The organism is Aequorivita sp. Q41 (assembly GCF_039831855.1).
Taxonomy (GTDB): Bacteria; Bacteroidota; Bacteroidia; order Flavobacteriales; family Flavobacteriaceae; genus Aequorivita.
Window position 1 is genome coordinate 656,480 of record NZ_JBDPMS010000001.1, and the last position, 57,671, is coordinate 714,150.

General features: G+C 35.6%; 57 protein-coding genes, 1 tRNA gene and 1 pseudogene (1 of these 59 cut by a window edge). 38 read left to right on the forward strand and 21 right to left on the reverse strand.

What is annotated here, in order from left to right:
• Nucleotides 1–103: 103 nt before the first annotated feature.
• Entirely contained in the window at nt 104–388 is a 285-nt protein-coding gene (locus ABJ955_RS03060) for a GIY-YIG nuclease family protein (RefSeq protein ID WP_347373133.1), read from the reverse strand.
• 43 nt (nt 389–431) lie between these two features.
• A tRNA-Phe gene (locus ABJ955_RS03065) sits at nt 432–504 on the reverse strand.
• Between the two features lie 145 nt (nt 505–649).
• Between ABJ955_RS03065 and ABJ955_RS03070 the strand changes: the two genes are divergently transcribed.
• The 19 genes from ABJ955_RS03070 (at nt 650) to ABJ955_RS03160 (ending at nt 17,726) form a co-directional block, all read left to right on the forward strand.
• Complete coding sequence (locus tag ABJ955_RS03070) at nt 650–1,378, forward strand: type III pantothenate kinase (protein ID WP_347373134.1); 729 nt, start codon at nt 650–652, stop codon at nt 1,376–1,378.
• Nucleotides 1,378–2,616: a hypothetical protein gene (locus ABJ955_RS03075; protein ID WP_347373135.1), complete on the forward strand. Its 1,239-nt coding sequence runs from the start codon at nt 1,378–1,380 to the stop codon at nt 2,614–2,616. Before ABJ955_RS03070 ends, ABJ955_RS03075 begins: the two co-directional genes overlap by 1 nt.
• Before the next feature lie 19 nt (nt 2,617–2,635).
• Nucleotides 2,636–4,000, forward strand: a complete 1,365-nt coding sequence (locus ABJ955_RS03080) for a hypothetical protein (RefSeq protein WP_347373136.1) — start codon at nt 2,636–2,638, stop codon at nt 3,998–4,000.
• 2 nt (nt 4,001–4,002) lie between these two features.
• On the forward strand, nt 4,003–4,581 hold the full coding sequence (lptC, locus tag ABJ955_RS03085) for an LPS export ABC transporter periplasmic protein LptC (RefSeq protein ID WP_347373137.1): 579 nt from the start codon (nt 4,003–4,005) through the stop codon (nt 4,579–4,581).
• Nucleotides 4,571–4,768 (forward strand): hypothetical protein, encoded by a 198-nt coding sequence (locus tag ABJ955_RS03090; RefSeq protein ID WP_347373138.1) that lies wholly within the window; start codon nt 4,571–4,573, stop codon nt 4,766–4,768. The genes lptC and ABJ955_RS03090 overlap by 11 nt, the downstream gene beginning before the upstream one ends.
• A 65-nt stretch (nt 4,769–4,833) precedes the next feature.
• Entirely contained in the window at nt 4,834–6,087 is a 1,254-nt protein-coding gene (locus ABJ955_RS03095; protein WP_347373139.1) for a hemolysin family protein, read from the forward strand.
• 192 nt (nt 6,088–6,279) lie between these two features.
• The gene (locus tag ABJ955_RS03100) at nt 6,280–8,394 is read left to right on the forward strand and encodes a peptidylprolyl isomerase (protein ID WP_347373140.1); all 2,115 of its coding nucleotides are present in this window, start codon (nt 6,280–6,282) and stop codon (nt 8,392–8,394) included.
• A gap of 137 nt (nt 8,395–8,531) precedes the next feature.
• Nucleotides 8,532–9,437 carry a tryptophan 2,3-dioxygenase family protein gene (locus ABJ955_RS03105; protein WP_347373141.1) on the forward strand — a complete coding sequence of 302 codons (906 nt, stop codon included), beginning with the start codon at nt 8,532–8,534 and terminating at the stop codon, nt 9,435–9,437.
• A gap of 10 nt (nt 9,438–9,447) precedes the next feature.
• Nucleotides 9,448–9,792 (forward strand): DUF488 domain-containing protein, encoded by a 345-nt coding sequence (locus ABJ955_RS03110; protein WP_347373142.1) that lies wholly within the window; start codon nt 9,448–9,450, stop codon nt 9,790–9,792.
• Nucleotides 9,793–9,830: 38 nt separating this feature from the next.
• Nucleotides 9,831–10,583, forward strand: coding sequence for a DUF481 domain-containing protein (locus tag ABJ955_RS03115; protein ID WP_347373143.1), 753 nt, complete (start codon nt 9,831–9,833; stop codon nt 10,581–10,583).
• Nucleotides 10,584–10,693: 110 nt separating this feature from the next.
• Nucleotides 10,694–11,032 (forward strand): arsenosugar biosynthesis-associated peroxidase-like protein, encoded by a 339-nt coding sequence (locus ABJ955_RS03120; protein WP_347373144.1) that lies wholly within the window; start codon nt 10,694–10,696, stop codon nt 11,030–11,032.
• Between the two features lie 64 nt (nt 11,033–11,096).
• Nucleotides 11,097–12,173, forward strand: a complete 1,077-nt coding sequence (gene arsS / locus ABJ955_RS03125) for an arsenosugar biosynthesis radical SAM (seleno)protein ArsS (protein ID WP_347373145.1) — start codon at nt 11,097–11,099, stop codon at nt 12,171–12,173.
• Nucleotides 12,174–12,292: 119 nt separating this feature from the next.
• Nucleotides 12,293–12,727: a rhodanese-like domain-containing protein gene (locus tag ABJ955_RS03130; RefSeq protein WP_347373146.1), complete on the forward strand. Its 435-nt coding sequence runs from the start codon at nt 12,293–12,295 to the stop codon at nt 12,725–12,727.
• Between the two features lie 49 nt (nt 12,728–12,776).
• Nucleotides 12,777–13,415 (forward strand): TIGR04282 family arsenosugar biosynthesis glycosyltransferase, encoded by a 639-nt coding sequence (locus ABJ955_RS03135; RefSeq protein WP_347373147.1) that lies wholly within the window; start codon nt 12,777–12,779, stop codon nt 13,413–13,415.
• Nucleotides 13,416–13,418: 3 nt separating this feature from the next.
• Nucleotides 13,419–14,237, forward strand: coding sequence for a purine-nucleoside phosphorylase (locus ABJ955_RS03140; RefSeq protein ID WP_347373148.1), 819 nt, complete (start codon nt 13,419–13,421; stop codon nt 14,235–14,237).
• Nucleotides 14,238–14,246: 9 nt separating this feature from the next.
• Nucleotides 14,247–15,215 carry an arsenosugar biosynthesis arsenite methyltransferase ArsM gene (gene arsM / locus ABJ955_RS03145; RefSeq protein WP_347373149.1) on the forward strand — a complete coding sequence of 323 codons (969 nt, stop codon included), beginning with the start codon at nt 14,247–14,249 and terminating at the stop codon, nt 15,213–15,215.
• Between the two features lie 53 nt (nt 15,216–15,268).
• Nucleotides 15,269–16,153, forward strand: coding sequence for a sterol desaturase family protein (locus tag ABJ955_RS03150; RefSeq protein ID WP_347373150.1), 885 nt, complete (start codon nt 15,269–15,271; stop codon nt 16,151–16,153).
• A 36-nt stretch (nt 16,154–16,189) separates the two neighbouring features.
• Entirely contained in the window at nt 16,190–16,993 is an 804-nt protein-coding gene (locus tag ABJ955_RS03155) for a DUF547 domain-containing protein (RefSeq protein WP_347373151.1), read from the forward strand.
• Between the two features lie 28 nt (nt 16,994–17,021).
• Nucleotides 17,022–17,726 (forward strand): TIGR04283 family arsenosugar biosynthesis glycosyltransferase, encoded by a 705-nt coding sequence (locus ABJ955_RS03160; protein ID WP_347373152.1) that lies wholly within the window; start codon nt 17,022–17,024, stop codon nt 17,724–17,726.
• A 23-nt stretch (nt 17,727–17,749) separates the two neighbouring features.
• Here the strand turns inward: ABJ955_RS03160 and ABJ955_RS03165 are convergent, their stop codons facing one another.
• Entirely contained in the window at nt 17,750–18,823 is a 1,074-nt protein-coding gene (locus tag ABJ955_RS03165) for a glycoside hydrolase (protein ID WP_347373153.1), read from the reverse strand.
• Nucleotides 18,824–18,947: 124 nt separating this feature from the next.
• On the opposite strand from ABJ955_RS03165, the gene ABJ955_RS03170 reads away from it, so the two are divergent.
• From ABJ955_RS03170 to ABJ955_RS03185, 4 genes are all read left to right on the forward strand, one after another.
• Nucleotides 18,948–20,249, forward strand: coding sequence for an FAD/NAD(P)-binding oxidoreductase (locus ABJ955_RS03170; protein ID WP_347373154.1), 1,302 nt, complete (start codon nt 18,948–18,950; stop codon nt 20,247–20,249).
• A 3-nt stretch (nt 20,250–20,252) separates the two neighbouring features.
• On the forward strand, nt 20,253–21,842 hold the full coding sequence (locus ABJ955_RS03175) for a 4Fe-4S dicluster domain-containing protein (protein WP_347373155.1): 1,590 nt from the start codon (nt 20,253–20,255) through the stop codon (nt 21,840–21,842).
• Between the two features lie 77 nt (nt 21,843–21,919).
• The gene (locus ABJ955_RS03180) at nt 21,920–22,621 is read left to right on the forward strand and encodes a glycosyltransferase family 2 protein (RefSeq protein WP_347373156.1); all 702 of its coding nucleotides are present in this window, start codon (nt 21,920–21,922) and stop codon (nt 22,619–22,621) included.
• A complete protein-coding gene (locus ABJ955_RS03185; RefSeq protein ID WP_347373157.1) occupies nt 22,618–24,108 on the forward strand; it encodes a cellulose synthase family protein in 1,491 nt (496 codons plus the stop codon). The genes ABJ955_RS03180 and ABJ955_RS03185 overlap by 4 nt, the downstream gene beginning before the upstream one ends.
• Before the next feature lie 5 nt (nt 24,109–24,113).
• Here the strand turns inward: ABJ955_RS03185 and ABJ955_RS03190 are convergent, their stop codons facing one another.
• Nucleotides 24,114–25,034, reverse strand: a complete 921-nt coding sequence (locus ABJ955_RS03190) for an AraC family transcriptional regulator (RefSeq protein WP_347373158.1) — start codon at nt 25,032–25,034, stop codon at nt 24,114–24,116.
• 150 nt (nt 25,035–25,184) lie between these two features.
• Between ABJ955_RS03190 and ABJ955_RS03195 the strand changes: the two genes are divergently transcribed.
• The 3 genes from ABJ955_RS03195 to ABJ955_RS03205 all read left to right on the forward strand — a co-directional run bounded on the left by ABJ955_RS03195 (nt 25,185) and on the right by ABJ955_RS03205 (nt 27,801).
• The gene (locus ABJ955_RS03195) at nt 25,185–26,708 is read left to right on the forward strand and encodes an aldehyde dehydrogenase family protein (RefSeq protein ID WP_347373159.1); all 1,524 of its coding nucleotides are present in this window, start codon (nt 25,185–25,187) and stop codon (nt 26,706–26,708) included.
• A 76-nt stretch (nt 26,709–26,784) separates the two neighbouring features.
• A complete protein-coding gene (locus ABJ955_RS03200) occupies nt 26,785–27,177 on the forward strand; it encodes a DUF779 domain-containing protein (protein ID WP_347373160.1) in 393 nt (130 codons plus the stop codon).
• A gap of 18 nt (nt 27,178–27,195) precedes the next feature.
• Nucleotides 27,196–27,801 carry an FMN-binding negative transcriptional regulator gene (locus ABJ955_RS03205; protein WP_347373161.1) on the forward strand — a complete coding sequence of 202 codons (606 nt, stop codon included), beginning with the start codon at nt 27,196–27,198 and terminating at the stop codon, nt 27,799–27,801.
• Between the two features lie 29 nt (nt 27,802–27,830).
• Here the strand turns inward: ABJ955_RS03205 and ABJ955_RS03210 are convergent, their stop codons facing one another.
• From ABJ955_RS03210 to ABJ955_RS03240, 7 genes and pseudogenes are all read right to left on the reverse strand, one after another.
• Nucleotides 27,831–29,186: a Mur ligase family protein gene (locus ABJ955_RS03210; RefSeq protein WP_347373162.1), complete on the reverse strand. Its 1,356-nt coding sequence runs from the start codon at nt 29,184–29,186 to the stop codon at nt 27,831–27,833.
• A gap of 46 nt (nt 29,187–29,232) precedes the next feature.
• Nucleotides 29,233–30,207 carry a tetratricopeptide repeat protein gene (locus tag ABJ955_RS03215; RefSeq protein ID WP_347373163.1) on the reverse strand — a complete coding sequence of 325 codons (975 nt, stop codon included), beginning with the start codon at nt 30,205–30,207 and terminating at the stop codon, nt 29,233–29,235.
• A gap of 75 nt (nt 30,208–30,282) precedes the next feature.
• The gene (locus tag ABJ955_RS03220; RefSeq protein WP_347373164.1) at nt 30,283–30,804 is read right to left on the reverse strand and encodes a DUF4136 domain-containing protein; all 522 of its coding nucleotides are present in this window, start codon (nt 30,802–30,804) and stop codon (nt 30,283–30,285) included.
• Nucleotides 30,805–30,906: 102 nt separating this feature from the next.
• Nucleotides 30,907–31,905 (reverse strand): GTPase ObgE, encoded by a 999-nt coding sequence (obgE, locus tag ABJ955_RS03225; protein ID WP_347373165.1) that lies wholly within the window; start codon nt 31,903–31,905, stop codon nt 30,907–30,909.
• A 40-nt stretch (nt 31,906–31,945) separates the two neighbouring features.
• Nucleotides 31,946–32,521: pseudogene (locus ABJ955_RS03230) on the reverse strand (adenylate kinase); the annotation flags it as partial.
• Nucleotides 32,522–32,652: 131 nt separating this feature from the next.
• Nucleotides 32,653–33,195, reverse strand: coding sequence for a GNAT family N-acetyltransferase (locus tag ABJ955_RS03235; protein WP_347373166.1), 543 nt, complete (start codon nt 33,193–33,195; stop codon nt 32,653–32,655).
• Between the two features lie 68 nt (nt 33,196–33,263).
• Entirely contained in the window at nt 33,264–33,758 is a 495-nt protein-coding gene (locus ABJ955_RS03240; RefSeq protein WP_347373167.1) for a MepB family protein, read from the reverse strand.
• A gap of 265 nt (nt 33,759–34,023) precedes the next feature.
• On the opposite strand from ABJ955_RS03240, the gene ABJ955_RS03245 reads away from it, so the two are divergent.
• The 3 genes from ABJ955_RS03245 (at nt 34,024) to ABJ955_RS03255 (ending at nt 37,795) form a co-directional block, all read left to right on the forward strand.
• Nucleotides 34,024–35,178, forward strand: coding sequence for a 5-(carboxyamino)imidazole ribonucleotide synthase (locus tag ABJ955_RS03245; RefSeq protein WP_347373168.1), 1,155 nt, complete (start codon nt 34,024–34,026; stop codon nt 35,176–35,178).
• A gap of 10 nt (nt 35,179–35,188) precedes the next feature.
• Entirely contained in the window at nt 35,189–35,680 is a 492-nt protein-coding gene (gene purE, locus ABJ955_RS03250; protein ID WP_347373169.1) for a 5-(carboxyamino)imidazole ribonucleotide mutase, read from the forward strand.
• Nucleotides 35,681–35,758: 78 nt separating this feature from the next.
• Entirely contained in the window at nt 35,759–37,795 is a 2,037-nt protein-coding gene (locus ABJ955_RS03255; RefSeq protein ID WP_347373170.1) for a M3 family metallopeptidase, read from the forward strand.
• Nucleotides 37,796–37,877: 82 nt separating this feature from the next.
• Here the strand turns inward: ABJ955_RS03255 and ABJ955_RS03260 are convergent, their stop codons facing one another.
• The gene (locus ABJ955_RS03260) at nt 37,878–39,320 is read right to left on the reverse strand and encodes a M20/M25/M40 family metallo-hydrolase (protein ID WP_347373171.1); all 1,443 of its coding nucleotides are present in this window, start codon (nt 39,318–39,320) and stop codon (nt 37,878–37,880) included.
• Between the two features lie 174 nt (nt 39,321–39,494).
• Here ABJ955_RS03260 and ABJ955_RS03265 point away from each other — a divergent pair, with 174 nt between their 5' ends.
• Together ABJ955_RS03265 and ABJ955_RS03270 are read left to right on the forward strand one after the other, a co-directional pair.
• Nucleotides 39,495–40,043, forward strand: coding sequence for a sigma-70 family RNA polymerase sigma factor (locus ABJ955_RS03265; protein ID WP_347373172.1), 549 nt, complete (start codon nt 39,495–39,497; stop codon nt 40,041–40,043).
• Nucleotides 40,044–40,049: 6 nt separating this feature from the next.
• The gene (locus tag ABJ955_RS03270) at nt 40,050–40,298 is read left to right on the forward strand and encodes a hypothetical protein (RefSeq protein ID WP_347373173.1); all 249 of its coding nucleotides are present in this window, start codon (nt 40,050–40,052) and stop codon (nt 40,296–40,298) included.
• A gap of 2 nt (nt 40,299–40,300) precedes the next feature.
• On the opposite strand, the gene ABJ955_RS03275 is transcribed toward ABJ955_RS03270, so the two are convergent.
• Complete coding sequence (locus ABJ955_RS03275) at nt 40,301–41,119, reverse strand: hypothetical protein (RefSeq protein WP_347373174.1); 819 nt, start codon at nt 41,117–41,119, stop codon at nt 40,301–40,303.
• Nucleotides 41,120–41,251: 132 nt separating this feature from the next.
• Between ABJ955_RS03275 and gcvP the strand changes: the two genes are divergently transcribed.
• The 7 genes from gcvP to ABJ955_RS03310 all read left to right on the forward strand — a co-directional run bounded on the left by gcvP (nt 41,252) and on the right by ABJ955_RS03310 (nt 49,390).
• Nucleotides 41,252–44,101 (forward strand): aminomethyl-transferring glycine dehydrogenase, encoded by a 2,850-nt coding sequence (gene gcvP, locus ABJ955_RS03280; protein ID WP_347373175.1) that lies wholly within the window; start codon nt 41,252–41,254, stop codon nt 44,099–44,101.
• A gap of 115 nt (nt 44,102–44,216) precedes the next feature.
• The gene (locus ABJ955_RS03285; RefSeq protein WP_347373176.1) at nt 44,217–45,278 is read left to right on the forward strand and encodes a ketoacyl-ACP synthase III; all 1,062 of its coding nucleotides are present in this window, start codon (nt 44,217–44,219) and stop codon (nt 45,276–45,278) included.
• Nucleotides 45,278–45,802, forward strand: coding sequence for a methyltransferase (locus ABJ955_RS03290; protein WP_347373177.1), 525 nt, complete (start codon nt 45,278–45,280; stop codon nt 45,800–45,802). The genes ABJ955_RS03285 and ABJ955_RS03290 overlap by 1 nt, the downstream gene beginning before the upstream one ends.
• Nucleotides 45,802–46,653, forward strand: a complete 852-nt coding sequence (locus ABJ955_RS03295) for a glycosyltransferase family 2 protein (RefSeq protein WP_347373178.1) — start codon at nt 45,802–45,804, stop codon at nt 46,651–46,653. Before ABJ955_RS03290 ends, ABJ955_RS03295 begins: the two co-directional genes overlap by 1 nt.
• A gap of 60 nt (nt 46,654–46,713) precedes the next feature.
• Nucleotides 46,714–47,820 (forward strand): alkaline phosphatase, encoded by a 1,107-nt coding sequence (locus ABJ955_RS03300; protein ID WP_347373179.1) that lies wholly within the window; start codon nt 46,714–46,716, stop codon nt 47,818–47,820.
• 68 nt (nt 47,821–47,888) lie between these two features.
• Nucleotides 47,889–48,629: an ABC transporter permease gene (locus ABJ955_RS03305; protein WP_347373180.1), complete on the forward strand. Its 741-nt coding sequence runs from the start codon at nt 47,889–47,891 to the stop codon at nt 48,627–48,629.
• Entirely contained in the window at nt 48,626–49,390 is a 765-nt protein-coding gene (locus ABJ955_RS03310) for an ATP-binding cassette domain-containing protein (protein WP_347373181.1), read from the forward strand. Before ABJ955_RS03305 ends, ABJ955_RS03310 begins: the two co-directional genes overlap by 4 nt.
• A 6-nt stretch (nt 49,391–49,396) precedes the next feature.
• On the opposite strand, the gene ABJ955_RS03315 is transcribed toward ABJ955_RS03310, so the two are convergent.
• The 8 genes from ABJ955_RS03315 to porV all read right to left on the reverse strand — a co-directional run.
• A complete protein-coding gene (locus ABJ955_RS03315; RefSeq protein ID WP_347373182.1) occupies nt 49,397–50,833 on the reverse strand; it encodes a DUF389 domain-containing protein in 1,437 nt (478 codons plus the stop codon).
• Entirely contained in the window at nt 50,834–51,913 is a 1,080-nt protein-coding gene (locus tag ABJ955_RS03320; RefSeq protein WP_347373183.1) for a mannose-1-phosphate guanylyltransferase, read from the reverse strand. It lies immediately after the preceding gene.
• Between the two features lie 101 nt (nt 51,914–52,014).
• Nucleotides 52,015–52,611 (reverse strand): SprT-like domain-containing protein, encoded by a 597-nt coding sequence (locus tag ABJ955_RS03325; RefSeq protein ID WP_347373184.1) that lies wholly within the window; start codon nt 52,609–52,611, stop codon nt 52,015–52,017.
• A 3-nt stretch (nt 52,612–52,614) separates the two neighbouring features.
• Nucleotides 52,615–53,295 (reverse strand): SDR family oxidoreductase, encoded by a 681-nt coding sequence (locus tag ABJ955_RS03330; protein WP_347373185.1) that lies wholly within the window; start codon nt 53,293–53,295, stop codon nt 52,615–52,617.
• 75 nt (nt 53,296–53,370) lie between these two features.
• Entirely contained in the window at nt 53,371–55,026 is a 1,656-nt protein-coding gene (locus tag ABJ955_RS03335; RefSeq protein ID WP_347373186.1) for a pyruvate dehydrogenase complex dihydrolipoamide acetyltransferase, read from the reverse strand.
• 3 nt (nt 55,027–55,029) lie between these two features.
• Entirely contained in the window at nt 55,030–56,028 is a 999-nt protein-coding gene (gene pdhA / locus ABJ955_RS03340; RefSeq protein WP_347373187.1) for a pyruvate dehydrogenase (acetyl-transferring) E1 component subunit alpha, read from the reverse strand.
• Nucleotides 56,029–56,264: 236 nt separating this feature from the next.
• Nucleotides 56,265–56,747, reverse strand: a complete 483-nt coding sequence (cdd, locus tag ABJ955_RS03345; RefSeq protein WP_347373188.1) for a cytidine deaminase — start codon at nt 56,745–56,747, stop codon at nt 56,265–56,267.
• A 9-nt stretch (nt 56,748–56,756) separates the two neighbouring features.
• Nucleotides 56,757–57,671, reverse strand: partial view of a type IX secretion system outer membrane channel protein PorV gene (porV, locus tag ABJ955_RS03350; protein WP_347373189.1) — the 3' portion only. It continues 246 nt past the right edge of the window; only the last 915 of its 1,161 coding nucleotides appear in the window; its start codon lies off the right edge, out of view; its stop codon occupies nt 56,757–56,759.

The following is a 57,671-nucleotide window of genomic DNA, read 5'->3' on the forward strand; positions in this document are numbered from 1 at the left end:
TTATATAAAGATAATGCATCATCTTAAAAACAAAAAACCCGAAACAAAAGCTTCGGGTTTTTAAGTGGTGCCTCCAACCCCGAAGCTTCGGGGGAACTAGGGCTTACATCTTTTTTAAAATATCTTTAAGTATTTCTGGTTGAGAAATCACTTTCTTAATAAAAACTTTACTCTTCATTCTTTTTATAAATTTCTCTAAATACAAAGCTTGACTTTTAGTCTCACATTGGTGTTTTAATAAAACCTCCCAATCGTTTGCAGCCTTTGTAAAGTTTCGTTTAAAATAATGATTATTGTGTTGTTGCAGTCTAACAGACACATCAGGACTCTCACCTATATAAAAGGCGTCCAAGGTTTTGGAATATATTATATAAAGATAATGCATCATCTTAAAAACAAAAAACCCGAAACAAAAGCTTCGGGTTTTTAAGTGGTGCCTCCAAGAATCGAACTAGGGACACACGGATTTTCAGTCCGTTGCTCTACCAACTGAGCTAAGGCACCATTATTGAGACGGCAAATATAAAGCTATTTTCGTTTTTGCAAAACATTATTTAAAAAAATAAACAGATATTATTTATTCAATTTAATAGAGCCTTAACAATTACTTCATTAGCGCTGTTGTATTTTTACTGCCTTAATAAAAAAAATGAATCTTGTAATCGATGTCGGAAACACACTAGTTAAACTAGGCGTGTATGATTCAGAAGCGCTTAAGCTAAAAAAAACGTGTATTAAAAAAGACTTTTTAAATACACTTGCTGAAATATCCGAAACTTTCCCTGAGATTAATAAATGTATTGTTTCTTCGGTGGCAAATTTTACGGACCACCAATTATCAAAATTACAGCAACGATACGATGTGCTATTTTTAGACCACCAAACAAAAGTCCCTTTCATTAACAAATATGAAACACCACACACATTAGGCATTGATCGTATTGCGTTAGTAAGTGCGGCTGCGAGTAATTATGCTTCAAAAAATGTTTTGATAATAGATGCTGGCACATGCATCACTTACGATTTTTTAAATTCAGACACCGAATATTTAGGAGGCGCTATTTCACCAGGAGTTTCGATGCGCTATAAATCATTACATACGTTTACTGAAAAACTTCCGTTACTTGAAACAAACACCCCTAAACATTTAATTGGCGATAGCACTGCAACCTCAATACATTCTGGTGTAATTAATGGTGTTTTGTATGAAATTGATCGTTTTATAGAGCAATACAAAAAAAAATACGACAATTTAACAGTTATTTTAACAGGTGGAGACTCACATTTTTTGCGTGATAGCATAAAAAATGACATCTTTGCCAACTCAAATTTTTTATTGGAGGGATTGAACCATATTTTAGAATATAACAAACATTGATGTTTAGACAAATAATAATTGGTTTTTTTATACTTATAACAGGTGTAACAGTGGCCCAAGAAGGAACCACATCTCCTTATTCATTTTATGGCATAGGAGCGCTTAAGTTTCGCGGTACCGCTGAAAACAGAGCTATGGCAGGACTGAGTGTATTCTCAGACAGTATCCATATAAATTTTCAAAACCCAGCTGGATATGCTGGATTACGTTTAGTGAATTTTTCTGTAGGAGCAAGTCATAGCGCTACAAAGCAAAAAACAGCCACAGAAAGTCAAAATAATTCAGCAACCACTTTAGACTATTTAGGAATGGGAATTCCTATGGGAAAATTTGGAATGGGCTTCGGCTTAATTCCTTATACGTCGGTTGGTTATGATTTTTATTCTGAAGCAACAGATGGAGTCACACAATACACAGGTTCAGGCGGATTAAACAAAGCTTTTATAGCACTAGGCTATCAAGTAACCCCTGAATTAAGCCTTGGAGTTGACACAAATTACAACTTCGGTAAAATTGAAAATACAGCACTAAGCCAAGGAACAGACCTACAGTATGGTACACGCGCCATTAACCGGTCTGACCTAAACGGCTTTAGTTTTAATTTTGGAGCATTATATAAACGAATGATTACCGAAAACTTAGAACTTACAGGCTCTTTAACCTATAGCCCTGGAACCAACTTTACGTCAGAAAACTTTAGAACAATAGGTAGCGTTTCTATTATTCCAGCAGGTACATTTACTATAGACGAAAGAGAAGTTGAAGTGCCAGATACAAAATTCACGTTTCCTACACAATTTACTATTGGTGCAGGGATAAGCAAACCTAAATACTGGGGCGTTGGTATTGAATACATCAATCAACAGACTAGTAATTTCACCAATCGAACCTTTACTATTGAAAATGTTACCTATAAAAATGCATCCAAAATTAGAATGGGTGGTTATTATATTCCTAATTATAATTCCTTCGGAAATTACTTCAACAGAGTGGTTTACAGAGCAGGAGCTAGATTTGAGCAAACCGGCTTAAGTGTAAATGGAGAAGATATAAACGAGTTTGGCATATCTTTTGGAGTTGGTTTACCTGTAGGACGATTATTCTCTAATGTTAATCTAGGGTTTGAACTCGGAAAACGCGGAACAACAGATTTTGGTTTAATACAAGAAAACTTTTTCAATACATTTTTAAGCTTCTCATTAAACGACCGTTGGTTCGAAAAAAGATTATACGATTAATACCTTTAACAACAGTACCATGAAAACAAAATTCATTTTATTCTTTACAATTTTATTAGTTTCTGTATCAGGAAATACATTTGCTCAGGCACCAGATGATTGCGCAATTTCATTATCCTATTTTACAGAACCTGCTAAAGTAAAAAATTACGAAGCAGCACTTCCCTATTATGAAAAATTGATAAAAGAATGCCCAAACTTCAATCTTGCCATCTACCAATATGGTGTGAAAATGTTTGAGTATTTTATTGAAGAAAAAGGTGATAAAAGCAAAATAACGGACCTTATAGAAGCATGGAACCTAAGATTACAAAACTTTCCACAAAAAACAAAGGAAGGTGATGTGCTTTCAACTATTGCGCAAATAAAGTTTGATAACAACATAGGTACAAAAGCAGAACAGTTTAAAGCATATGATGATGCTTTTAACAAATACCCAGAAGACTTTACGAGCGGAAAAAGCCTTTACGCTTATTTTTCACTTGCGGTAGATTTACACAATGCAGGCGAGAAAGAACTTCAAGATATCTTTAATCTTTACGATGTTGTTATTTCAAAAATAGACACAGAAAAAAACAGTCTTGCATCAAAACTTACTCCTTTAATGGATAAAGAAGAAGCTGGTACAGATTTAACAAGTAAAGAACAACGTGCAAAAGATGTTTATGAAAACAACTTAGGCGTGTACGGAACAGTTGAAGAAAGTGTAAACGGGAAGCTAGGGCAACTTGCAGACTGTCCAAACCTTATTCCACTTTATGAAAAAGACTACGAGCAGAAAAAGAACGATATCGATTGGATAAAAGCTGCAAGTAACAGACTTGATGCTAAAGATTGTGATAGCCCACTGTCAACTAAGTTAGCTACACGTCTTCACGAGTTAGAGCCAAGTTCAACTTCTGCATACTTATTAGGGAAGCAAGCAGAATCTGAAGGTAAAGGTTCAAAAGCTTTGGAATATTTCAACCAAGCAGCAGAATTGGAAAAAGACAATTCTAAGAAAGCTAGAATTTACTATAGTATTGGTGAAAACTACCGCAAAAAAGGCAGCTTCGGAACAGCAAGAACTTACTACAACAAAATGCTTGAAGTAAAACCATCTGCTGGAATCGCTTACTATAAAATTGGTGCAATGTACGCTGACAGTGCTAACAACTGTGGAACGACAGTTTTTGAAAAAAGAGCAATGTACTGGCTAGCTGCAGACATGATGGATAAAGCAGCACGAGTTGACGGAACTGTTGCTGGAAATGCAAGAGCCGCTGCTAGTTCATACAGAGGGCGTGCTCCACAAAAAAGCGATATCTTTTCTGAAGGTATGGCTGGACAAACAGTTAAGTTTAACTGCTGGGTTGGTGGAAGCGTACGAGTGCCTAACCTATAAGAATGCACACAACACTAAATATGTTAAAAAGCGTGATGGCCATAATTATGACCGTCACGCTTTTTGCATGTGAAAGCAATTACCAAAACGTAAAAAAACTAAACCTTTCAGACGGAGCGCCTATTGCGGAAGGCAAGGATATTAACTTTAAATACACGGATTCTGGCAAACTTGTTACTAATCTACTAGCAAAAAAATTATTAGATTATTCAAATTTAAAGTTTCCCTATAAAGAATTCCCAGACGGAATTGAAGTGCTATTTTGGGATGATAAAGGCGGAAAAAGCACGGTAAACTCAGACTATGCCATTCAATTTGACGAAACTGGCCTAGTTGATTTACGGTCTAACGTTGTTTTGGTTACTGCAGATAGCGTTATCCTAAAAGCCAATCAACTGTATTGGGATCAAAAAAATCAATGGATTTTTACAGACCAACCTTACCAAATAAAATTTAAGGACGGGTCTTTTAACGATGGAGCTGTTGGCTTTGACAGCAGTGAAGATTTCACTACCTTTCTATCCAGAAAAAATCAAGGAGTACAACTTGTAGACAAAAAAAATATCGAAAATGCTAACTAAACTATTCCATTTTATTGAATACATCTATATAATCGCAGCTGTTTTTTTTGCTTATGAAGCCATAAACATATGGAAAACAGACCCTAATAAGGCGTATTTATTTCTCTTCTTTGTTGCTCTTGCAATATTTATGTTTTTCTTCAGAAGAAATTTTAGAAAAAAAATAGAGAACAGCTCTAAAGATTAACTTCTCAACTTTACCTTAGCTTTTGTGCGGGTTAAAGTTGAAATTTTACCTAAAACAACTCAAATTTGGATTATAGCATCATAATAATAGTAACTATGCTTATTCTCTCCGCATTTTTTTCGGGGATGGAAATTGCGTATGTTTCTTCCAATAAAATCCATATTGAAATTGAAAAAAAACAAAATAATTTTTTGGCGGGGGTTTTAAAAAAAATAACAAAACGCCCTTCAAAATTTATTGCAACAATGCTAGTAGGCAATAACATTGCCCTGGTTATTTATGGGTTTTTTATGGGCGATCTTTTAATGGATTACATTCCCATTGAAGGTTTTAGCGGCTTGTTAGTACAAACGGTAATTTCAACCTTAGTAATATTGCTAACTGCAGAATTTTTACCAAAGGTTTTCTTTCAAATTTATGCCAACAGCCTCATAAAAATATTCGCTGTGCCAGCATATTTTTTCTATGTACTTTTCTCCTTAATTTCTGAATTTATTATCTGGATTTCAGACTTAGTTTTAAAATTAATTTTTAAATCTGAAGGCGATATTGTACAGTTAAGTTTTAGCAAATTAGAACTTGGGAATTACATTTCAGAACAAATGGAAATTGCAGAAACCAAGGAAGAAATGGATTCTGAAATACAAATATTTCAAAACGCACTCGATTTTTCTGAAGTAAAATCTCGCGAAGCAATGATACCTCGTACCGAAGTTGTAGCTGTAGATATTGAAACTTCGCCTAAGGAACTGGCTAAAATTTTTACAGACACCGGCCTTTCAAAAATATTGATCTACAAAGAAAATATAGACGATATTTTAGGCTATGTACATTCTTTTGAGCTTTTCAAAAAACCTTCAAAAATTGAAAAAGTATTAATGCCTGTTGTTTTTGTACCAGAAACCATGCTCATTAAAGATGTGCTTGGTATTCTTAGCAAAAAACGCAAAAGCATTGCAGTTGTAATTGACGAATATGGCGGAACAAGTGGAATTATAACTGTAGAAGATATTATTGAGGAACTTTTTGGTGATATTGAAGACGAACATGACAGCATTGCGCTTATTGAAGAAGAATTAGGGCACGGGCACTACAAATTTTCTGCACGTTTGGAAGTGGATTATCTAAACGAAACCTACAAATTAAACCTTGAGGAAAGCGAAAATTACGAGACTCTAGGTGGCCTAATTGTAAACCATACCGAAGAAATTCCCGATCATGGCGAAACCGTTGAAATAGATAATCATACCTTTACAATCCTCGAAGTTTCCAACACAAAAATTGAACTTGTAGAATTGAAAACTTTGCATGAGGATTAGTTTTTCATAATTTCCTCACTTTTTTCAATTTACTTTTTTATTAATGATAGGAAAATGGTATTTTCGCCACCTAAATAACCTAAAAAATAAATCCTTTAAAACCTTGATTAACATTAAGGCGAAAAAGGAATTCACAACCAAAGCCTTTGTATCCGCAATACTGGATAAAAAGGAAGATAAATTTTAAATTAAATGGCAATCTTAAACAGTATTAGAAAAAGAGGGATATTTCTTATCCTTATTATTGCATTGGCGCTTTTCGCCTTTATTTTAAGTGACATTATAACAAAGGGCAGCACCGGCCCTAAAGGTCAAAATAATATTGCCACAGTTAATGGCACTGATATTTCCAGACAAACTTTTATGGAGGAAGTAGAAGCCACACAACGTAACATGGGTGCAAACTCAAATACTTCACAAGCTATGAATATGGTTTGGGATAGAGAATTACGCCGCGTTATTATGGATGAGCAGATTGAAAAATCTGGGTTAACCGTAGAAAAAGCACAAATAGATAATGCGTTGAAAACTTCATTAGCAAACAACCCAACATTTTTAAATGATGCTGGACAAGTAGACAATGGAAAAATTCAAGAATATATTGCTAGCATAAAAGCTTCTTCGCCTGAAATGTATAAGCAATGGCTTACATTTGAGAAAAATACTGCTACTGGAGTACTTCAAACTACTTATTACAATATGATTAAAGGTGGTTTGCGTTCAACAATTGCTGAAGGAGAACAAGAATATCACTTTCAAAATGACAACTTAAACTTCCAATACGTTTTTATCCCTTATACTAAAATTTCTGATGAAGAGATAAAAATTTCTGACGATGAAATTAAAAAATACGTTTCTGCACATCCAAATGATTTTAAAGTAGAAGCACAGGCAGATATTCAATATGTATTTTATAGCGAAGCGCCATCAGAAAATGATATTGAAGATGCAAAAATAGCTACAGCTGCTTTGTTAAAAAATAAAGTTGAGTTCAACCAAGATACAAAAGCAAACGATACAATTGCAGGTTTTAGCACAACTAACGATATTGAAGAATTTGTAAACCTAAATTCAGATGTACCGTATTATGAGCGTTGGATGTTCAAAAAAGACCTTCCTACAATAATAGCAGACACCCTTATAAACCTAAACAAAGGTGCTGTTTACGGACCTTACAAAGTGGATAATACGTACAACATCTCGAAAGTCTTGGATACTAAAAAAATGCCTGATTCTGCAGAATCTAAACACATCCTTATCCGTTACGTAGGTACCATGCGAGCGCCAGAAACAATTACGAAAACAAAAGAAGAAGCTAGCAAATTAGCTGATAGCATATTGAATGTTGTAAAAAGAGACAAATCTAAATTTGCTGATTTAGCTAAAGAATTTTCTGATGATAGCTCAAGCGATAATGGTGGTGAATTAGGAAACTCTACTCCAGGTAGAATGGTTCCTCCATTTGACAAGTTTATTTTCAACAATACAACAGGAACTATTGGCCTTGTAGAAACTGATTTTGGTTTTCACATTGTAGAAGTTGGAAAACAATCAGAACCAAAACAATCTATTAAGCTTGCTACAGTTGTAAAAAACATAGAGCCTTCTGAAAAAACAGTAAACGAAGTATTTTCGAATGCTTCAAAATTTGAAGTAGCTGTAAGTAAGGGTGATTTTACTGAGCTATCAAAAGCTCAAAACCTGGAAGTTAAACCAGTAAATAAATTAGGCGCAATGGATTCTAATATTCCTGGAATCGGTTCTAACCGTCCTATTGTAAGCTGGGCTTTCAATGAAGACACCAATGTAGGTGACACAAAACGTTTTAGTGTTCCTAATGGATATGTAATTGCACAAGTTACACGTAAAAATGACAAAGGCTTAATGTCTGTAGCTGATGCTTCTGCAACTGTTACTCCAATATTACGTAACGAGAAAAAAGCAAAGCTAATTCGCGAATCGATTTCTGGAACAACAATTCAAGAAATTGCAACAAACCAAAGTGTTTCGGTACAAACAGCTACTGGAGTGAGCATGGCTAGCCCAACTATTGGCGCTAACACTGAGCCAAAAGTAGTTGGAATTGCTTTTGGAACTAAGCCAGGAGAAGCGACTCAATTAATTGATGGCAAGAATGGCGTATACAAAGTAAAAGTAACTGCTTTTAACCCAGCTCCAAAATTAGAATCGTATGTAAATTACGCTAACCAAATGAGCTCAAAAGCAGCTCCTGGAGCTCCAAGCGCAGTTTATAATGCACTTAAAGAGAAATCTGAAATTGAAGACTACCGCGCTAATTTTTATTAATAGCGCCTAAATACTATAGCAAAGCCCTGTTGCAAATTTTGTAACAGGGCTTTTTTCCTTAAAAGTCTCCCTGAATACGTCACTTAACTCGAAATTATCTTTTATTTTTAAGGAATTTTTTATCTGAAGAAACAAAAATGGACAATAAAGAACTTATAAAAGCACTTGAAGAAAAGTATGTAAATCTAGGCGAAAACCCAGAAACATACCTTAAAGGACTGCTACAGGCCAAACCCATAACCTATTGGGATTATATTCAAGTAGACACTTTACTTACACTTCAAAAAACGCGTACAGATTTTAAGGATGAAGAAATATTTGTAATGTACCACCAAGTTACGGAACTCACCCTAAAAATGATGATTCATGAAATAAAGCAGCTTTCTGAAGGTGAAAATCTTTCCGAAGAAATTTGGATTACAAAACTTGACCGCCTTAAACGATATACACGTATGCTTATCACTTCATTTGATATTATGAAGGACGGCATGAGCTATGAAGATTATAATATTTTTAGAGCTACACTTACTCCCGCAAGTGGTTTTCAGAGCGCACAGTTTAGAATTTTGGAACTGTACAGTACCAGACTACAAAACCTTATAAATACTGAGGGAAAACAAAGGTTGCCTGAAAATCCATCCACAGCAGATTATTTTAAACATATCTATTGGAAAGATGCGGGTATGAATCGGAAAACAGGGAAAATGACACTTACCCTAAAACTCTTTATTGAAAAATACGAAGCTGATTTTATTACGCTTTCCGAAAAAGTAACAGGAAAAACTTTGGAAGAACGTATTGCCCAAATGGAGAATCCTTCGGTAGAATTAAAAGAAAAATTACAGCAATTCGACCATTTTTACAATGTTGCATGGCCCTTGGTGCATCTGGATACTGCCAACCATTACCTAAATAGCAAAGGCGAAAACAAAACCGCAACTGGTGGTTCTGAATGGAAAAAATACCTTCATCCTAAATTTCAGCAACGAAAATTTTTCCCTTCCCTTTGGACAGAAACCGAGATCGCAAACTGGGGCGAATAAAAGTAATATTATGGACATCCAAATAAAACGTATTTATGAAGATGCTTCTAAAAATGATGGTTTTAGAGTTTTAATTGATAGGATTTGGCCACGTGGCCTTAGTAAAGAAAACGCAAAACTAGACGAGTGGATGAAAGACATTGCACCTTCTGATGAACTAAGAAAATGGTTCGACCATAAAGAAGAACGGTTTGATGCATTTTCAAAAAAATACATCAACGAGCTTGAAAACCATCCTGATTTAATTAAAAAATTACAAAAAACGGCAAGCCAAAAACGCCTCACTTTGCTTTATGGCGCAAAAGATGAAAAACACAATCAAGCTATCGTTTTAAAGAAAATTCTTCTAAAATAAAAAACACCGATTAAAAACTGCTTTTTATTCCGAGCATAATGAAACACCTCTTTTTTACCCTATTTATAATTTCAACAATTTCCGCTAAAGCTCAAGTAATAAATGCGGAATCTCTTCGAAAAGTATCAGACACTTCAGGATTTTCTGGTAGTACAGGTTTTGATATTTCTTTACAAAGAGATGTAAATGACAAATTTTCAATAGAGACCAATGTAAACCTTCAATATAAAAAGAACAAACACCTTGTGCTTTTAAAAAATGAAATTGAATTTCAGAAAATTGAAAACAGTAAATTTGAAAACAAAGGAATTCAACATTTACGCTACAACTATAAGTTTCACCCGCGTATTGCTTTTGAGTTTTTCGCGCAAGCGCAATACAATAAGGTTTCTAAAATAAATTTTCGAGGACTAACGGGTATTGGCCCCAGATTTAAACTATCGAAATTTGAAAACTATAAGTTCTATCTAGGAACACTAGTCATGTATGAACATCAAGAACTTAGTGATGACATTACTCCTATGGAAAGGGTTTTTCGAGCCTCAGCATATTTCTCATTTAGTTTATTCCCAACCGAAAACATTAGTGTTTCCAGCACCACTTACTACCAACCTCAATTAAAAGATATAAAAGATTATAGAGTAGCCACGGAAACCTCATTACTTATTGATTTATATCGCAATTTTACATTTAAAACCACCTACACATTTACCTTTGATGCGTCTCCAGCTATTGGTATTCCAAATTCCCAATACAACCTTTCTAGCGGCATTGTATATTTCTTTGATTAAAGCTTTAAAACTTTCGTAAGCCTTTTAAACTTTATAAGACTACTTCTTTATATTTACATAAAGAGGAAACCAGTATTTTCTATATTTCGTAACTATATTAAATCTTAATTATGGCAGCTAACAATTATTACGATCCCGCAGATCTTAAAAAATTTGGAAATATTACAGAATGGAGCAAAGAATTAGGCGATAAATTTTTTGATTACTACGGAAAAGTTTTTGAAGAAGGTGCCCTATCCGCCCGTGAAAAAGCTTTAATCGCTTTAGCCGTAGCACATACCGAACAATGCCCCTACTGCATTGATGCATACACAAAGGACAGCTTGCAACGTGGCGTTACAAAAGAAGAAATGATGGAGGCCGTCCATGTGGGCGCAGCTATAAAAAGTGGTGCAACTCTCGTTCATGGGGTAATGATGATGAATAAAGTAAATAAATTGGAAATGTAAGCTTACAAATAGTAACGAGCCAATAGCAAAAAAGCAGCACAACTTAATCTTGAAAAAAAAATCTATGCTAAAAGAGAAAAAGAAAAAACAACAATCCCTTCATAAACGTGATAGTGATCTCGCTGTGGCAAATAAGCAACTCGAAAAGCTTTCAAATGGAATCTTTGCGAATGGGGAGTTACCTACTTTTTCAGAAAAAATAAAGGAAACCAACCAATTTCCACTCCGACCAAATAAGTTAGAAATTCTACAAATAAATGTGGGGTATATGTGTAACCAAGTTTGTGAGCATTGCCACGTAGATGCTGGGCCTGACCGAAAAGAAATAATGACACGCAACACCATGATGCAGTGTTTAGCCGTAATTCGAAACACAGGCGCACATACTTTAGATTTAACTGGTGGCGCTCCTGAAATGAATCCAAATTTTAGATGGTTTGTTGAGGAAGCAAGCAAAGCAGGAGTAAAAGATTTTATTGTTCGCAGTAACTTAACCATCATTCGAGCTAATAAAAAATATTACGATTTACCCGAGTTTTTTAAAAAACACAATGTACATGTAGTAAGTAGTATGCCACACTGGACGCGTGGAAAAACCGACAAGCAACGAGGTGAAGGTGTTTTTGATCTTTCCATAAAAGCCTTGCAAGAGCTAAACGCAGTAGGCTATGGAATGCCCGATAGTGATTTGCGTTTAGATTTGGTATACAACCCAAGTGGTGCCTTTTTGCCAAGCGACCAAGCGAGTATGCAAAAGGATTTTAAAAAAGCACTCCTTGAAGATTTTGGCATCTATTTTCATAATCTTTTTGCTATTACAAATTTACCCGTTTCTAGATTTTTGGACTATTTGGTAGCATCAGAAAATTATGAGGATTATATGTATTCATTAGTTGAAGCATACAATCCCGAAGCTGTAAAAAATGTAATGTGCAAAAACACAATTTCAATAAGTTGGGATGGGTATTTGTATGACTGTGATTTTAATCAAATGCTAGCATTGAAAGTTGCAAGCAAAATTCAACACATTTCAGAATACAACGAAGCTATTCTAAACGATAGAAAAATTATTATCTCTCAACATTGTTACGGCTGTACAGCTGGCGCAGGAAGCAGTTGTCAAGGCGCTGTAGCAGAATAAAATTATTAAAAAACCGTCACTAAAGTTTAAGTCCTTATACTGTTTAATTAATGAAAGCTAAACGTTTTATATTTTTCTTTTTTATATTAACAGCAACGCAGCATTATGCCCAAAAAAACTTGGATAAGCTGCTGCAATACTATAACAATAACAGCATCCCGTACATTTCGGTGGAAGCGCTACGAATGTTACAAATACAGGATACTGTAGTAATTTTAGACACCCGTGAACCCAATGAGTTTCAGGTAAGCCATATTGCTTCTGCAAAAAATATAGGTTTCAATACTTTTTCTTTGGAAACTAAAGCACTTCAGAAATTAAATAAAAACACCCCAATTATTGTCTATTGCTCCCTTGGAATTCGTTCTGAAAAAATTGGGGAGAAGTTAAAAAAAGCAGGGTTTACCAATATAAAAAATCTTTACGGCGGAATTTTTGAATGGAAAAACAAAAATTATGCTGTAATTGATTCCACAGGAATAAAAACCGAAAACATACATGCTTTTTCAAAAATGTGGAGTAAATATTTACGGGCTGGAAATCCTGTTTATTAACCTTTTTCATACATAAACAACAATTTAACAAAAAAGCTGAAATCGAAGAATGCAACAATTAACTTCAAAAAAAGCCTTAATTATTTTTACTCGAAATCCTGAATTAGGGAAAGTAAAAACGCGCTTGGCAAAAACTGTTGGGGATGAAAGTGCTTTAAAAATCTATAAATTTCTACTAAATCACACTGTTGAAATAACAAAAAAAATAAACGTAGATAAGTTTGTTTTTTATTCTGAAACTATCAACCAGAATGATATTTGGGACACGGATATTTTTAAAAAAAAACTACAAACTGGCAAGGACTTGGGCGACCGAATGAATAATGCTTTTCTAGAATTATTTAAAATAGGGTATGAAAAAGTTATTATTATTGGCAGCGATATGTTCGATTTAGACAAAAAAGATTTAGACTCAGCATTCGCTGCATTGTATACCAAGCAATTTGTAATAGGCCCAGCAACAGACGGCGGCTATTATTTACTGGGAATGAACGAATTAAATCCAGCCATTTTTCAAGATAAAAACTGGGGCACAAGCAGTGTTTTGGGAAAAACTTTAGAGAATTTAAAAGACGAGAAATACCTTTTACTTGAAGAACGAAACGACGTAGATTATTATGAAGATATAAAAAATGTGGAGGCTTTTCAACAATTTTTACCATCTTATTTAGACAAAAATTTTTTATAAAATATGAGCAGCACAAAATACATTAAAGAAGCAGCAACTTTTCTACAACAACGTGGATTTGAAACCCCTGAAGTTGGGATTATTCTAGGCACGGGACTTGGAAAAATAGTTGAAAAAATGAAAATTGAAAGTGAAGTTAGTTATAACCACATTCCAAATTTTCCAACCGCAACAGTCGAATTTCACAAAGGAAAATTAATCTATGGCACTTTAGAAGGCAAAAAAGTGGTTGTGATGCAAGGTCGTTTTCATATGTATGAAGGCTATTCGTTGCGCGATGTAACTTTCCCTGTTCGTGTTATGCATCTATTAGGCATTAAACGCTTATTGGTTAGCAATGCTTCCGGCGCACTAAACCTTACTTTTAAAAAAGGTGAAATCATGCTTATCGACGACCATATAAATCTGCAAGGAGGTTCGCCACTCGCCTTTCGCGGTGTTGAAAAAATGGGAGAGCGTTTTGTAGATATGAGTGCCCCTTATGATGCTGAAATGAACAAAAAACTGGAACAAATTGCTTCCGAAAAAGACATAAAACTGCACAAAGGTGTTTACGCCAGCGTCGTTGGCCCTCAGTTGGAAACCCGTGCTGAATACAGGTATTTAAAAATTATTGGAGCAGATGCTGTGGGTATGAGCACAGTGCCTGAAATTATTGTAGCTAACCACCTAAAAATACCCGTTGCAGCCGTTTCTGTTTTAACAGATGAGTGCGATCCAGACAATTTAAAACCTGTAGATATTGAAGATATTATTGCTTCAGCTGGAAAAGCAGAACCAGCGATGATAACTTTATTTACAGCATTGCTTAAACAACTATAACCGATACTTATGAGCTATTTAGAAACCACAAACGATGTTTACAAACAAGCCGCATTAACTCCAGAGGTGGGGCTTTGCTGTACTACCAACCCTATTTGGGAACTTCCAGGTCTTAAAATTCCTAAAATTATGCAGGAAATGAATTACGGATGCGGAAGCACTGTAAATGCTAGAGATCTTACCAACAACCCGAAAATGCTTTACGTAGGCGTTGGTGGCGGAATGGAGCTTTTGCAGTTTTCGTATTTTAATAGGCAAAAAAGTGGTGTAATTGGTGTTGATACAGTACCTGAAATGCTTGCCGCTTCTCAAAAAAATTTCAAGGATGCTGAAGCCATGAATCCGTGGTTTAAAAGTGAATTTGTTGAGTTAAAAAAAGGAGATGCCTTAAACCTTCCAGTGGAAGATAATTCAATTGATGTAGCTGCTCAGAATTGCCTTTTTAATATTTTTAAAGCTGAAGACCTTAAAAAAGCTATAGAAGAAATGTACCGTGTACTAAAGCCACATGGACGTTTGGTAATGAGCGACCCCACCTGTGAGCAACAAATGAACGAAACACTTCGTGAAGATTCACGCCTTCGTGCGCTTTGCCTAAGCGGCAGCCTTCCCATTGCAGAATATGTAAAAGCATTGACTGACGTAGGTTTTGGCACCATAGAAATCCGCGCCCGAAAACCCTATAGAATCCTTGACCCAAAAAACTATCCAACGGAGGAACTTATCTACATTGAATCTATTGAAGTTGCAGCTATAAAAGACCCTATGCCCGAAGACGGACCTTGTGTTTTTACAGGAAAAGCGGCTATTTATTATGGCATTGAAAATCATTTTGATGATAAAAAAGGGCATATTCTACTTAAAAACCAACCTTTGGCTGTATGTGATAAAACTGCTGCTGCCCTTGCCAGTTTAAACCGAGACGATATTTACATCAGTGAGTCTACCTTTCATTATGATGGTGGTGGATGTTGTTAAAACGTGTAATGAAGCATAGAATATCTCGTCTAAAAAAAACAAAAATATAACTAGTGGAAAAATATTTAAATATCTTTTTTGAATCCTATAAAGGATATTTTAATTATCTATGGCGTGAAATAACCCATTTTCACTGGGAAAACTATTTCTATGGATTAATCTTTGTTTCCCTTATTGTTTGGACTTTAGAAATTATTTTTCCATGGCGAAAAAATCAAAAAATTTTTAGAAAAGATTTTTGGCTGGACACTTTTTATATGTTCTTCAATTTCTTTTTACTGAATTTAATTGTGCTAATTTTCCTTTCAAACGCAACTGAAGCATTGTTTAATGATTTACTGGCTAAAGTTGGATTTTCGGTTGAAAGCTTTCAGGTTTTTGATGTAGCTACCCTACCTTTTGGGATAGGACTTTTACTATTTTTTCTTATTTCAGATTTTATTCAGTGGAATACCCATAGATTGCTTCATCGCCTTCCTTTTCTTTGGAATTTTCACAAATTACACCATTCTGTAAAAGAAATGGGCTTTGCGGCGCACCTTCGCTATCATTGGATGGAACCAATTGTATACAAATCGTTGTTGTACATTCCACTTGCTATTATCGGTGGCTTTGATGTGGAAGCTGTAGCCATTGTTCATTTTTCTGCGCTTGCCATTGGCCATCTTAATCACGCTAACCTTGGTTGGGATTATGGTTTTTTAAAATATATATTCAATAACCCAAAAATGCATATTTGGCATCATGCCAGAGTTTTGCCTAAAAAAGCCCAATATGGCGTTAATTTTGGCATCAGTTTAAGTGTTTGGGACTATCTTTTTAAAACAAATCACATTCCCCATGATGGGAGAGATATTGATTTAGGTTTTGAGGACGATCAAAATTTTCCAAAAAAATTTATTTCTCAAATACTTTATCCTCTTAAAACTAAAAGCTGATTTTTTCCGTAGGTTAACTAAACAAAATAACTAAAAATGAAAATCTTACTTAATTTTTCGACCCTCATTTTGGCTTCATTTATAATGCAAAGTTGCAATCTTCTTTCTGCAGCAGGCATTAGCAGTCAAGGCCAACCTACTAAGCAAGTGAAAACCACCTTAACTTCAACAACCGCAAATTCTGCTATAAATGTAGATCATTCAGCCTGGGATAAACTGCTAAAAAAATATGTGGCTGATAAAGGTCTTGTAGATTACAAGGGTTTTAAAAAGGAGCAAGACCAATTAGCCCAATATTTGAATATGCTTTCAGAAAAAAACCCAACCGACGCCTGGAGCGTACAGGAGCTACTGGCTTACTATATTAACCTCTACAATGCCGCAACCGTAAAACTAATTATTGAAAACTACCCACTAAAAAGCATTAAGGATATCAACGGAGCTTGGACAAAAGGACGGGTTAAAATTGGTGAAAATAAGCTGTCGTTAGGAGGAATTGAAAATGGAATTCTTCGGAAAATGAATGAACCAAGAATCCATTTTGCTATAAACTGCGCTTCGTTTTCTTGTCCCAAACTAATGAATGAAGCTTTTACCGCATCCAAAATTAATGAACAATTGGAGCGCGCTACTAAAGAATTTATCAATAGTGACAAAAACGATATTTCTGCTACAAATCCTAAGCTTTCATCTATTTTCGACTGGTATAAAAAAGATTTTGAAGTAAACGGAAAACAAGATGTAATAGGTTATATAAATCAATATGCTAGAACCAAAATCAATCGAGATGCAAAAATTGTATATAAAAATTACGATTGGAATTTAAATGAATTAAAATAAATTTTTAAAAGTAATAGGCAGATTTTTAATGATAAGCATCATCATTCCAGTTTTAAACGAAGCCAAAACATTAGCCGAATTTTTATCCTATCTCACGGAAAATATTTCTGATAAATATAAGGTTGAAATTATTTTAGTCGATGGTGGCAGTTTAGACAAAACCGTAGCAATCATTAATAAATTCGCTGAAAGCAGTTCAATTCCAGTTCAATTAATTTCTTCAGAAAAAAGCCGCGCAAAACAAATGAATCTTGGGTCTCGAAAAGCTACAGGCGAAATCTTATATTTTCTACATGCTGATTCTTATCCGCCTAAAAATTTTGATATCTATATTAATTCCGAAGTAAAAAAAGGAAATCCCGCAGGTTGTTTTAGAATGAAATTTAACACCAATCAGTGGGGGTTAAAAATTACAAGTTGGTTTACAAGATTTAATTGGCGTGTATGTCGTGGCGGCGATCAAAGTCAATTTATCACAAAACACCTTTTTGAAGAAATTGGTGGTTTTGATGAAAAATACATAATTTATGAAGATAATATTTTAATTAAAGAGCTCTATAACCGCAATAAATATGTAGTTATCCCACATACATTAACTACTTCTGCACGCCTGTATAACGAAAAAGGGGTTTGGACCCTTCAGTACCATTTTTTGATGATTCATTTAAAAAAATGGATGGGAGCTAACGCAGAGGAACTTCACAAATACTATTTAAAAAACATAAAAGCATAAGCCTACTTAAATCAACTAAGGTATCAATTTGCTGTGGTAAAATGCTTTTTTATAATTGCTTCTGCGGGTTTATTTTGAGGTGTAAACTGAGTGTTTTCAGCACCGCCTACCACTTCGTGTGCAATAAACCATTTCCAAAGAAACCCACCTGCAAACCACTCTTCTTTCCATAGAGTTTGGTATAATCCTGAAAGTAGGTTTATTTGAGCCTCCATATTTACAGCTGTCATTTCCCTATCGCTTTTCCAAGGTTCTTTCCCAGAAAAATCAACACTTCGGTAGCCATATTCCGTGAAAATTATTTTTTTATTTTCTATTTCGGAGAACGTTTTTAATTCCGTTTTCCATTGCTTCCAGCCTAAAATTGTTTCAGCAACCGTAGGCGTTTTTTCACCTGAAATTGGAAAGTAAGCATCTACCCCAATAAAGTCTAAAAGCTTCCAAAAGGGTACCCGCTTATATTCATCCCAATTGGCAGCATATGTGATTTTGCCTTTGTAAATGGCTCTAACTTCTACAATTAATTTTCGCCAATATTCAGGACGATGCGCAATAAAATTTTCTAGCTCAGTGCCAATACAGAATATTTCTACATTTTCAATTTCTGCAACTTTTGCGAAATCAATAATAAAATTCCGGTACGAAACTTCAAGTTGTAACCACTCTTCCTCCGAAGCCATTTTTAATAAACCAGTAAAAGCACCTCTATGAATCCAAATTTGAGGTTTTAGCATCACTTTTATGTCATTGGCATGAAGCATACTTATATATTGCTTAACACCCTGCTCTGTTTCACCATACCATTGGCGTTCTCGGTCATAGATAACTTCAGGATGTTCCAAACTTTTAATAAAAGCGAACGGCATTACAGCCGCATAATTGGCATGTATATTTTTTAAGGGAATAATATTTTGGGAGTTTACAGAATCGCCAGAAGCGACAAAACTCACGCCATTTATTTTTGAAATGTTTTTTTTAGCACTTATTTTTTCTAAAATATCAGATGTTGCTTCATCTGAAGTATCACGCTTTTGCGCACAACCACTAAAAATTGAAAAAATAAATAAACAGATTACAAAACGATAGATTATACGCATCTTTAAAAATATGACTGAATTTGAAGTTTTAATTTAGAATCAATGTAAATATTTTTTTTAACCTATCGCAATTGTAATTGTGTAAATTTATATGCGACTGAACAAAACAAGATTAAAAAAATTAATGGAGCACATCGTCATCATAGGTAACGGCATTGCAGGAATTACCGCAGCGCGACATATTAGAAAACTTTCTGATAAAAAAATCACGATTATTTCTGCTGAAGCGGATCATTTTTTCTCCCGAACTGCTTTGATGTATGTCTATATGGGCCATATGCGCTGGCAAGATATTGAACCATACGAATCTTGGTTTTGGAAAAAAAACAGATTAGAACTCAAAAATGCTTACGTTGAAACAGTTGACACCACTAACCAAACACTCCACTTTAAAGAAGGGGGGGCGTTAACTTACGACAAACTAATCCTTGCTACAGGTTCAACAACCAACTACTATAATTGGGAAGGGCAAGATTTAAAAGGTGTTCAAGGCTTAATTTCAAAACAAGATTTAGAAAATTTAGAAAAGTTTGCCCCTAACAACAAAGTTTGCCCACGTGCAGTGATTGTGGGTGGAGGCTTAATCGGTGTTGAAATGGCAGAAATGCTTAAAACTCGAACTATTGAAGTAACAATGCTCGTGCGCGAAAGTGCTTTTTGGTCTGGAGTCCTTCCGAAACCAGAAGCTGAAATGATTTCTCGCCATATCCTATCGCATGGTGTAGATCTCCGCCACAGTGAGGAACTTGATAAAATTTTAAGTGATGCCAACGGAAATGTTCGCGCAGTACGCACCAAAAGTGGAGAAGAAATTTCTTGTAATCTTGTAGGAATTACTACAGGCGTAAAACCACAAATTTCATTTTTGGAAGGCTCGTCTATTGAAACTGACAGAGGTATTTTGGTAAACCGAATGCTTGAAACTAACATTAAAAACATATATGCCATAGGCGATTGCGCGCAACAACGAGAAGCAATCGGCAACCGAGCCCCCGTAGAAGCCGTTTGGTATACAGGCAGAATGATGGGGGAAGCACTTGCACAAACTATTTGCGGGAAGCCTTTTGAATATAACCCTGGAAATTGGTTCAATAGCGCTAAATTTTTTGATATTGAATATCAAACGTATGGCTGGGTTTTTTCTGAAAGAAGAAAGAAAGATTATGAAGCACAATTTCACTGGAAATGTACAAGTGATTTAAGATGTATTACAATTTCATATAATAAAGATAACAACGAATTTTTAGGAATAAACACTTTCGGAATAAGAATGAGGCATGACGTTTTTGACCGCTGGCTTAATGAAAAAAGAAGTTTTGAGTATGTCCTAAAAAACTTAAAAGAAGCCAACTTTGATCCTGAATTTTATAAAAAATATGAAAAAGAAATTGAAACTGAATACAACAAAAACCTTATAAGCGCCTAATCCATGAGCACCCTACAAAGAAATATGTCGCTTACAGGCGAACCACCAAAAACAATAAATACCCAACAAAAACTGGCTACACTACTAGGCATGTCGGGTCTGTTTATTTTGGTTTTGGCAGCATTTAATATCGATTTTCCTTATAAATCGGTCTGGCTCACAATTTCTTTAGGCTCAATCATCGGAGGCGTAGTTTGGTTTGCAAGAGTTGCTTATGCAACTAAGCATGAAGGCATAAAAAACGATGGAGTTTGGTTTAAATCTATTTCAAGTCGTGGTTTTCTAGCATGGCTTTCCGGAATCGCTTTAACTGGTTTTTATATAGTTTTATATTTCTTTCCACACTATTTAGGGCTTTCAAAAGAAGGCAGTAATACAGGTCTTATTGCGTTTTTCGACCCCCTAAGCAACCTACTAAATGGAGGCCCCGCAAGCCAATGGTTTGTTTATGGAACACTTTATACCGTTGCTATTATCTCCTTCGGAATTAAATTTCTTTGGAAATACAAACACAACCGATACGAACGTTTACGCACTTTTTCAGTAATGTTTTTTCAACTTGGTTTTGCATTTATCATCCCAGAATTGATGGCGCGATTAAACACAGATACTTTTTCCATCCCGTATTATGATTTAAAAAATATCTGGCCCCTTAATTACTATAATTTTGAACAATATCGTGTCGATCAATTTATTTCTTCAGGAAATATTGGCCTTGCATTATTAATTTTTGGAGTACTTTCAATTTTGGTAATTACGCCAATTTTAACCTATAAATACGGGAAACGCTGGTATTGTAGTTGGGTTTGTGGCTGTGGAGGTCTAGCCGAAACTGCTGGAGACCCATTTCGCCATTTAAGCGATAAACGCATGGTGGCTTGGAAAGTGGAGCGCTGGGTTATACACAGTGTTTTGGTTTTTGTGGTCTTGATGACAACAGCCGTAATACACAGTTATTTGGGGGATGACACCTCAAAATACTGGCTTACAAAAGATACTTTACTAATTTCGGTTGCTACACTTTTAACAATAGTGTTTGTAGGAACTTGGATTTTTAAAAGAGAAGAATTAAAAAAAGATGCTCGTTTAGGAGCTATTGGGTATTTCGTAATTATAATTGCACTAATAGGTTTTCACTACTTTTCAGGAAAAACCTTATTTCTCTTTGAAGCAGAAACACTTCGAAAAACGTATGGGTTTTTAATTGGCTCTATTTTTAGTGGCGTTATTGGGACTGGCTTCTACCCCATTTTTGGAAGTCGTGTGTGGTGTCGTTTTGGCTGCCCCATGGCTGCAATTTTAGGATTTCAGCAACGCCTATTTTCAAAATTTAGAATTACAACTAATGGCGGTCAATGTATTTCTTGTGGAAATTGTTCTACCCATTGCGAAATGGGAATCGATGTGCGTGCGTATGCGCAAAAAGGTGAAAATATTGTACGTTCTAGTTGTGTTGGTTGCGGAATCTGCTCTGCCGTGTGCCCACGGGGAGTTTTAAAACTTGAAAACGGTCCATTAGAAAAACGTATTGATAGCAACGAGGTTTTACTAGGCAATGATTTAGATTTAATGAATTATGTGAATACTAAATAATAAAGGTTTTATAATCAAATAGTCCCTTTTAATTCTATTTTTCTGAAATTCGCAATCCATAAATTCAGTAGTTTTTAATGACCAAAAATATTAAAGTAATCATCCCCGCTTATAATGAAGAAAAATCTATTGGAAAAGTCATTGAAGCGATTCCAAATAGTGTTTCAGAGATTATTGTAGTTAATAATAACTCTACCGATTCTACTGCTGAAGTAGCAACAAAAGCTGGCGCTAGAGTACTTTTTGAGCCAAATGCGGGCTATGGAAATGCTTGCTTAAAAGGAATGGACTATATATCTGGCTTAGATTCCGATAAGCAACCAGACATTATAGTCTTTCTGGATGGTGATTATAGTGATTATCCTTCTGAATTGACTAAAATTGTTGCGCCTATTATTGAAGAGAATATAGATTTTGTAGTTGGCGCACGAATAAAAAAGTTACGCGAAGACGGATCGATGACATTTCCGCAACGCTTCGGAAATAAGCTGGCTACTTCATTGATGACGCTATTTTTCGGATCTACATTTACAGACCTTGGACCCTTTCGCGCTATTAAATACGACAAACTTCTAGCCTTAGAAATGCAAGACAAAACATATGGCTGGACGGTAGAAATGCAACTAAAAGTTTTAAAAAAGAAATTCACTTATGTTGAAATACCTGTAAATTATAGAAACCGAATAGGTGTTTCAAAAGTTTCGGGTACAGTAAAAGGTGCTATCTTTGCTGGCATTAAAATACTAAGCTGGATTATAAAATACAGTTTCAAAAAATGATTCTTGAATCTATAATCATCATAATTTATTCTATTGCCCTTCTCCTCATATTTATGTATGCTTTGGCGCAATTAAACCTGCTTTTTAATTATCTAAAAGCACGAAAAAAACAGCAAGCAGGGCCAACATTCAATTTTTCTAATGAAAAAGAAATTCCATTAGTTACCATTCAGTTACCAGTTTACAACGAACTTTATGTAATGGATCGGCTGTTAAAAAACATTGCTAAAATAGATTATCCTTCAGAAAAGTTAGAAATACAAGTACTTGACGATAGTACAGATGAATCACTTACAGAAACAGCAATACACATTCGCGAACTTCAGAAAACGGGTTTAGACATAAAACATATTACTAGAGAAAATCGGGAGGGTTTTAAAGCGGGAGCCTTAAAAGAAGGGTTGATAACTGCGAAAGGGGAATATATTGCAATTTTTGATGCCGATTTTCTTCCGAAGAAAAACTGGTTAAAAAATACAATACCATATTTTAAAGATCCAGAAATAGGAGTGGTTCAAACCCGTTGGGGACACTTAAACCGTGAATATTCACTCCTAACACGAATACAAGCTTTTGCGTTAGACGCACATTTTACGCTAGAACAAGTAGGTAGAAATAGCAAAGGACATTTTATAAACTTCAACGGAACTGCAGGTGTTTGGAGAAAAGAGTGCATCCTCGATGCCGGAAATTGGGAAGGCGATACCCTTACCGAAGATTTAGATCTAAGTTATAGAGCCCAGCTAAAAAAATGGAAATTTAAGTATTTAGAGGAAGTGGTAACGCCCGCAGAACTCCCCATGGTAATTAGCGCAGCACGTTCACAGCAATTTAGATGGAACAAAGGAGGAGCAGAAAACTTTCAAAAAATGGCCTGGCGGGTTTTTAAAAACAAGGATGTCTCACTAAAAACTAAAATACATAGCTTTCTGCACTTATTAAACAGCACTATGTTTTTGAATATTTTAATCGTTGCCATTCTTAGCATTCCTATGCTGTATATTAAAAATGAGTACGACCATTTAAAAGTTTACTTTTTTGCGATGAGCTTTTTTGTAATAAGCACCCTCATCTTTTTTATCTGCTATTGGTTTACTTTTAAAACTATTTATGGTGGAGGGTTTAAACAATTTTTGAAATATTTCGGAATGTTTTTTGCCTTTTTTTCTGTAGCCATGGGATTTTCATTGCATAATTCTATAGCCGTTCTGGAAGGACATTTTGGAAAACGAAGTGACTTTATTCGAACTCCAAAATTTAATATCGATAGCTTAAAAGGCAGTTGGAAAGACAATAAATACGTAACCAAAAACATTTCATCAAGTGTAATTATTGAAGGAATTTTAATGCTTTATTTTGCTTTTGGAATGTATAGCGCTTTTATTGTAGGCAATCAAGGAGGCGATTTTGGTTTGTTTCCTTTTCACCTAATGCTTTGTGTTGGATTTGGGTTTGTATTTTTCTCCTCTTTGAAGTCTCCTGATTAGCATGTTTATTTTCTTGTGGATGAAATGAATTGCTGGGGAGTCATTAATTCCAATTTTTTGAATTGCCGGTTAAAATAGCTCACATTATTAAACCCTGATTTAAATGCAATTTCAGAAATAAGCATATTTTTATTTTCTTTCATCAACCTTTTAGCAAATTTAATTTTTTCAGAATTCATAAAATCTATTGGTGAAATTCCCAAGGTGTTTTTAAATTTCTTATGAAAACTCGAAGAACTCATATAGGCTTTCGCAGCCAATTGCTCAACATTTATACTGCGGTCGGTTAAATTTTCTTTTATATACTTTACTACAGTACCAATTCGGGTATCATTAAAAACATCTAAGGGATCATTTAGAATACTTTGCTTGGCTTTTGTTTGAAGTAACCGAACGATTAATTCCTGAATCATTAAATCTAACAATACATCTTTTGAAGTTGAATTGTGTGTAAATGTTGTAAGCAATCGGTCTATTAAATAATTTACTTCTAATTGATTTGTTAAATGTGAGGCAGCGACTTTATCTAAATTCCAATTGTTGTTTTCGTCTTCAATAGCCACTAATTGATTGAACTTAAAAGCAACTTCATTTATTTTTTCAGGATCAATACCTAATGCCAAACATTGGGTTGGACTTTCAGGACTTGCAATTGGAAAATCGATAATCATCTCCTCATTGGCAGGCATTACTACAGACTCTCCTGGTAAAAATTCAAAATCGGCCATGTTTTTTAGGTGCATAATTTTTTTTCCAGTAAGCATACTTGCTATTATAGGAAACTCGAATGTAAGCGAAATCTTTTCTGCCACTTTATGAGTTTCAAAAACATTAAGCTCTGCATAAGCTGCATTATAAGTGGTGCGATTTTCTACCAGAGTATAAATTTTACGGCTCGCTCTATGTCTTCGAAGGGAATGATTCATACTCAATATTACGAAAAAAACAGCTATTCCAGACACAAATACAGAAATGTGCTATGTTTTGACAGAATCGTTCAATTAATTATTGAATTATCAAAATATCTTTAGAAAAATTATAGTAATCACATTATTAACCTTTTAAAATTATTTTTTATGAGCAATATTCAAACAGCTACAGGAAAAACATTTGAAAAACCAACATTTAAAGATACCTACGACAATTTTATAGGTGGTAAATGGGTTGCACCTACAAAGGGTGAATACTTTGAAAGCATATCGCCTGTAGATGGAAATACATTTACAAAAGTAGCGCGTTCAACCGAAGAAGATATAGATAAAGCTATTGATGCCGCATGGGAAGCAGCAACAAGTTGGAATAAGACATCTGCAACCGTAAGAAGTAATATGCTCCTTAAAATAGCCGATAAAATTGAACAAAATATTGAGATTTTGGCACTAGCTGAAACATGGGATAACGGGAAACCTTTACGGGAAACTACGGCTGCCGATCTTCCGTTGGCGGTAGATCATTTTCGGTATTTTGCAGGAGTAATTCGTGCTGAGGAGGGTGGAGCTAGTGAACTTGATGAAAATACCGTCTCCCTTAATATCTGGGAGCCATTAGGTGTGGTAGGGCAAATAATACCCTGGAATTTCCCACTTTTAATGGCAACTTGGAAGCTTGCACCAGCTTTAGCTGCAGGAAACTGTGTTGTATTAAAACCCGCAGAACAAACCCCTGTAGGCATCATGATTCTTGCAGAATTAATACAAGATATACTTCCTGCAGGCGTATTAAACATTGTAAATGGATTTGGCCTAGAAGCAGGAAAACCTTTAGCATCAAGTTCGCGAATTAATAAAATTGCTTTTACTGGCGAAACAACTACAGGTCAGTTAATAATGCAATATGCTTCAAAAAATATCATTCCAGTTACTTTAGAGCTTGGTGGGAAATCCCCAAATATCTTCTTTAAAAGCATCATGGATGCTGATGATGACTTTTTCGATAAAGCAATTGAAGGCGCGGTGCTTTTCGCATTTAACCAAGGGGAGGTTTGTACAAGTCCATCACGAATTTTGATAGAAGAAAGTATCTATGAAGACTTTATAACCCGTGTTGTTGAACGAACAAAAGCAATAAAAATTGGTCATCCTTTAGATCCAGAAACCATGATGGGAGCACAAGCATCTAGCGACCAATTTGAAAAAATATTAAACTATCTTAAAATTGGAAAAGAAGAAGGGTGTGAAGTATTAACCGGAGGTGATGCTGCATACAATGAAGGCTTAGAAGGGGGCTATTATGTGCAACCAACCATTTTTAAAGGCAATAATAAAATGAGAGTCTTTCAAGAAGAAATATTCGGTCCTGTGGTATGTGTAACCACCTTTAAAGATGAAAAAGAAGCAATTGAAATAGCAAACGATACATTATATGGCTTAGGCGCTGGTGTATGGACACGCGATATGCACCAAGCTTATCAAGTTGCAAGGCAAGTTAAAGCGGGTCGCGTTTGGGTAAATAATTATCATGCATATCCAGCGCACGCTCCTTTTGGTGGTTATAAAAAATCTGGAATTGGGCGAGAAAACCATAAAATGATGTTAGATCATTACCGACAAACCAAAAACATGCTAATCTCCTATGATAAAAAGAAACTAGGCTTCTTTTAATTGTTATTTATAAATGCATGGTGTCCTTGCAATTAAACCGCAAGGGCACCATTATTAATTTTTAAAATCATAAACTATGTTAAAGCGCGTAGAAATTACAAAAAGAGCCGCTGAAGTTTTACAGACATTAAAAGAAAAACATGGAGAATTAATCTTTCATCAGAGTGGGGGTTGTTGTGATGGGTCCGCCCCAATGTTAATGAAGAAAGATGAGTTTTATCTTGATGCAAATGATATTCAACTTGGTATTGTTGAAAAAGTAAACTTTTATATGAGCAAAGATCAGTATGCGTATTGGAAACACACTCATTTAACGGTAGATATTACAAAAGGTAGAGGCGCAAGTTTTTCTTTAGAAATACCTTTAGGGCTTCGTTTTTTAATAAACTCAAGGTTATTTACAGAAAAGGAAAAAGATTATTTCACTAAAACCGACTTTTTGGAAAGCAGAAAAAAACACATTGTTTAGTATCTTAGTGCTTCAAAAATGAAGCAAATGTATCCACCTCCACATCATCAATCTGATAAAATCTCTAAAATGATTTCGGTAATCAAGCAATTTCCTTTGGGAATGTTGGTTACGGCAAAGGAGGAAAAACCATTTATAACCCACATTCCGTTTCTTTATAATGAAAGTACCCAGAAGCTGGTTGCGCATATAGACCGTAATAACCCACAATCGGAAACATTACAAGATAATGCGGAAGTTTTAGTAGTATTTAAAGGTCCAGACAGCTACATTTCGCCTAGCGTTTATACCACACCGCAATTACCTACTTGGAATTATATTATTGTTCATCTAACTGGAATAATTAAATTAATTCACGAACCCGAGGCAGCAAAGCAAACAATGGTTGCTATGACCGAGTTTTTGGAAGGAGAAACACAAAAATTTATTCTAAAAAAAGACGATTTAAGAATGGATCGCTTAATAAATTATATACAGGCATTTGAAATTGAAATAACCAATTGGGAAGGGAAATTTAAACTTTCGCAAGATAAAAACACTCCCGATTTTGAATATGCGAAACAGGAATTAATAAAAAAATCCAGAAAGGATATCTCTGGATTTATTAATGAAATTTATAAATAAAATAGACTCACATAGTATTAATCTTGTTTTTATTTTAAATACCCCTTAATCTCCTCAAAATCCAAACCACCATAATTACCACTACTCATTAAAAGCAAGCACGTATTTTCATAATCCTGTGAAAAAAGATAGGTTTTAAAATCTGCTGGGTTGGTGAAAACCACTAAATCATCACGATCAAAAGCTGCATCAATCTGCGCTCCTTTTATTTCTTCCAACTGTTTTATCATCACCGCATGTGGTGAATAAAAAACTACGGCGGTATCTGCTGCATCTAGCGTTCCTTTGTATTCCTTTAAAAACTCAGGGTTTAGGCTGCTATACGTATGCAATTCCAAGCAAGCTACTAATTTTCTATCAGGGTATTGACTTTTTACAGCCTCGGTAGTCGCCTTCACTTTGCTTGGTGAATGGGCATAATCTTTATAAGCCACTGCGGTTTTGGTTTCAGTAATTTTTTCAAGACGTTTGCTGGCTCCTTTAAAGGTCGCGATTGCTTCATAAAAATCTTCCGCATCAACACCCATTAATTGGCAAATCCATCGTGCGCCTTCAAGATTGTTTAAGTTGTGTTTTCCAAAAATTTCAACAGGCATTGGCCCTTCAGGAGTTTCTAAAAGTGTAATTCCCTTTTCAACTGAATAGGTAGGGGTTTGGTATGGATATTTTTTTATGTGATTGGTTGAGTTTTCAACCACACGTTTTACTTCCGTGTCTTCCTCATTATAAATTATAGCACCCCCATTGGTAATTTCATTTAGAAATATTTCAAACTGCTCCACATAGTTTTCATAGGTTGGAAAAACATTAATATGATCCCAAGCAATCCCGCTTAAAAGTGCAATATTGGGTTTATATAGGTGAAATTTGGGACGACGATCTATGGGCGACGAAAGGTATTCATCGCCTTCAATAACCATAAAATCTGCAGTATCGGTTATTTTAACCATGGTATCAAAACCTTCCAGCTGTGCGCCAACCATATAATCTACTTCCTTACCATTATAATTCATAACGTGTAAAATCATAGAAGTAATAGTGGTTTTTCCGTGTGAACCGCCAATAACAACACGTGTTTTATTTTTCGATTGTTCGTACAGAAATTCAGGGTAGCTGTATATTTTTAGTCCGAGTTCTTTCGCTTTTAAAAGTTCTGAATTATTTTCTTTGGCGTGCATTCCAAGAATTACAGCATCAATATCTGTTGTTAATTTTTCTGGAAACCAACCTTCTTTTTCGGGTAAAAGACCTTTACTTTTAAGTCTACTTCGTGAAGGTTCAAAAATGGCATCATCACTTCCAGTTATCTGTTCTCCTTTTTGGTGTAGTGCCAACGCAAGGTTGTGCATCGCGCTGCCACCAATGGCTATAAAATGAATTTTCATATTTTAATTGAAAAGTTTATGTAAAGATACTTTTTCTAAATCTTAATTAAAGTGCCATGATTAGGGATTTTTCTTGAAGTGCTTCTTTAAAATCGGCTCGATCCACCAAAGCTTTATTTATCCAAGTAAGTGCAATTTCTTTTTTACCCAGATTTTTATAAATCTGCGCCAATCGGTAATACGCCCAATCTTTAGGAACACCATCTTTTATCGAATAATTAGCCAAATACTGACTTAAACATGCAATCCCGTATGCCGAATCTAAATTATATTGTGCCGAAATCTTCCCGATTTGATAATTCAACTGGTTGCGTTTATGAATTTTTAAAGCTTTTGAAGTTGTTTCTAACGCTTGTTGAGGTTGATTATTTTTTTCATAAAGACTGGAAAGTTTTTCATAGGTATGTGCAGAACCGCCAACCTCAATAGCTTTTTTGTAATACCGTTCCGCATCTATAGGTCTGTCAGTATATTCTGCAATATATCCATTAGCGAGATAGCCATCAACTTCTGAGATTTTGCCCAATTCGTTAGCATAGCTGATTGCTTTGTTTTCACTTCCGCCAAAAATTCCAGGGAGTTGAATATAAAACTCCACCAACGCCCAACGGGTTTCTATGTGTTTTGGGTCGAGCTTTGCCGCTGCTTCAAATTCATTTTTAATAGCGCCAATATAAGTTACAGCACGAATTTTGCTTAATGACATTGCCTTCATCCCCATAGCACCACCATATTTAAAATGATAGTTGGCGTTGGTAACCTCCGCATTCACTAAAACTTTGTAATATGAAATTGCAGTATCCCATTCTTTGGAATAAGCCGCGATGTCGCCCAAATATTCGCGTGTTTTTTTATCGTTTGGATGTTGTTTTAAGAAATTTTCAAAAATAGGTTTTGCTTGGTTGAATTTTTCCTGTTTGAAATATGCTTCGGCTTGTTTATAGTTGATTTGGGCAACTATACTCAGGGGAAGGAGGAATAAAATAAGTGTTGTTTTACAGAAATAACTAATCAAATTCAAAATTTTAAGGTTCTACCCTTCGTCTGCGCTCAGGGTGACAAATTAAAAAAAACACTAAATGCTACTGAACACTGCCTACTTTTTCCCCGGCGGATATTTAGCAAGAATTTTTTGAATTACAGCAATATAATACGCTTCCTTTTGTAGTGGCGTTGCACGTTCTTTCATTTCGCCATCGGCAACAGCTTGCCAAACAAGATCGTCTTTTTCTGTGTCAATAAAATCTATAGTCAATTGTTGGTTTATAACTTTTCCGCCAATGGGAATTCCGCCGCTAACACCAACGCCCAAATTACCACCACCGCCTCCAATACCAATACCGATGGTGTTGCGTGAGTTTGAAAGGTTTTCTCTTGCAAAAAAATTGATATACAATTGTGGTGTTTTGCTTTTTATAAAGCCGCGTTGTTGCATTAAACTATCGGTAATTTGCATAATGCGGTTATCATCCAACTCATTAAGACCAGAGTCTATCGTTGGAAAATAATTATAGCTGTTGTATTTTGAAAAATCTATTTTCTTGTCATAATCTACAGCAACGGTAGTGCCGCAAGAGACAAGAAATATGCTAAGTATAAAAATAGTAAGTAGCTTCATTGCGTTTATCTTTTCATTAAAAATACGCAAAAATGATGCCTTTAGTTTTAAAATATGCTTAAAATATTCGCTAAAGCTTTTTTACACTTCAACTTCGGGTTTTTAATTAAGCATCGCCCAAAGTTTATCTTTCAGTTCGGTCAATCCTTGGTGAGCAACAGATGAAATAAATAGATATGGAATTCCCTTAAATTCTTTATCTAAAACCTGCTTCATTTCGGCTTTTAGCTCATCGTCTAGCATATCGCTTTTACTAATGGCTACCAAACGTTCCTTATCTAATAATTGCGGATTGTAACGGCGTAACTCGTCCACCAAAACCTCGTATTGTTCTTTAATGTCTGGTGCATCTGCGGGAACTAAGAATAACAGGGTAGAATTTCGTTCTATATGTCGAAGAAACCTATGACCAATCCCCTTGCCTTCGGCAGCACCTTCAATAATTCCAGGGATATCTGCCACTACAAAGGTTTTAAAGTCACGGTATTCCACAATCCCCAAGTTGGGCTTTAGGGTTGTAAATTCATAATTGGCAATTTTTGGTTTTGCTGCGGTAATTACGGAAAGCAAAGTGGATTTTCCAGCATTGGGAAAACCTACCAAACCTACATCAGCAAGTATTTTTAGCTCAAGGATTATATCTGCCTCCAGACCTTCTTCACCAGGTTGTGAGTAGCGAGGGGTTTGATTGGTTGCGGTTTTAAAATGCGCATTTCCTAATCCCCCACGGCCCCCTTTGGCAACAATTTTTTCTTCACCATCTTCGGTGAGTTCAAAAAGTATTTCTTCGGTTTCCTTATCACGAATCACGGTGCCAAGTGGCACTTCAATATAGGCATCGGCACCATCAGCGCCGGTACTTGTTTGCTTACTTCCGTGCGCGCCGTGTTCGGCTTTAAAGTGTCTTTTAAATTTAAGATGGTAAAGCGTCCAAAGGTTTTTATTCGCCTTGACAATTACGTGACCTCCACGGCCGCCATCACCCCCATCGGGCCCACCTTTGGGAATGTATTTTTCCCGCCTCATGTGCTTACTACCTTGACCTCCTTTTCCGGAAGTAACATGGATCTTTACGTAATCTACAAAATTGCCTTCAGTCACTTTTTAGTATTATTTATTGCTATTCTTTAATTTGGAAATACTACAATTTATCAATAACCTCACTTAAGCGTTCGGTAATTTCTGTAATGCTTCCTACGCCATCAACTCCAAAATATTTATCTTGGTTTTCGTAATAGTTTTTTAGAATTGCGGTTTCGTTATAATACACTTTTATACGATTACGGATAATACTTTCATCGGCATCATCTGCTCTACCACTGGTTTTACCTCTTTCTAAAAGGCGTTTTACCAATACCTCATCATCCACTTCTAAAGCTACCATTGCGTTAATTTGCGAATCCTTATCGTCCATTAAATGCCCCAATGCTTCTGCTTGCGCTTCAGTACGAGGAAAACCATCAAATATAAACCCATTCGCATCTGGATTTTTATCCACTTCATTGCTAAGCATATCGATGGTAATTTCATCTGGCACCAATTTTCCTTTGTTCATAAAGGATTTAGCCAGGTTTCCTAAGTCTGTTTCATTCTTGATATTGAATCTAAAAACGTCGCCTGTAGAGATATGTACCAAATTATACTTTTCTTTCAAAAAATTAGCCTGTGTGCCTTTCCCTGCACCGGGAGGGCCAAACAAAATTATATTAGTCATGTATGAAGTTTAATGAATAAAAAATCGAAGTTGCAAATTTACGAAATATAAGGGAGTTGGACTTAAAAGCTAATAGAAATATATAAATGGATTTTTTTTAACTAATGCATCCGAGATACTTCAATTCATTTACGTTAATCAACTCCTTGTAGCCAGGCTGTTTTTGGTAAGGAATAAAAATTATGAAGCGTCCCATCAAAGGTAAATTCATTTCTTTTTATAAGTCCTGCTTTTCGTAAAATTATATTGGAAGCCGTGTGTTTTACATCTGCAATGCCGGAAATTTCTTCAAAATTTAATTTCTCAAAACCGTGATTTAATGAAGCGATAGCAGTTTCAGTTGCATAACCTTTTCCCCAGTATTCTTTAAGAAAACGATACCCAAGGTCATAATAATTGGTTTTATTATTTATAGTATCTGTAATAAATTTAAAGCCACTCCACCCAATAAATGCGCCACTTTCTTTTTCAACCACTGCCCATCTCCCAATTCCATATTGAGCATACTGCTGTTTTATACTTGTCATAATTGCTTTGGCTTCCTCTAATGTTTTTATCGGTTTATTCCCCAAAAAAGCATGCACTTCGGCATCAGAATCCATTGCAAAGAAACCGTGTAGGTCTTCATCAATAATATCGCGCATTATTAAACGCTCTGTTTCTATGTGAATTTTCATAGTTGCTTTTTTATAAAATTAACAGGGAAAAAATAGCTTTATTTCTAGGTAAAAGTAACAATACGTTTTTATTTATTTTTATAAAGCTCGGCAACCTTATAAAAATCTATTGAATCATTTATTTCAAAAAAATAATCCAATTGCCATTTTTGTGTATGTGCCGCTTGTTTGTTGTCTGGAACATCCCAAAACGGATACACCCGAAAGGCTCTTTTACCTTCTCTATCAACGGTTGAAAGTATCCTTTTTTTTATCAATATTGATTTTGGAAATATAAACTGCCCAAGCTTGTTTTCTGTTTTAGCATTAACAATAAAAAAATCTATTTGGTCTGTTTCATTAAAAGGGGTAATAGGACCGTTTCCATTTCTTTTCCAAAATGTAACAAATTGACCAACTTTTTTAGGAGTAATTTTAGCATTTCTGCTAATTATAGTACGGCCACTTAGCACAAATTGGCAAGCAGCATATTCTTTACTTTCAGCTTCAAGTGTAAAGCCTGAAATTTCAAAATTACAGGGTTCATAAACTTTCATTATTACTTGTTTTAATGTTGTATCCATTCAAGCTTTTTTCAATTACATTTAAAATATTTAAAACCAACACTTTTTATTTCGGTTTAAAGGTACAGAAACCATTTTGTGAAGTGAAAAATATACCGCTCAGAACGGTATTTAAAAAATCGAAAATAAGTTTTTCACAAAACACCCCATTTGAATTTTATAGCGTCCCTTCACCTCTCTTCATTTTACTATCTTTGCTGAAAATTAATTTTCAATATAGGAATGTATAAAAAATACTATTTATACATCAAAAAAACATAACTAAATGAACTACTTCTCTTCCAACTTCACCCTCGGCATTCTTGGCGGTGGGCAATTGGGCAAAATGATGCTTTACGAAACTCGCAAATGGGATATCCGCACGCATGTTTTGGATCCAAGCCCAGAAGCTCCTTGCCGTATTGCTGCAGACCAATTTGAACAAGGTGATTTGATGGATTTTGAAACGGTTTATAACTTCGGAAAAAAAGTAGACATACTTACTTTTGAAATTGAAGGCGTTAATATAGAAGCTCTGGAAAAATTGGAAACTGAAGGTATAAAGGTATATCCCAGCGCAGCGACGCTTCGAAATATTCAAGATAAAGGTATACAGAAACAATTTTACAAAGACCATCAAATACCAACTTCACCTTTTAAAGTGTACCAAGATAAAAACGAACTTAACGAAGCCATTGTTCGGAAAGAATTGCGTTTTCCATTTGTTTGGAAAAGTTGCACTGGCGGTTATGACGGCAAAGGGGTAAGCCTAATTAAAACTGCCGAAGCTGTAATTCCACTTGCTGAAGGTGCCTGTATCGCTGAAAAATTAATTCCATTTAAAAACGAACTAGCCGTAATTGTAGCTAGAAACCCTTCTGGAGAAGTAAAAACATATCCTGTGGTTGAAATGGAATTTCATCCAGAAGCCAATCAAGTTGAATATGTAATTTGTCCTGCACGAATTGATGCCGTTGTTGCAAACAAAGCACGAGCAGTAGCAGCAAGAGTTTCCGAAGCATTTAAACACGTAGGTCTCTTAGCGGTAGAAATGTTTCAAACAGAAGACGATGAAATTTTGGTTAATGAAGTTGCTCCACGCCCACACAACAGTGGTCATTACAGCATAGAAGCGAGCTACACCAATCAGTTTGAACAACAAATTAGAGCCATTTTAAACCTACCTTTGGGGAATACGGATAGCAAAGTTGGCGGTATTATGGTTAACTTAGTTGGCGCCGAAGGTCATACTGGCCCTGTGATATACAAAAACATTGAAACTATTTTAGCAATGGAAGGCGTAACACCACATATTTATGGTAAAAAGGAAACTAGACCTTTCCGAAAAATGGGGCATGTAACCATTGTAAACAAAGACTTAAGCATCGCAAGGAAGATTGCAGAAGAAGTAAAAAATACTATAAAAGTTATTACTGAATAAACTATAACAAATGAGCAAAGTAGCAATAATAATGGGAAGTACCAGCGATCTACCAGTAATGCAGGACGCTATAGATATTTTAAAAGGATTTGACATTGAGGTGGAAGTAGATATTGTTTCTGCACACCGCACCCCCGATAAACTTTATGATTATGGAAAAAACGCACACACACGTGGTTTTTCAGTGATAATTGCTGGTGCAGGTGGCGCAGCACACCTACCGGGAATGATTGCATCATTATCGCCATTACCTGTTATTGGGGTTCCTGTGAAATCTAGTAATTCGATTGATGGCTGGGATAGTATTTTGTCTATTCTTCAAATGCCAGGCGGTGTTCCAGTTGCTACAGTTGCACTTAATGGCGCTAAAAATGCAGGAATATTAGCTGCACAAATAATTGGCGCTTCAGATAAATGTGTTTTAGATAAAATTGTTACATACAAAGAAGGTCTTAAAATGAAGGTGGAAGAAGGCGCAAAAAAAATGCACAGTAGCCAGTAGCCCCACTATTCAATATATATTGGAATCTAAAATCCGTCTACCGCTCGCCTGATTACACAGCTAAAATCTAAAACCCGAATGAATCCTCTTTTACAACCCTATAATACCGCTCCTTTTTCCAAAATAGAAAATGCACATTTTCTTCCTGCAATTAGTAAATTGATTGAGGAGACTAAAGAAGAAATAACAGCAATTACATCAAATCCTGAAGCGCCAACTTTCAAAAATACCGTGGAAGCACTTGAAAACACTGGCGAACAACTAGATCGCGCTACAAGTATTTTTTTCAACCTGAATAGCGCAGAAACCAATGATGAAATTCAAAAAATAGCACAAGAAGTTTCGCCTATGCTTACAGAGTTTAGTAATGATATGTTGCTAAATGAAGCTTTATTTGAAAGAATTAAAACAGTTTACAATCAAAAAACCACTTTAAATCTATCTGAAGAGCAGCAAATGTTGCTCGAAAAAAAATACAAAGCGTTTTCAAGAAACGGCGCAAACCTTTCAGAAGAAAAGAAAAAAGAATTACGCAAAATTGATGCTGAATTAGCTAAATTGAAGCTTACTTTTGGTGAAAATGTTCTTGCTGAAACAAATAAATTTGAACTTCATATTACAGCCAAGAAAGATCTTTCTGGACTACCAGATGGGGTGGTTGAAGCTGCAGCACAAACAGCCGAAGAAAAAGGAAAGGAAGGCTGGGTTTTCACTCTAGATTACCCGAGCTATGTTCCTTTTTTAACCTATGCAGCTAATCGGGAGCTTCGCAAAAAAATGGCGATTGCATTTGGCGCAAAAGGTTTTAATAAGGACGAATTAGACAACCAACAAAATGTGCTTAAAATTGTAACCCTTCGTCATGAAAGAGCAAATTTACTGGGGTATGAAAGTCACGCACATTTTGTTCTTGAAGAACGGATGGCTGAAACCCCTGAAAAGGTACAATCATTTTTAAATGAATTGCTCGCCAAAGCAAAACCTGCAGCCCAAAAAGAATTTAATACCTTAACTGCTTTTGCCATGGAGCTTGATGGGATTGAATTTTTAGAAAAATGGGATGGTGCTTACTATTCTGAAAAACTAAAACAAAAGCTTTTTAATCTTGATGACGAAAAATTAAAGCCCTATTTTGAGCTTAAAAACGTTATAAACGGTGTGTTTACCGTAGCCGAAAAGCTTTACGGCCTTCATTTTGAAGAGGTTCAAAACATTGATAAATACCATGCAGACGTAAAAACCTATGAGGTAAAAGACACCCAAGGAGAATTGGTTTCTATTTTTTACGCAGATTTCCATCCACGGGCAGGGAAACGAAATGGGGCGTGGATGACTTCCTATAAACCACAACAAATAAAGGAAGGGAAGAACGACCGTCCTCATATTTCTATAGTTTGTAATTTTACGAAACCTACTACAAGCAAACCTTCATTATTAACTTTTAATGAGGTAACAACACTATTTCACGAATTTGGTCATGCGTTGCATGGAATGCTGGCAAACACGAAATACCCTAGCCTTTCTGGAACTAGTGTTTATTGGGATTTTGTGGAATTACCGAGTCAAATTTTAGAAAATTGGTGTTATGAAAAAGAAACACTAGAGCTTTTTGCCACACATTATCAAACTGGAGAAATAATCCCAATGGAATATGTGGAAAGAATAAAAGAGTCTGCTACATTTTTAGAAGGCATGGCAACATTGCGTCAATTAAGCTTCGGAATCTTAGACATGACCTGGCACGGTTTCTCGGCTGCACAAAAAACGAATCTTTTAAAAGATCAAAATGTGAAAGCTTTTGAAGCTGCGGTATTTAAAGACACCCAGCTATATCCAGATGTGAAAGAGAATTGCATGAGCACCTCATTTTCGCATATATTTCAAGGCGGGTATTCAGCAGGGTACTATAGCTATAAGTGGGCTGAGGTTTTGGATGCTGACGCTTTTGCAGTATTTAAAAAGGAAGGTATTTTCAACAAAAAAGTTGCTAGTAAATTTAAAGAGTTTGTGCTTTCGCAAGGAGGGACTATGGACCCGATGGAGCTTTATGTAAAATTCCGTGGGCAAAAACCAGATCCTGAAGCGCTTCTTAAGCGTGCAGGTTTACTAACCTAAATCAAAAAAAAAGGCTTCAATAAAAAACATTGAAGCCTTTTTTAATCATTCTAAAGTTAAAGTTTCAAAACCTCTTCTTCTATTAATTTAAGATGAATTTTTGAGTCAAACTGTGACCATTTTCCAAAACAAATTTTGAAATATAAAATCCTTGCGAAAAGTGTTCTAATTTCACTTCTCCTGAAGCATTATTTAAAGCATCTGAAAACACTTTTTGTCCTGCAACATTAAAGATTTCAAGCTGTTTTACATTGGACGCTGTATTCTTCAATTGGTAGTTTAGGGTTTTATTCTTAACATATATATTCATTGCCAATTCAGAAAAATCCTCCACAGAAAGAATTTGTGGTTTAGCAGCTTCAATTAAAAACTCAAGCCCTAATTTGGCAAATTTAACAGCGTGATCCGTGTTATTAAGAAAAGCAAATGTATCTCCTGCTCGATGAATATTAGGATTATGTTCACCGAAAGCTGCTTCAAAAGGAAAAGCTGCATTGTACCCATAATTGGCCCAACTTGCATGATCTGAACAGCCGTAATTACAGATTGTAGTCCCGTATGTAAATGCATGCGCCCCTGAACCGTTATAATGATCCATTAATTCCATTAAAAAATCATTAAGTTCTGTGCTATTGTATGGGTCTGTAGTTATGTAAATATCTTCTGCGGAACCTTTATAGGCAGTCATATCAAATTGTACATAGGCTGCAACATCTACTCCATCGACTGCATATTTTGCCGCGATTTCATCAGAGCCAACAAGCCCAACTTCTTCTGCAGCAAAAGCCATTACTTCAATTGTACGATTTGGCACAAAATTTTTAGCGAGTAGTACACGTACCATTTCAGTTAGTGTTGCTATACCCGAAGCATCATCATCTGCCCCAGGCGCATCATCGTCACTCGGCGAAGCTGTAGAATCTATATGCCCGCCTATAATTACAAATTCATCAGGAGTATTTGCTCCGTCAATTGTTAAAATCACAGAAGGCATTGGGGTATTTACATGTGTGAAAATTCTAGTATGAATATCGGTTCTCCCTGCGGCAGAAATCATATTATCCCATCTCGTTTGCAAATCAAGAACTGCTTGTTCTGCTTGTGGTCTTGTATGATAGCGTGTTCCATAGTCTTCTAAAACTCTAATTACATCTTCAATTTTTTGACCATCAACAAGATCCAAACACTCGTTTACGAAAGCATCTTCTGTAATGGTATAATCGATTAGAAGTTTTTTTGGTTCAACACGCTCTAGGGCTTCAAGAGCTTTTTCTTTAGAAGATCTAAAAATATATCCTGGACCATGCGTAGTCACATTGTCGTGAATGCTATGTGTTACTTCTTCAGAAATAAAAACAGCAGCTTGATAATCATTACTAGCTAGAATTGTCATTTCATCAGGGTGAAGCGTCTTAAAATATACTGCATCAGCAGCGTCCATAGTGGCATAAATAAACTTACTATCTTGTGCAAAACTAACAGCGGTAAGTAATAGAATTAGAATTAAAGTAATCGATTTTTTCATGGGTGAGATTATAAAGTTAACATCAGTAAAAATAAAGTTTCTGATACACTTATCACCTATTTATTCTAGTTAAATTAATAGGCCCTAAATAATTAAAAATCCAAAAACCTTAAGTTCCTACAAATTGTTATTTAAAACTTCCTTATTTTTGAAATCACCTTAAAATTAACTTACTTGACGCAACTAGATCCCGACAAATGGGTAGATAAATATGCCGATTATCTTTACAACTATACCATTGTAAGGGTAAATGACCCTATTATTGCGCAAGATTTAATTTCTGAAACTTTCTTGGCTGGCCTTAAATCAGGTAAAAATTTTAAAGGGGAAGCTACAGAACGGACTTGGTTAATTTCGATTTTAAAGAGGAAAATAATCGATCATTACCGAAAAGTAAACTCAAAAAAAGGGAGAGCAGAAATACACATCTCCTACAAAGATGATGGCGCAGAAGGAGATTGGTTAGAAGAAAATGCTGTAGATCCTTTTGATAAAAATGCGGAAAACAACATAGAAAATCAAGAACTAGGCCTTGCTATAATGGAATGTTTGGAGAAGTTACCTAAAAAACAAGCTGCTATTTTTAAAAAGAAGACTATTGAAAACGTAGACACCGAAGCGCTTTGTAAAGAATATAATATTACACCGTCTAACTTATGGGTAATCATCCACCGTGCGCGAAAAAGTATGGTTGAGTGTTTAGAAAAAAATTGGTTTAATTAACGAAGTATGAAAACTATTTTTAAGTGTAAAGAAGCTGCAAAAGTTTGTGATAAAGCACAATATAACGAAGCTTCCTTTTTGAGTATTTTATATTTTAAAATGCATTTATTAATGTGTAAATTTTGCCGAGGTCATTCTTCACGGAATGCAAAACTTACAGCCGCCATACAGTCCTCAAACCTAAAAACACTTCGCCCTGAAGAAAAGCAGCTTCTAAAAAAACGGCTTCAGCAACACTCAAATACTGATAAATAGCATTAAAATTTGTCAAAAAGAAGAAACAATACAACCCAAAGTACTGGCATACCTTCTACCCAAAAAGAAGCAAAATAACGTGATTGTTTCGTTTTTGACACCATAAGCAACCAGCTTAAAATTATACAAAAAAACAGCAGGCTACTGCTATAAGTTACATGTAAGCTTTCTTTAAAAAATTCAAAAATAACACTTAGCACTAAAACTCCTAACCCAATAAGCCTTGTAGTTTTTACCCCTACTTGTTGCGGTAAGGTGTTAAGATTAAGCGCGTCATAAGGCACATCACGGATTTCAAAAGGTAAAATAAGCGCTACTACAATCAAAATACGCTGAAAAAAAGTAAGCAATACACTAGCTGAAATTACCGCTCCTGAAGACACCATAGGCACAATTACTGTAACGCCAGCCCATACAATCGCCACTACAAAAATCTTAATGCCAGAAAATTTTCGAAGACTTTTATTCCGTACAAAGGGCACAGCATAAAAAAAAGTTGTTAACCCAAAAGTTGCCGTTACTAAAAGTGTATTTACGGAAAGTCGAGTAGCTAAATATACAAGCAAAATAAAACATCCTGCCGAAAAAATTTGAATTGTTTTAAGTGAATTGGTTAAACTACGGTGATGCAAACCAGCTATTTTGGCGTATTTCACAAAGTTATACCCCGTTAAAGCTCCTAGAAAAACAAATACCCAAAGCTCATTAGTAATACTCAAATTAAATTCAAAAACTGTTAACGCCAACAATGCCAATACGGCAAAAGCAACGTGAATACTACTATTAATATAAAAAGCAAACAAAGCTTTTAGAAATTTCATAGTATCAAAAATAACCAAACTGTTAGTAACCTTACTATTTAGTTGAAAAGTTATCCCTTTTCAAGTCCTTAAAAGAGCGCGATTTCTTGTATAAAATTGTAATTTTGCCAGCTAAACTTCAACCGCAAATTAATGAATACAGATTCTTTTGCTTTAAGGCATATTGGTCCCCGGGAAAACGATCTTCCCGAAATGCTTAAAACTATTGGCGTTAACGCTATAGATCAACTTATTTTTGAAACTGTTCCAGATGATATTTTGCTTAAAAAAGCACTAAATCTGGACACTGCAATGAGTGAGCAGGAATATCTTGAGCATATTACCGAACTTTCTACAAAAAACAAACTCTTTAAAACATATATAGGTTTAGGCTATAACCAGTCTATTACACCTCCCGTAATTCAACGAAATATTTTAGAAAACCCGGGATGGTACACTGCCTATACTCCTTATCAAGCTGAAATTGCACAAGGAAGATTAGAAGCGCTGTTAAATTTTCAAACTGTTATTAGTGATTTAACAGGAATGGAACTTGCAAATGCTTCCCTTTTAGATGAAGCTACGGCAGCAGCTGAAGCAATGGCGCTTTTACTTAATGTAAGAGAAAAGACCAAGAAACAAAGCAATGCTTCTAAGTTTTTTGTTTCCGAAGAAATCCTTCCACAGACACTTTCATTACTTGAAACCCGCTCTAAACCTTTAGGAATCGATTTAGTAATAGGCAACCACGAAGCTTTTGATTTTTCAGATGCATTTTTTGGCGCCATACTTCAATATCCAAGTAGAACGGGGAAAGTTCACAATTATAAAAGCTTCATTGAAAAGGCGAATGAAAACAACATAAAAGTTGCTGTTGCTGCAGATATTTTAAGTTTAGTAGTACTGGAGGCTCCAGGTCACCTTGGCGTGGATGTTGTTGTTGGAACGACACAGCGTTTTGGAATTCCGTTAGGATACGGAGGGCCACACGCAGCTTTTTTCGCTACAAAAGAAGAATACAAAAGAAGCATTCCAGGAAGAATTATCGGTGTCACAAAAGACACCGATGGCAACCGTGCTTTACGAATGGCACTTCAAACACGGGAACAACATATAAAACGTGATAAAGCAACATCAAATATCTGTACTGCTCAAGTTTTATTGGCAGTAATGGCTGGAATGTATGCCGTTTACCACGGGCCAGAAGGCTTAAAATATATAGCAAGAAAAGTCCATAATGGAGCCGTAACACTTGCAAATACTCTAGAATCATTAGGCTTTGAACAAGTTAACGCTACTTTTTTTGACACCATCGCCATAAAAACTGATGCTACAAAAATCAAGTTTTTAGCTGAAGCTAAGGAGGTAAACTTTTACTATCCAGACGACGAAACAGTTTCAATTTCAATTAACGAAACCACAACGGTAAAAGACCTCAACAAAATAGCAACAATCTTTTCTGAAGCTATTAAAAAAGATTTCAAGAAAATCTCTGAGTTGGAAACCGGAAATAAAATTCCAAAAGAAATTGCTCGTAAAACAGCATTTTTAGAACAGGAAGTTTTCAATAAATACCATAGTGAGACAGACTTAATGCGCTATATTAAAAAATTAGAACGCAAAGATCTTTCTTTAAACCATTCGATGATTTCGTTAGGTTCCTGCACAATGAAATTGAATGCAGCCGCAGAAATGCTACCTTTAAGCGACCCAATGTGGGGCAATATGCACCCTTTTGTTCCAGTAGAACAAGCGGAAGGCTACCAAACCGTTTTAAAGAAATTAGAAAAACAACTTACTGAAATCACAGGTTTTGCAGGAACTTCATTACAACCAAATAGTGGCGCTCAAGGGGAATTTGCCGGTTTGATGGTTATTCGTGCGTATCACGAATCTCGTGGAGAAGGCCATAGAAACATTTGTTTGATTCCTGCATCCGCACATGGAACAAACCCTGCTAGCGCTGTAATGGCGGGTATGAAAGTAGTAGTAACCAAATCTACCGAAGAAGGAAATATAGATGTTGATGATCTTCGTGAAAAAGCAATCAAACACAAGGACAATCTTTCTTGTTTGATGGTTACTTATCCTTCAACGCATGGTGTTTACGAATCTGCAATTAGAGAAATTACAAGCCTAATTCATGAAAATGGCGGGCAAGTATACATGGATGGTGCAAATATGAATGCCCAAGTAGGATTAACAAACCCTGGAGCTATTGGAGCTGATGTTTGCCACTTAAACCTTCATAAAACTTTTGCCATTCCTCATGGTGGTGGTGGACCTGGTGTTGGTCCAATTTGTGTTGCAGCGCAGTTAGTTCCTTTCTTACCTTCAAACCCAGTGATTCAAACAGGGGGCGAAAAAGCTATTTCGGCAATTTCTGCAGCACCTTATGGCAGTTCTTTGGTTTGTCTAATTAGCTATGCGTATATCTGCATGCTTGGCGTAAATGGTTTAAAAAAGTCTACCCAATATGCCATTTTAAATGCCAATTACATAAAAGAAAGGCTAAACGGACATTATGAAGTTCTTTACGCAGGTGAACGTGGACGCGCAGCACACGAAATGATTGTAGATTGTCGCCCCTTCAAAGCAAAAGGAATTGAGGTTACAGATATTGCAAAACGATTGATGGATTATGGCTTTCATGCGCCAACAGTTTCGTTTCCAATTGCAGGAACACTGATGATTGAGCCAACCGAAAGTGAAAGTAAAATTGCTTTAGATCAGTTCTGCGACGCAATGATTTCTATCAGAAAAGAAATTGAAGAAGCAGACAAAGACAATCCAAACAATCTTTTGAAAAATTCACCACACACGTTACAGATGCTTACTGCCGATACTTGGGATTTTCCATATAGCAGACAGGAGGCAGCATTTCCGTTAGAATATATTTCAGAAAATAAATTTTGGCCATCCATCCGTAGAGTTGATGATGCATTTGGCGATAGAAACTTAATTTGCACTTGTAATCCAATTGAAGATTATATGGAGGTTTAAAAGGTTTTCAACAGCAGTTTTCAGTAGTAGGTTTTAACTAAAACAAAATTACCGGAAACTGCTATTAATCATTTAACTCTTTTTTTCCGTACTTTTAAAAAAAACTTTTCACTATATGAATGTCAAAATAACAGGTATAGGCAGTTATATTCCCAGCGAAATTGCAAAGAATGAGCAATTTGGCCAACATCATTTTTACAATGAGGATGGTACTCGTTTTGGCCAAGAAAATGAAACTATCATTGAAAAGTTCAAAGCCATTACTGGTATTCAAGAACGGCGTTATATCCCGAAATCTCTTTCTACATCAGACATTGCATCTTTTGCTGCGGAAAATGCACTAAAAAATTCTGGGATAAATAAAGAAGAGCTCGATTATATTATTGTAGCTCATAATTACGGCGATGTTAAAGACGGCTCTGTACAAAGTGATACGGTGCCTAGTATTGCTACCCGTGTAAAACACAATCTAAAAATTCAAAACCCAACTTGTGTGGGCTATGATGTACTTTTTGGATGTCCTGGATGGATTGAAGGGATGATTCAAGCTTATGCATTTATTAAAGCTGGCCTCGCTAAAAAATGTTTGGTTATTGGAGCCGAAGCGCTTTCACGAGTTGTAGATCCTCACGATCGTGATTCTATGATTTATAGTGATGGCGCAGGTGCCGCTGTTGTTGAAATTACAGATGAAACCACAAGTGGTATTCTAAATCATTTCAGCGCAACGTTTGCATTAGAAGAAGCACATTTTATCTTTTTTGGAGAAAGTAATAATTTAGAGAAGAAAGACAACCGCCGGTATATAAAAATGTACGGCAGGAAAATATATGAATTCGCTCTGAATAATGTGCCAGACGCGATGAAAACCTGTTTAGATAAAAGCGGAGTTGGTATTGATGAAGTTAAAAAAATATTTATTCATCAAGCCAATGAAAAAATGGATGAAGCCATTGTTAATCGTTTTTACAAGCTTTACGACAAAACACCTCCTGAAAATATTATGCCAATGAGCATAAATAAATTAGGAAATAGCAGTGTAGCAACCGTGCCAACACTATATGATTTAGTGTTAAACGGTGAGCTAAAAGGGCATTCTGTTCAAAAAGGAGATGTGGTTATTTTTGCCAGCGTTGGAGCAGGCATGAACATTAATGCAATTGTTTATAGGGTATAATGTACGAAGGCAAGTTTCCGAAGAAAAGATACAAACACACACTTAGTTTTCTAACTGAAGTAATTTCAAAAGAAGACAAAATTCTTGATTTAGGTGTCTCAAATCCTTTTTCAGAAATACTTCTAAAAGAAGGCTTCAATAATGTAACCAATACCAAAGGAGAGGATCTAGACATAGAAACCACTGTTGTAAAAAGTACCGAGTTTGATGTTGTAACTGCTTTTGAAATTTTCGAACATTTGGTTTCCCCTTTTAATGTTTTGAACGACATAAAAGCAAAGAAACTAGTTGCTTCTATCCCTTTAAAACTATGGTTTGCTTCTGCCTATAGAAGCAAAACAGACAAATGGGACCGCCATTACCACGAGTTTGAAGATTGGCAATTTGATTGGTTGCTTGAAAAAGCTGGTTGGCGAATTATAAAGCGTGAAAAGTTTACAAACCCAGTAAGAAAAGTTGGAATACGGCCCATTCTTAGAATGATTACACCGCGATATTACTTGATTTATGCGGTAAGAGATTAATGAATTTCTACATCATCATCCCAGCCCATAATGAAGAAGCTTATCTTAAAAAAATGCTTCAATCCATTGTTGAGCAAACAATTCTTCCAAAAAAAGTTATTGTAGTAAACGATGCTTCAACGGATGGCACACAAAATATTATCCAGCAATTTTCTGAAACATATCCATTTATTGAAAGTGTTTTTCACAATTCTGAAAACACCCATGAACCTGGAAGCAAGGTAGTTAACGCCTTTTACAAAGGATTTGAAATAGTCGACACAAATTTCGACTTTATTGGAAAATTTGATGCAGATCTTATTTTACCAACTAATTATTTCGAAAAAGTTTTAGAGTTATTTTCTTTAAATGAAAAAACAGGTATTGCTGGCGGCAATCTGTATATTGAAAAAGAAAGCGGCTGGGAGTATGAAGCTATTTCAAAAAAAACTAAAGTTCGTGGCCCAATAAAATTATATCGTAAAAAATGTTTTGAAGATATAGGGGGGCTCAAAAAATCTATCGGTTGGGATACTGTAGACGAACTTTTAGCGCAATACCACGGCTGGGAAATTAAAACAGACACCTCCTTACACGTAAAACATTTAAAACCTACGGGGAAAGTATATTCAAAAGCTTCAAAACACAAACAAGGTGAGGCATTTTACAAAATGCGCTATGGGCTTTGGCTTACCACTATAGCTTCCGCTAAATTAGCTTTCAAAAAACATAGTTTTACTTACTTTATAGACTGTTTAAGAGGATATAAAAAAGCTAAAAAAATGCAGCTTGATTTTATCGTATCAGAAAAAGAAGGAGCCTTTACACGGAATCTTCGATGGAAAAACATTAAAAAACAAATAGGATTTTAACAAGCTAGAAGTATCATCATAACATATAATATTGTTTAATTTTACAATCAAAACATTTCAATGAAACGCAACGTATCTTTTCTATCAGTTCTCTTAACTATTGCTTTATTTTCTGTTTCCTGCGTATCTGTTCAGGTTAGCGACAATACTGTATCAACTATTACATCAGAAGTAAAAAAACCAAAAAACATCATTCTTCTTGTTGGTGATGGCATGGGATTAAGTCAAGTTTCCACAGCGATTTATTACAAAAACGGGAAGCCAAATTTTGAACGTTTTAACACCATTGGTCTAAGTAAAACTTCCTCTGCCAGTGATTTAATTACAGATTCTGCTGCCGGTGCAACAGTTTTTGCCTCTGGAGTAAAAACGTATAATGGTGCAATTGGTGTGGACAAAGACACCATTCCAGTTCCGACCATAGTTGAACACCTTACTAAAAAAGGCTATAGCACGGGTATAATTTCTACTTCGTCTATTCAGCATGCTACTCCAGCAAGTTTTTATGCACACGTAAAATCAAGAAGGTTTTATGAAGAAATCACCACTTTCGCTCCTAAATCTGGTGTAAACTTTTTTGCAGGTGGCGGATTAAAATTCTTTAATGACAGAAAGGATGGAAAAAACTTTTTAGAAGAAATGAAAGCAAACGGTTATGAAGTTTTCACTGATCAACTTCCGAAATCTCCGAGTGAAAAAGATGAACTAATTTTGCTTGCTGAAGATGGAATGCCACAAATGAATAAAGGCCGTGGCGATTTTTTACCTAATGCAACCAAATTAGCATTGAAGAAACTCTCTAAAAATGAAAAAGGTTTTTTCTTAGTGGTTGAAGGAAGTCAAATAGACTGGGCAGGGCATAATAACGATGCAGAATATTTAATCGCTGAATTGTTAGATTTCGACAACACCTTAGGCGTTGTCCTTGATTTTGCTAAACAAAATGGTGAAACGCTTGTAATTGTTACTGCAGACCATGAAACTGGTGGCTATACACTAGCTTCAGATGGGAAGGATTACAATAAAATTAATCCTACCTTCTCCACATCGGGACATTCTGGAACCATGGTTCCTGTTTTTGCTGAAGGTCCAGGCGCTTCATTATTTAACGGCATCTATGAAAACACAGCGATTTTCGATAAAATGATGGTTCTTTTTGATAAATAAAAGCTAAAAAGGGCTTTTTCAAAAAACAGTACCCTAATTTTAGTATTTTAGCCATAGCGATCTTATTTATGAAGTACATACAAGATATTGGTTCCTATTTTTTGATGCTTAAAAAAGTGTTTGGCAGTTTTACCAAAACATCTGTTTTAAAACATCTAATCTTTAAGGAAATAAACGACCTTATTATCAACTCTTTAGGCATTGTTTCATTTATATCCTTCTTTGTGGGAGGAGTTGTGGCAATCCAAACAGCGTTGAATATGGATAACCCGTTAATCCCGAAAAGTCTTATCGGTTTTGCTACACGCCAATCTGTTATTTTAGAATTTGCCCCCACTTTTATCTCCATTATTATGGCGGGAAAAGTAGGCTCATTTATAACTTCAAGCATTGGTTCTATGCGTGTAACAGAACAAATTGATGCTTTAGAAGTCATGGGAATCAACTCACTTAACTATTTAGTTTTTCCAAAAATTGTCGCCCTACTATTTTATCCTTTTGTAATTGTTATTTCAATGTTTTTGGGCATTTTTGGAGGTTGGGTAGCTGGTGTGTATGGTGGATTTTCAAGCTCTACAGCTTTTATTTCCGGTTTGCAAGACAGTTTTATACCCTATCAGCTTTTTTATGCCTTCTTCAAAACAACCGTATTTGCTTTCATCCTCGCAACAGTGCCTTCATGGCAAGGTTTTAACATGAAAGGTGGCGCACTTGAAGTTGGTAAAGCCAGCACTAATTCTTTCGTATGGACTAGTGTACTTATTATTGCTGCAAATTATATTATAACCCAACTCCTTTTAAGCTCATGATAAAAGTAGAAGACGTACATAAAAGTTTTGGGGATGAAGAAATCCTAAAAGGAATAACCACCGAGTTTGACAAAGGAAAAACAAACCTTATTATTGGTCAGAGTGGTAGCGGTAAAACCGTTTTGCTTAAAAGTTTAATTGGACTTTTCACTCCAGACAAAGGACGGATTTATTATGAAGATAAAGCCATTCAGGATATGGATGACGAAGAGCAACGAAAACTTCGTGAAGAAATAGGGATGCTTTTTCAAGGCGGTGCGCTATTTGATTCCATGAATATTGAAGAAAACGTAATGTTTCCGTTGCGTATGTTCACCAAACAGAAAAAAACTGATATGGTGGATCGTGTAAATGAAGTGTTGAAAAGAGTAAATCTTGAAAACGTAAATAAAAAATTTCCTGCCGAAATATCTGGCGGAATGCAAAAGCGAGTTTCTATAGCACGCGCTATAGTAAACAAACCAAAATTTCTTTTTTGTGACGAACCTAACTCTGGCCTCGATCCGAAAACGGCAACGCTTATTGATACGCTAATCCAAGAAATTACACATGAATACAATATTACAACAATAGTTGTAACTCACGATATGAATTCGGTTATGGAGATAGGTGAAAAAGTGGTGCTCTTGAAAAATGGGAAATTGGTTTGGCAAGGCACCAATCAAGAGATCTTTAAAACAGACAACGAAGATGTTACGAGCTTTGTATATTCTTCAGATTTATTCAAAAAAATACGCGAAGTACAATTAAAGGAGGGCTAAAATATTTTATTTATATTCAGTAACTTGAAGTGTGTCTAGCTTTAATTTATATTTTACCCACTTCTCAATTTTCTTTAATCCTTCTTGCTTTTCATTTGGAGTAACACTTTTATTCCAACGAATATTTATTACTGGGAGCGTATCGGTTTTAGCGAAATTTGTAGTAATCTTATTTGAAAAGCTAAAGGTTTCCACACCTTCATAATTAATTTTAAGCTCTTCACTCAATTCTTTAAAAGGAATATTCTGGACTTTTATTAGCGCTATTTCGTTTTCTAAGAACCGTATTTTCTCATCTTTATCTTGAATCAACTGCTCATTTTTAACGTATAAATCCTCTAAGATTCCTGCTTTTATTTCACCGGAAAGCTTAGCTGCCATTTCTCCACTTTGATCCGCACCTTGATAAATTCTTAAATGCGCTGTTTCTAAATTTTCGGTTCGCTCTAAATTTGCTACCCACTCATTTATTTTATTCTGAGGCACAGGACGACCAATTAAATAAACATCGATGCTCTTGGTTTCATAATCCTGAGTAAACTTTACGACCTCAGTACCATCATAATTTATATTGTGGTTTACAAACTCTTTCGATTTGGTTTCAAAAACTTGTTGCTCTAACAATTTCACAAAAAGCCAAACACTTGGCACCATCACTGCTATTGCAATTAAGGATGCAACTTGTGCAGTTCTACGGCGGCGTTTGCTATTCGCATAGCGCACTAATGGGAATTGTAAAATTTTTGAGACAATAAAAGTTGACAATGCAATAAAAACAGCGTTAATAGAAAAAAGATACAAAGCACCTCCAGCGTATGAAGCATTTCCTACCGCCAAACCATATCCCACAGTACACAAGGGTGGCATCAATGCAGTAGCAATTGCAACCCCAAAAATAACACTCGCCATTGTGCCGCTTTTGGTTTTAGCAACTATTAATCCCAACCCGCCAAAAATTGCAATTAGCACATCTAAAATTGTAGGATACGTTCGCGCTATCAGCTCTGGAGTTTCTTCGGTAAGCGGTGATAATTTAAAGTATAAAAACGCTGTAAGCACACTTAAAAAAACCATTACCCCCAAATTTATAAGCGACCTGCGTAGGGTTTCAACATCATTAATTGCCACTGAAAGACCAATTCCTACAATCGGCCCCATTAATGGAGAAATAAGCATCGCTCCAATTACCACTGCGGTACTACTTACGTTTAACCCAATGGAAGCAACAAATATGGAGAAAATTAGAATCCACGCTGTATGACCTTTAAAAGGAATGTCTTTTTTTACAGCCTCTATAGTGGCGTCACGATCAGAGTCTGAGCGGATATCGAATAATTCGCTAAAAAATTTTTTGATGCTTGCCCACGTATTAAGCTTTACATTTTCAAATTCTCCATCATTAGGAGTAATTTTCACATTATTATTTTTATCTGAATTCTCCATTTATAAATACTTTTTTCCAAATTTGTTTGAAACATCTTTCAACAATTCTTTTATTTCCTGTTCTTTTTTCTTGGGAAAGACCAGTAAAACATCTTCTTTATCCACCACAATATAATCCGTAACGCCTTCAATTACAACTAACTTTTTGGACGCTGTAAATATCATATTATTTTTGGAATCTTTTAAAAATGTTTCTGCATTTACAACTGAATTTTCATCAGCATCCTTTTCTAATTTTTCATATAACGCACCCCAAGTTCCTAAGTCGTTCCAATCGAATGTCGCTTTTTTAATAAATACATTGACTGCTTTTTCTAAAATACCATAATCTATCGATATATTTTCGGCTTTAGGATACTGGTTTTCGATGAATTTTTTTTCTTCGGAAGTGTTTAAAACATCGATTCCTTTTGAAAAAAGCATGTTCATTTCTGATAAATTCTTTTCAAAAGAAGCAACAATACTTTTAGCACTCCATACAAAGATTCCTGCATTCCAAAGAAAATTACCCGCTGTAAGAAATTGTTTTGCCGTTTTATAATCTGGTTTCTCTCGAAATTGTGCTACTTTTTTTATTTCAGAAGTATCGTTTTTATCACTTTCAATATAACCGTAACCTGTATTTGGGAAAGTTGGTTCGATACCTAAAGTCAATAAAATATCGTCTTTTTGCGCAGCATCAAAACAAGTTTGAATATCGTTTGCAAATGCATTTTCATCCTCAATCCAATGATCGCTAGGTGCTACGAGCATAAGCGCGTTCGGATTTTCCTTTTTAATCTTTAAAGCGGAAAGCAGAATACAAGGTGCCGTATTTCGCATAGCAGGCTCTAACACAACTTGTGCTTCAGTAACTTTTGGTAACTGCTTTAAGGTTATATCCAAATACATTTCGTTGGTTAGAATGTAAATATTTTCTGAAGGAATTATTTTATTGAGCCTTGAAAAAGTTTTTTGAAGTAAGGTTTGCCCCGTCCCCAGCATATCATGAAATTGCTTAGGAAACTCTTGGGTGCTCATAGGCCAAAATCGAGAACCGATTCCACCTGCCATAAGTACTGCGTAATAATTTTTATTCATCTAAAAAAGTTTAAAAGTTTAGGATGTTTAAAAGTTTAGATGGCCTATTAACAATTTATTTGTTTAAAGTTTAAAAAGCTAAACTAATATACACTCGCTACTTATTTTAAAAATTCCACCTCTGCATTTGGGTTAAAAAGATAGGTTCTTCCAGTTGCTACCTCCAAACACTCAAAACGTTTTACACGCTGTTTGCCACGCTTAAAAATCTTGCCATTATACAATCTAAAATGCCCGCCAAAGGGTATCTCAAAGATATAGTTTTTATCATTCGCTGGATCAAATTGCTTTAATGCCAGCGCCAATACGGTATCTGTATCACTCGAAGCTTTAGGATTTTTAAAATGACGTGCTAGCAATGGCAATAATTGATTTGGAAAAACCTCGGGACGTAAAAAAGGAAGCATTAAAAGTTGAAAGGTTTTTTTCCACTCCAAACCATGTGGTTTTATAAAACGGCCATACTCTGTAAAAGCCTTTAAATGTGCAACTTCATGTACAAGTGTAATTAAAAATCGGTATTTATTTAAAGTAGCATTTACCGTTATTTGGTGTTGACCCGTTGCGGTTTTCCGATAATCCCCATGTCTGGTAACCCGTTCATTTACAATTTTGAGATGTACATTATGTGTTTTTATCAACTCGAAAGCTGAAACTACGGAAGCTTGTGGAATGTATTTTTCGAGGATTTCTGTCATAAATTAAGGCGTAGTACTTGAAACCTGAAGTATTTTTCCGTTGTAAAATTTATTCCCTGTAAGCGAAAAATCCATAATATACTGCCCCATTTCTATAGCAGAAAGCGGCGCTTTAAATCCTGGAAAAGCTTCTGCTAACATTTCTGTTTGCACTGCACCCAATGCCAGAACATTAAAAGATGGCCCCGTTTCTTTATATTCTTCAGCAAGCAATTCGGTTACTGTAATTACAGCACCTTTGCTGCTACTGTATGCACTAAGTCCAGGAAACTTCACACTTCCTTGTATACCGCCCATACTACTAACATTTACCACATGTCCGCTTTTTTCCATAAATGGGAGCACCGTTTTTGTTAAAGAAACTACACCAAACACATTTACTTGGTAACATTTTTTAAATTCTTCAGAAGTAATTTCAGAAAAAGCTTTGTTTACCAAATACCCGGCATTATTTATCAAAATATCTACCGATTTCATGTTTAGTTGAAGGTAATGTGAAAGCTTACTGAATTCATTTTCATTTGCAATATCAAAATCGATAGCAGTTACATTTTTCAGGTTTAGTGCAGCTACTGGCTTTGAATTTCTAGAAAGGGCTAATACAGTATGTCCTGCTTCCGAAAAAAGCTTTACCATTTCAAAACCTATCCCACGGGAAGTGCCTGTTATTATTACGTTTTTCATATTTTAAAGATACACAAATCCCGATAGTTTCACTAAAAAGGAAGCTATCGGGATTTTATTAAACAATTAAATTTACTATACAAACATCGTCACAGGATTCTCGATATACTGCCGTAAGGTCTGTAAAAATTTAGCTCCTGTTGCCCCATCAACTGTTCTATGATCGCACGCTAAAGTTACCGTCATCGTATTACCTACAGCAATCTGCCCGTTTTTAACAACTGGTTTTTGTACAATAGCTCCAACAGATAAGATCGCTGAATTTGGTTGATTTATTATAGAAGTAAACTCTTTAATTCCGAACATTCCTAGGTTTGAGACCGTAAATGTGCTTCCCTCCATTTCCTGTGGAGTAATTTTTTTAGTTCGTGCTTTTCCAGCAAGTTCTTTTACCTGTCCCCCAATTTGTGAAAAGGTCATTTGGTCTGCAAATTTTAAAACTGGCACTAGCAAACCCTCATCCACTGCAACTGCAACCCCAATATGGATGTGTTTTGCAATTTTAGTAGCTTCTGGAGTCCATTGACTATTTACCTGTGGATGTTTACGCAATGCCATAGCACAGGCTTTTATCACCATATCGTTAAAAGAAATTTTAACGTCTGGATCAGCATTTATAGCTGTACGTGCAGCAATGGCATGATCCATATCCAACTCAATTGTCAAATAATATTCTGGTGCACTAAATTTAGATTCGCCCAAACGCTTTGCAATTGTTTTGCGCATTTGAGAATTTTTAACTTCCTCAAAACTTTCTGTTCCAACTGGCGTGTATGCGTGTCCGCCACTTGCCGCAGGCTGATAGTTTTCAATATCGCTTTTTACAATACGGCCATTTTCTCCACTTCCACTTACTTGGCGCAAATTGATTCCTTTTTCTTCGGCCAATATTTTAGCCAAAGGCGAAGCAAAAATACGGCCTTCGTTTAGTGTTTGTGTGGGTTCTGAATTTTTTTGTGCCGTAGTTGCTTTTTTTGTTTCTTTTACTGAAGTTTCTTCTTTTGAAGTTTTTTCTTCAGAAGTTTTTTCTTCAGAAGTTTTAGCTGCAAAATTTGAAGCAGCATCCTGCTTTTTAAAATTTTCAATAATCCCAGAAACATCTGTTCCTTTTGGGCCAATAATAGCCAATACTGCATCAACTAACGAAGATTCTCCTTCGCCAATTCCTATTTTCAATAAGGTGCCGGAATAGAAAGACTCAAACTCCATTGTCGCTTTGTCTGTTTCAATCTCGGCAAGAATATCGCCTTCTTCTACAGTATCGCCTTCTTTTTTAAGCCAAGTTGCAACGGTACCTTCCGTCATTGTATCACTTAAGCGAGGCATTGTAATAACCTCAACACCTTCAGGCAATTCGATTTTATTTGATGAAGTTTCAGTTTTTTCTTCTGAATTTTCCTCGTTATCAGCTACATTTTTTTCACTTTTAGCTGTCTCTTTTTTTGAACCTTTATCAGAAGATTTCCCGCTTATCAAATCTGAAATATCTTCTCCTTTTTCACCAATAATTGCTAAAAGTGAATCAACCTTCGCGGTTTCTCCTTCTTGAATTCCTATATGAAGCAAGGTTCCTTCATAAAAAGATTCAAATTCCATAGTAGCTTTATCAGTTTCAATTTCAGCAAGAATATCGCCTTCTTTTACAGTATCACCCACTTTTATAAGCCAGGTTGCCACTGTACCTTCTTCCATAGTGTCGCTCAATCGCGGCATGTTTATTACTTCTGCCATTTCTTATAATTTATCTGATAAAAAAGGATAATCTTCCTGCTCGTAAACAACATCGAACATTACATTTTTCTCTGGATATGGCGAATCTTCCGCGAATTTTTCACATTCATTCACTAAATCTTTCACTCTTTTGTCAATCTTTTTAATTTCAGCTTCGGTAGCCCATTTATTTTCATAAATCTGGTGAAGCACGTATGTAATCGGATCTTCTTCTTGCTTTTTAGCAACTTCTTCCTTGGTACGATAATGTTGCGCATCACTCATAGAGTGCCCACGATAACGGTAGGTTCTTAACTCTAAAAATGTAGGGCCATCACCGCGACGTGCGCGCTGAATTGCTTCATCCATTTCTTTGGCAACAACCTCTGGCTTCATAGCGTCTACAGGCTTACAAGGCATCTCATAACCAAGACCAAGTTTATAAATATCGCTATGGTTTGCCGTCCGTTCTACAGAGGTTCCCATTGCATAGCCATTATTTTCTACACAAAAAACCACTGGAAGTTTCCAAAGCATTGCAAGGTTAAATGTTTCGTGAAGCGAACCTTGGCGTGTTGCACCATCACCCATATAGGTTAAGGTTACAGCATCTCTATTGAAATATTTATCAGCAAAAGCCAACCCTGCACCTAAAGGGATTTGACCTCCAACGATCCCGTGACCTCCATAAAAACGGTGTTCTTTTGAAAAAATATGCATAGAACCACCCAAACCTTGTGAAGTCCCTGTGCTTTTTCCATACAGCTCGGCCATTACTTTTCTAGGGTCTACTCCCATACCAATTGGCTGAACATGGTTTCGGTAGGCAGTAATCATTTTGTCTTTTGAAAGATCCATTGCATGCAATGCACCCGCTAAAACAGCTTCTTGACCATTATAAAGGTGAAGGAAACCTCTTACCTTTTGATTGATATATACTTGCGCTAGCTTATCTTCAAACTTGCGCCAAAACAGCATGTTTTCGTACCAATCTAGGTACGTTTTTTTAGTGATTTTCTTCATCTATCGGCTATAAGTAACTCCCGAAGGAAAATTTATTAAACGGATAACAAAAATAGCACTTTATATGCAGAAAAAGCAAATTACAAATCTCAAATTCTAAATTTCAAAAAAAAATAAAAAACACCCTATAAACCTATCTAATTAAAGAATACAAATGATAGTAAATGGTAAATCTGATATTTTTTATTTTGAGAGTTTGGTGCTTTTTAGAATAAAAAATTGAAGCTTGAGCTACTTTAAAGGTATTTTGCATCAAAGCTTAAGGGCAATAAATCCATTACAGAAGCCACTTTAATAATGTTTCCTGTTTCGCCCATAAAATAAATTTCAATTGGACTTTTTTGCTTTTTCTCGTATTCAGAAAGGGATTGTCTACATGCGCCACAGGGGGCGATTGCTTCCGTTGTTAACTGGTTTTCTGAACGTGCGGTAATGGCAAGCGTTGTAATAATTTGATTGGGGAAATTTGCTCCAGCATTAAAAATTGCGACTCTTTCTGCACAAAGACCAGACGGAAAAGCAGCATTTTCTTGATTATTTCCTGTTACAATTTGCCCTGAAGAAAGGCGCAGGGCTGCACCTACCCTAAAATGTGAATAAGGCGCATAAGCATTTTCACGTGCTTGCTGCGCCTTATTCATTAATTCTTGAATGTCTTTTGGAAGTTCTGAAATAGTTTCAAAAACTTCTAAATCAATTTCAATTTTTTGTTTTTTCACTTGTTATTTCTAGTATTCGTCGTACGTATCTCCGAAGTTGAAGGTAAGGCCAAAACGAAGTGTGCCATCCAATGGGCTGTTTGCCAATTTAGAGGTAGAGAATAAATACGAAATATCAATATTGATAGCAGTATAACGGAAGCCTGCTCCTAAAGAAGCAAATTTTCTTGAACCTTTATCATCACTTTCATTAAAATAACCTGCTCTAAATGCAAATACATCTTGATACCAGTATTCTGCACCTAAAGACCATGTAAATTCTTTTAATTCTTCACCAAAACCGTCTGGAGCATCCCCAAAAGAAGAAAACATTCCACTAACGAAACTTTCGTTGTAGTAATCATCTTCACTATTAATTACACCATCTTCGTTTGAATCGCTTGGTGTTGGCACTAATAATTTGTTAGCTTGGGCTGAAACACCAACTTTGTTGTACTCATCAAGTATAAAATCAAATCCCCCACCTAAGGCAAGATTTGTTGGAAGGTTGCTTTCAGAACCTACTTCATCATACTTTAATTTTGGACCGATATTCGATATATTAAAACCCATTCTCCAACGCCCATCAAAATCGTTGTAAGGAATTTCTTCACTCTGATAGTAACCCGCAACATCTACTGCAAATGAACTTGCAGCGGAAGCATCATCGTTTGAGGTCTGTAATTTTAAGTCCGAACGGATATACCTACCCGCAACAGCCATTGCAAAACGCTCACTTAATCTAAGTGAATACGAAACATCAAAAAGAAGTTCGTTTGGTTTAACTAATAAAGGCTCTTCGTCTGCAGTTTGGCGAAGTTCTATTTCACCATTACTGAAATAACGAAAACTTGCAGCAACCGCGCTTTTTTCGTTTAATCTATTATAATAGGTAAGATTTCCTAAAAATATATCGTTTACCAATTTACTAAGGTAAGGTGTATA

Bases quoted from the DNA above. Each gene is read 5' to 3' on its own strand.
- ABJ955_RS03185 (WP_347373157.1), top strand. From the start codon at position 22,618: ATGATTCTTGAATCTATAATCATCATAATTTATTCTATTGCCCTTCTC.
- ABJ955_RS03240 (WP_347373167.1), bottom strand. From the start codon at position 33,758: ATGGATACAACATTAAAACAAGTAATAATGAAAGTTTATGAACCCTGT.
- ABJ955_RS03335 (WP_347373186.1), bottom strand. From the start codon at position 55,026: ATGGCAGAAGTAATAAACATGCCGCGATTGAGCGACACTATGGAAGAA.
- ABJ955_RS03090 (WP_347373138.1), top strand. From the start codon at position 4,571: ATGCTAACTAAACTATTCCATTTTATTGAATACATCTATATAATCGCA.
- ABJ955_RS03135 (WP_347373147.1), top strand. From the start codon at position 12,777: ATGCAACAATTAACTTCAAAAAAAGCCTTAATTATTTTTACTCGAAAT.
- ABJ955_RS03075 (WP_347373135.1), top strand. From the start codon at position 1,378: ATGTTTAGACAAATAATAATTGGTTTTTTTATACTTATAACAGGTGTA.
- ABJ955_RS03210 (WP_347373162.1), bottom strand. From the start codon at position 29,186: ATGAAAATTCATTTTATAGCCATTGGTGGCAGCGCGATGCACAACCTT.
- ABJ955_RS03105 (WP_347373141.1), top strand. From the start codon at position 8,532: ATGGACAATAAAGAACTTATAAAAGCACTTGAAGAAAAGTATGTAAAT.
- ABJ955_RS03220 (WP_347373164.1), bottom strand. From the start codon at position 30,804: ATGAAGCTACTTACTATTTTTATACTTAGCATATTTCTTGTCTCTTGC.
- ABJ955_RS03290 (WP_347373177.1), top strand. From the start codon at position 45,278: ATGTACGAAGGCAAGTTTCCGAAGAAAAGATACAAACACACACTTAGT.
- ABJ955_RS03155 (WP_347373151.1), top strand. From the start codon at position 16,190: ATGAAAATCTTACTTAATTTTTCGACCCTCATTTTGGCTTCATTTATA.
- ABJ955_RS03255 (WP_347373170.1), top strand. From the start codon at position 35,759: ATGAATCCTCTTTTACAACCCTATAATACCGCTCCTTTTTCCAAAATA.
- ABJ955_RS03325 (WP_347373184.1), bottom strand. From the start codon at position 52,611: ATGACAGAAATCCTCGAAAAATACATTCCACAAGCTTCCGTAGTTTCA.
- pdhA (WP_347373187.1), bottom strand. From the start codon at position 56,028: ATGAAGAAAATCACTAAAAAAACGTACCTAGATTGGTACGAAAACATG.
- ABJ955_RS03100 (WP_347373140.1), top strand. From the start codon at position 6,280: ATGGCAATCTTAAACAGTATTAGAAAAAGAGGGATATTTCTTATCCTT.
- ABJ955_RS03300 (WP_347373179.1), top strand. From the start codon at position 46,714: ATGAAACGCAACGTATCTTTTCTATCAGTTCTCTTAACTATTGCTTTA.
- ABJ955_RS03060 (WP_347373133.1), bottom strand. From the start codon at position 388: ATGATGCATTATCTTTATATAATATATTCCAAAACCTTGGACGCCTTT.
- ABJ955_RS03200 (WP_347373160.1), top strand. From the start codon at position 26,785: ATGTTAAAGCGCGTAGAAATTACAAAAAGAGCCGCTGAAGTTTTACAG.
- ABJ955_RS03195 (WP_347373159.1), top strand. From the start codon at position 25,185: ATGAGCAATATTCAAACAGCTACAGGAAAAACATTTGAAAAACCAACA.
- ABJ955_RS03175 (WP_347373155.1), top strand. From the start codon at position 20,253: ATGAGCACCCTACAAAGAAATATGTCGCTTACAGGCGAACCACCAAAA.
- ABJ955_RS03120 (WP_347373144.1), top strand. From the start codon at position 10,694: ATGGCAGCTAACAATTATTACGATCCCGCAGATCTTAAAAAATTTGGA.
- ABJ955_RS03070 (WP_347373134.1), top strand. From the start codon at position 650: ATGAATCTTGTAATCGATGTCGGAAACACACTAGTTAAACTAGGCGTG.
- ABJ955_RS03270 (WP_347373173.1), top strand. From the start codon at position 40,050: ATGAAAACTATTTTTAAGTGTAAAGAAGCTGCAAAAGTTTGTGATAAA.
- ABJ955_RS03285 (WP_347373176.1), top strand. From the start codon at position 44,217: ATGAATGTCAAAATAACAGGTATAGGCAGTTATATTCCCAGCGAAATT.
- ABJ955_RS03110 (WP_347373142.1), top strand. From the start codon at position 9,448: ATGGACATCCAAATAAAACGTATTTATGAAGATGCTTCTAAAAATGAT.
- purE (WP_347373169.1), top strand. From the start codon at position 35,189: ATGAGCAAAGTAGCAATAATAATGGGAAGTACCAGCGATCTACCAGTA.
- ABJ955_RS03205 (WP_347373161.1), top strand. From the start codon at position 27,196: ATGAAGCAAATGTATCCACCTCCACATCATCAATCTGATAAAATCTCT.
- ABJ955_RS03295 (WP_347373178.1), top strand. From the start codon at position 45,802: ATGAATTTCTACATCATCATCCCAGCCCATAATGAAGAAGCTTATCTT.
- ABJ955_RS03235 (WP_347373166.1), bottom strand. From the start codon at position 33,195: ATGAAAATTCACATAGAAACAGAGCGTTTAATAATGCGCGATATTATT.
- ABJ955_RS03165 (WP_347373153.1), bottom strand. From the start codon at position 18,823: ATGCGTATAATCTATCGTTTTGTAATCTGTTTATTTATTTTTTCAATT.
- ABJ955_RS03170 (WP_347373154.1), top strand. From the start codon at position 18,948: ATGGAGCACATCGTCATCATAGGTAACGGCATTGCAGGAATTACCGCA.
- ABJ955_RS03245 (WP_347373168.1), top strand. From the start codon at position 34,024: ATGAACTACTTCTCTTCCAACTTCACCCTCGGCATTCTTGGCGGTGGG.
- ABJ955_RS03160 (WP_347373152.1), top strand. From the start codon at position 17,022: ATGATAAGCATCATCATTCCAGTTTTAAACGAAGCCAAAACATTAGCC.
- ABJ955_RS03320 (WP_347373183.1), bottom strand. From the start codon at position 51,913: ATGAATAAAAATTATTACGCAGTACTTATGGCAGGTGGAATCGGTTCT.
- ABJ955_RS03190 (WP_347373158.1), bottom strand. From the start codon at position 25,034: ATGAATCATTCCCTTCGAAGACATAGAGCGAGCCGTAAAATTTATACT.
- ABJ955_RS03115 (WP_347373143.1), top strand. From the start codon at position 9,831: ATGAAACACCTCTTTTTTACCCTATTTATAATTTCAACAATTTCCGCT.
- lptC (WP_347373137.1), top strand. From the start codon at position 4,003: ATGCACACAACACTAAATATGTTAAAAAGCGTGATGGCCATAATTATG.
- ABJ955_RS03140 (WP_347373148.1), top strand. From the start codon at position 13,419: ATGAGCAGCACAAAATACATTAAAGAAGCAGCAACTTTTCTACAACAA.
- gcvP (WP_347373175.1), top strand. From the start codon at position 41,252: ATGAATACAGATTCTTTTGCTTTAAGGCATATTGGTCCCCGGGAAAAC.
- arsM (WP_347373149.1), top strand. From the start codon at position 14,247: ATGAGCTATTTAGAAACCACAAACGATGTTTACAAACAAGCCGCATTA.
- ABJ955_RS03305 (WP_347373180.1), top strand. From the start codon at position 47,889: ATGAAGTACATACAAGATATTGGTTCCTATTTTTTGATGCTTAAAAAA.
- ABJ955_RS03260 (WP_347373171.1), bottom strand. From the start codon at position 39,320: ATGAAAAAATCGATTACTTTAATTCTAATTCTATTACTTACCGCTGTT.
- ABJ955_RS03180 (WP_347373156.1), top strand. From the start codon at position 21,920: ATGACCAAAAATATTAAAGTAATCATCCCCGCTTATAATGAAGAAAAA.
- ABJ955_RS03080 (WP_347373136.1), top strand. From the start codon at position 2,636: ATGAAAACAAAATTCATTTTATTCTTTACAATTTTATTAGTTTCTGTA.
- ABJ955_RS03310 (WP_347373181.1), top strand. From the start codon at position 48,626: ATGATAAAAGTAGAAGACGTACATAAAAGTTTTGGGGATGAAGAAATC.
- arsS (WP_347373145.1), top strand. From the start codon at position 11,097: ATGCTAAAAGAGAAAAAGAAAAAACAACAATCCCTTCATAAACGTGAT.
- ABJ955_RS03330 (WP_347373185.1), bottom strand. From the start codon at position 53,295: ATGAAAAACGTAATAATAACAGGCACTTCCCGTGGGATAGGTTTTGAA.
- ABJ955_RS03275 (WP_347373174.1), bottom strand. From the start codon at position 41,119: ATGAAATTTCTAAAAGCTTTGTTTGCTTTTTATATTAATAGTAGTATT.
- ABJ955_RS03315 (WP_347373182.1), bottom strand. From the start codon at position 50,833: ATGGAGAATTCAGATAAAAATAATAATGTGAAAATTACTCCTAATGAT.